Raw genomic sequence first — 57671 nt, 5'->3', positions numbered from 1 at the left:
CTCTATATTTAAAATTCTTTCCGTAAATCCGCTCGTGGAAGTCATCTCCATTGTTTTTATAATCACTATACACTGATGCATAATACCACTCTGCATACGAACCAAATCTCTCGTCACTCAATTTTCTCCATGAAGGGACTGAGTACACACCCCAATGAATAAAAATGCCAAACTTCGCATTTTGAAACCAGCTTGGAATCTTCCTTGAATCAAGAGAATCCCAAGTCGGTTTATATTGAATAGTAGTTTTTGTCATATACACAACCTCCGACCATAATAGTCTTGCAATTTCTTATCCTTTTACCGCTCCGTCCGTCATGCCTTCTACGATGTACTTTTGCGCTACAGCAAAGAGAATCAAAGTAGGTATAACAGAAATGACTGTTGCAGCAGACATTGCACCCCAATCAATATCATACTTTGTAATAAATGAATTCATCGCTACAGGAATTGTTTTCATTTGTTCTTGGTCAATGAACATAACTGCAAGGAACAGCTCATTCCATGCTTGAACGAATGCAAATATAAAAGTAGATAGTATTCCTGGAAGCATGACAGGTACAACGATTCTAAATAATGCTCCTAGTCTCGAACAACCATCAATCATCGCTGTCTCTTCTATACTTACAGGAATGCGTTGGAAGAAGCTTCGCATCATGATGGTACAGAACGGAATCGTCATGACGGTGTACATTATCATAATAGATGGTAATCGATTCAAGAGCTCTAAATTTGACATTAATAGATAGAGTGGTGCCAATGATATAAAAATGGGAATCATTTGCGTCACTAAAAATGCCAAAAATATTTGATTTTTCCCTTTAAAGTCGAATCTTGCTAAAACATATCCTCCAAGTAGGGCAATAAGCATCGTAAAAAGTGCTGAAACCAGGGAAACGATTAAGCTGTTTGTAATATATACTTGGAAGTTCGAGATACCAAATATATTAATGTAGTTTTCAAAGGAGATAGTCTCTGGCCAATAGGATAATGGAACCGTGAAAATATCCTTTGATGGTTTTAAAGATGTAACCACCATCCAATATAATGGGAACGCTGTCAGTATAAAAACGATGGACAAAAATATAATTTTTATTGATAGAAATACAGAACTTCTTATACTCATTTAAAAGTCACCAGCCTTATCAAAGCGAGTTGCCATTAGGTAGAAAATCGCAAAAGTAGTTAGTATGAAAATCATAATGACCCCAATTGCAGATGCTTCCCCATAGTTCTGACTAAATATAATTTTCTCTAACATATAAGTTGGTAAAATATGAGTCGATCCCGCTGGTCCCCCATTTGTCATACCGTAAATAATGTCTGGGAAGTTTAAAATCCATATAAAACGTAATAATACTGTTGTAATAATCGTTGGCATAATATATGGAATGGTTACCTTGAATAATTTGTGAAAACCATTCGCTCCATCCATATCCGCTGCTTCATATAGCTCATTTGGAACTGATTGCAAAGCAGCAAGAAGCATGATGGTGAAAAAGGCAACCCCATACCAAATATTTGCAATAAGAACAGATACCATCGCCCACTGAGGTGACGAAAGGAAGGGGATCATCTGATCAATGATTCCAAGCCGCATTAATAAATCGTTTATGACACCATTTTGACCATTGAACATCCATCTCCAAATGATACCAATCAGGAATCCTGACATTGCCCATGGAAAAAAAATAAGAGCTTGATAGATTCCTCTCCCCTTAAAATGTTTTCGTAGATAAAGGGCAATCGTGAAACCAATAATTAGCTGGAAAAAGAGGGATACAAATACCCAAATAAAACTATTTTTTAGGATCAAGTTAAATTCAGAAGTAAAAATAACGTTTTTAAAATTCTGAAGACCTACAAATGGTCGATTCGTAATATCGAATAACGTATAATTTTGAAATGCCATTACAATTCCTTGAAATAAAGGAAAATACACAAAAATAGAGACTAAAATAATCGCAGGTGATAAACAACCTAGAATAAATAGCCCATGCTTAGAAAATTTAAAAGTATTTTTCACGGGTAGCTGTTGTGATAACTCTACTTGAGACTTAGCCAATAATCCCACCCCTTTTCTTTAGGTTTAATAGCTGAAAGCCCAATTAGTATCAAAAGTTGAAACTTTCGTATCGATACTAATTGAACTTAACTTATTTTTATTTCATTTTTTCTTTTTCTGACTTCCAGAAACTATCCCACTTTTCTAGTACTTCTTCTACTTTGGCTTGATCTAAGAGAAGCTTTTGGATGTCTTTCTCAGCATCGATTCTAAACTGACCATAACCTTCATATGCAACTGGCTTATCAACAACAGTGTAAACTTCAGTTTGCTCATTCATTGTTAAATAAGCTTTGTAATACCCTTCGTTAAAGAATGGGTCTTCGCTAGCAGATGTAAAGATTGGAATTAAAGAATTATTTTTTGTAAAATACAAGTTTTGTTCTGGACTAGACAGGAATTCGATTAATTTCCAAGCCTCTTCCTTATTCTCAGAATAAGAAGTCATTCCCCATCCTGCTGCAGCCCCAACTGCCTGAGGTGCTTTACTGGATGGACCTACAGGAATTGGTGCTGTGTTCCAAGTACCCTCAGGTAGATTCTCATCTGCAGTTAAAATGACCTCAGGGTCTTGAATTAGCATTCCTGTAACACCTGATGTAAATCCTTGAACCATCTCTGGGTAGCTCCAACTTACTGCATCTGGTGGGGATGCTTTCTTATAGATATCAATAAAGAGTTGCAGTGCTTCTTTTGCTTCTGCTGTTCCAAAAATTGTGTTTCCATTTTTTGTGAAGTAACTATCCTTCTGTTCAAGCTTGTCCCCTAAGAAGGACCAGATGAAAAATTCAAAGTAATCAGATGAACCAGCGCCCCCCCTAAAGCTGTAACCATATTTGTTTTCACTTGCATCCGTAAGCGCTTTACCAACTTCGAGCAATTCTTTCCATGTTTTTGGAACTTCAAGACCAAGCTCTTTGAATCTGTCAACTCTGTAATATAGAGACTTTTGATAAAATCCATAAGGTAAATAATATGGTGTATCGTCGACAAACTTAGCACCATATCTCGCATTCTCTGTTAGGTTTTCCCACTCGGTCCATTTTTCTATGTATGGAGTCAAATCCTCAATAAAGCCGTTAACTGAATATTGTTTTACTGTGTAATCTCTTACCTCTACTACATCAAGTTTTTCTTTCGCCATCATCATCTGTGTTATCTTCTGGTCAGAATTCTGTAGCGGCGGTGAAATTAAGTTTACCCTAATTTCAGGATTTAGCTTTTCAAACTCATCTAACATTCCGCGCAATAATGTTGTACGTTCAGGACTTGTTAAACTCTCAATCATTGTTAATGTTGTCTTACCTGATTCACTTTCTTTGTCACTTGAAGAAGTTACAGAATCTCCTCCCCCACAAGCAGCTAAAAATAAAGATAACACCAAGATAAAAGAAATTGCTAAAACAGAACTTTTCTTCAAGACTTTTCCCCCTTTTATTATAGAAAAATAATTAAAAATAAAGTAAAGATTAAGAAAATTGTTACCGATACCAAAAAAATATCATTTATCTATCTTGAAGTCAATACGTTTATCAAATATAGTAAAAATACATAAAAAAAGAAAGGGATTAATAGAATGACTACCATATATGATATAGCGAAAAAAGCAAATGTATCTCCAATGACTGTATCTCGAGTGATTAACAATACCGGAAATATCAGTAAAAAGACAAAGGAAAAAGTTGAGAAGGTGATAAAAGAGCTAAACTATATTCCTAACAATGCTGCGCGTAGCCTCACCTTAAAACACTCAAAGATTTTGTCATTGCTTATTACAGATATCACAAATCCCTTTTTCACCAAAGTTGCCAGAGGGGCAGAAGACAAGGCGAAACAAATGGGATACCGGTTACTATTAAGCAATAGTGATGAAAACTTCGTCAAGGAATCTGAGTATATTGATATGCTATTGTCATCTGGCGTTGATGGAGTCTTAATTGCTCCAACTGGAGATGATTCAAAAAAGAACTTGAAAACACTGATTAAACACAAGATTCCTTTTGTTTTAATTGATAGACAGGTTAAAGACATTGAGTGTGATATTGTGCTTGGTGATAATTACGAGGGAACACGTAGGCTAATGACTCATTTAATTGAGCAAGGACATACAAATATTGCATTAATAAACGGCCCGAAAAAAATTTCAACTTCCCAATTAAGGGAACAATCATTTAGAGATACGTTGAAAATATATGAGATTCCTATAAACGAAATGTTATTATACAATTTGTCATTTAAACAAAATGATGCTATAGACGTGATTGAGAAGTTGTTAGAACTTCCGGACACTGAACGACCGACGGCTATTTTTGCAGGAAACAACTTCATTGCGATTGATATCATGAAAATATTATATGAGAAGAATTTACGGGTTCCAGATGATTTTTCATTAGTCTGTTTTGATGATCCAGACCCTGTACCAGATTACCGGCCATTCTTAACCTTAGCTTCACAACCAGCCTACGAATTCGGCTATTTAGGGATACAATTACTAATTGAAAGAATTGAAAAAATTGGGCCTGCAGATACAAGGAGAATCGTACTTCCTTCCGAAATTTTGATCAGGAAGTCAACCAAAAGCCTTCGATAAACATTACTATAATCACAGTAACTTAATTAATAAATGTGTAGGCGCCGGAAATGCAATATGACAAAACAAAGAGAAAATAACCTGTAAGTTTTTTTGAAACATAATCTTTGTTTCAAAAAAACTTACAGGTTTTTAAATATAAATAATTATTCCTTACAAATCTTCCACCAATATATAGGTCGCCTTCACCGGTCCGTGAACACCTACTACAAGATTCATTTCAATATCTGCCGAGTTACTTGGTCCAGTGATGAAATTGATTGCAGAAGGAACCCGCTCCCCTTTCTTGACTTTTTCACGAATGAGCTTTGCTGCTTGGGTCATCCGTGGAACAATCGTGCTTTTTGGGACGATTACAACTGAATGAGTTGGTAGAAAGCTAATCGTTCTCCCGCGATTTGGGCCACTGTATAGTACAACTGTAGCGGATTCTGCTAATGTGCTTTCACTTATCGAAATTCCTATGTTTGCTTGTTCTGCTTTTGTAATGTTTTCTTTTCCTAAGTCTGGATTCCATTCAAAAGCTTGTTCTTTTTTCAATAAGGATTGAAGCCCAAATTGTTCATAGCGCTCATCTTTCCAGGTAATGATTGGGCCGCTCCCGAAATCTTTGATTTTCTTTTCTAGGGCTTCTGATAGCTTGGATTTTGACGTCATAATGAGTTCCGTATGGATTTTGGTGCATTGAAGCTTTAAAACCTCGATCAACTCATCCACAGTTGAATTTTTTAACACTTCTTCCTGTGGGTTATGTTTCCACACAGGTGGTGTTAACGTTGTTTTTCGTTCCCGACCAAGTTGTTTGGCAATTTGGTCGAGGAAGGCGTCTCGATTTTGAATCGTTCCTTTCATTACTCAACGCCTCCTTTTTCACGATTTTTAAACCAATCTCTAAATCTCTCTTTGTTTGGCGCAGGAAAATCACGTACATCCGTCCATTCCTTTAACATGCCCACTCCCTTTGTAATTTTGTCACCTTGAGTCATTGGCTTTGTTAAGGTTGGCGCAAGTTTTGAACCCATTTGATAAAGGGATGATGATGACGCTCCGAAACCAAATGCCTTCATTAATAGTTTTTCAGAAACAGGTGCGCGACCTTCCCGCTCCACGATAACCTCACGATGCTTGTGAATCAACTGATGAAGTGGTATTTTTACTGGACATGCGTCTGTACATGCGCCACAAAGAGTTGATGCGTAAGGCAGTTCCTTGTGTTCATCATAACCTCCGAGCAATGGTGTTAACACAACCCCAATTGGACCAGGATAAATTGAACCGTACGAATGACCGCCTACATGCCGATAAACCGGACAAACATTGATACAAGCAGCACAGCGAATGCATTGTAAAACGGATTGGAATTCAGTACCGAGGATATTGGATCTACCGTTATCCACAATAACGAGATGGAAGTCTTCTGGACCGTCGACATCTCCTTCTTCACGTGGACCTGTTAATGTCGTGATATAGCTGGTTAATTTTTGACCAACCGCGCTTCTTGTTAGCATTCCAACTAGTACTTCCATTTCTTCGAATGTTGGAACTAGACGCTCCATCCCCATTACTACAACCTGTGTTTTTGGTAGTGCAGCCACAAGATCGGCATTTCCTTCATTTGTTACGAGAGTTATAGAACCAGTTTCTGCAACCGCGAAGTTACATCCTGTAATCCCCATATCTGCTTGTAAAAACTCTTGGCGTAATGATTCTCTCGCAAATAATGCAAGTTCCTCAGGCTTTTCCGAATTCTTATAGTCCATTTTATTTGCAAATACGTCACGAATTTGCTCTTTATTTTTATGCAAAGCTGGAACAATGATATGGGAAGGTGGATCATGATCATCCATTTGCAGGATGTATTCGCCAAGGTCTGTTTCAATTACTCGGCAACCCGCTTCTTCGAGTTTTTGATTTAGACTGATTTCTTCCGTCACCATTGATTTTGCTTTGACGACGTTCTTTGCTTCCTTCTTCTTCGCAAGGTCACTAATATAAGTACTAGCCTCTTCAGCCGTTTGGGCAAAGAAAACATGTCCGCCTTGGGTTGCGACCTGGTCGCTTAATTGATAGAGATAATAATCAAGATTTTCAAGGACGTGCTGACGAATTTCCTCCCCATGGTTACGCCATTCCTCCCAGTTTCCCAATTCGTCTGTTACCGTTTGCTTTCTTCCTTGAATGGTTTCTTGGGCTTTTGAAACCGCACCTCTCATGAAAGTGTTTTGCACTTCCTTTTGAACACGAGCTTTAAATGGTTCGTTACTAGTTTTTAATGCCATGTTTTATCCCCCCTTTAGTTTCGATAGTTTAGCACTTCTGCAATATGTAAAACTTCTATTGGTTTACCAAGTCGGTTAATTCTTCCACCAATATTCATGAGGCAGCCCCCGTCTGCACCAATGAGATAATCAGCCTCAGTTGATTCAACACATTGTACCTTATCATCAACCATCTTCTCAGAAATTTGGCCCATTTTCACAGAAAATGTTCCACCAAAACCACAGCAATTTTCCTTACCTGGAAGATCGACATATTCAACACCATCAATATTTTTTAGTAGTTTAATTGGTGGTTCTTTTACACCTAATAATCGCGTCATATGACAGGAAGTATGGTACGTTACCTTCCCTTTGAATGTTGAACCGACATCTGTGAGTCCTAAAACTCCGACAATGAATTGTGTTAATTCATAGGTTTTCTTAGCAAGTTCGATTACTTTTGGTTCCCATACAGGGTCTCCTTTAAAAATATCCTTATATTCATGAAACATGTTTGCACAAGAGCCAGATGGACAAACGATGTACTTCGCATTCTCGAAGGTTTCAATCATTTTTTTCATGGCTTTTTTCGTTTCTTCTACATACCCGCTATTATATGCAGGCTGTCCGCAGCACACCTGGCTTTCCGGAAATTCTACTTCACAACCAAGATGCTCAAGTAGCTCAACCGTCGCTTTCCCTACATTTGTTTGGAACATATCAACAAGACAGGTGGCAAATAAAGTGACTTTCATTTTGATTTTCCCCCTTCAACAAAACAAGTGAACAGGTCATCTGATGACCTTATTATTAAAAACAATGTTACTACCTTTTTCCATGTTATAAAAGACTATTTTAGAGATTCTATAAAAAATTCCCTTAAGGTTTCCTCAACATTATTAAGGTGTGTTATCATTGTGCTTCTAGCAGCTTCTTCATTTCCTGCTACAATCGCTTCATAGATAGCAAGATGTTCATTGTATAATCGCTCTGTCGTTTTTTCTTTTGAAAATAAGGTGATTCTTCGTGTTTCTTTCATTGTTTCCTGCATGAGATCTGAAACGTTCAATAATAAATTCGTTAACATTGGGTTTTGGGTGGCTTCTGAAATGGCAAGATGAAACTGGAGGTCGGCTGTTTCTCCTAGCTCCTCATTACCTAATGCTGCTTTCATGCCATTAAGCGCTGTTTCCAGTTTTTCTAAGTCTTCAGAAGTGTGCTTCTTCGCTGCTGTTGACGCTGTCCCGGTTTCGATTATTTTTCTTATTTCAAGAAGATGCATGACGTCCTTTTGATTCATTAACATAGCTGATACTAGTGGGAATGTAAGTTCCTCTGCTTGGAATTCCTTTACATACGTTCCTTCTCCTTGGCGCATTTCAATTAATCCCATAGCTTTTAGCGCAGTTAAAGCTTCACGAATTGCGGAACGTCCAACCTGAAAACTTTCAGCCAGCTGTTGAACGGATTCTAGCTTTGTTCCAGGTTTAAGCTTCCCAGAACGAATTGCTTCCTGTAATGTATCCGCAACCTCTTCATAGATTTTTTTCGGTTTGATTTTTTTGTATTCCATTGATTATCCTCCGGTACATAATTTCATTCATGTAAAGTCTAGATTTTATTCAAATGAGGTAATTTTCATCCCATCTTCATTCTCATTTCTATAAATGTCAATTGCTTGTTCTTGCGCCCGCAAGCATAATTCTGCTGCTTTAAAAGCATGAGCCTGAGTCATGGCTATTTCGGTACGGTTCAAGCAATCTAAGATGAACTGCCCAAAGAACGGATATCCAACCTTTCCGGACACATTGAAATACTGCTCTCCATTCTTATTAACTAAAAACACGTGATTTCCATTATTCGCACGTGCCAGATCGATGTATTTCCGGATTTCAATCGTTCCTTCTGTACCAATAATAAAGATTCTCCCATCTCCCCAAGTCCTTAATCCGTCAGGAGTAAACCAATCTACTCGGAAGTAATTTGTCGCCCCATTATCTCCAACCAATGTTGCATCTCCAAAATCATCTAATTCCGGATACTGTGGGTGATGATAGTTTGCAATTTTACTATGTAACACTTTTGCATCCTGACAACCCGTATAGTATAAAAATTGTTCGATTTGATGAGAACCAATATCACATAAGATTCCACCATATTGTTCTCTATTAAAAAACCATTCTGGTCGGCTAGGTGCATTTAATCGGTGTGGACCGAAACCAGTCACCTGAATGACACGACCAATTGCACCATTTTTAATTAAATCACCAGCGAATACAGCTCCCTCAACATGAAGACGCTCACTATAATACACCATGTACTTTTGGCCAGTTTGTTTGACAACTTCCTTTGCTTCTTCCAATTGCTCTAATGAAGTAAAGGGTGTTTTGTCTGTAAAATAGTCTTTTCCTGCATTCATTATCTGGATACCAAGTTCACTTCGTTTTGAAGGAATCGCTGCACCAGCCACAAGCTGAACATTTATATCTGTTAAAATTTGCTCTACAGATTTAGCTTGCATCACTTCAGGAAAAGTTTCCAAAAACTTCGCTACTTTTAAGGGATCCGGGTCATACACCCATTTTAATGTAGCACCTGCCTCAATTAATCCATTGCACATTCCGTAAATATGCCCATGATCAAGACAGGCTGCTGCAAATATAAATTCCCCTTTTTTCACAACAGGATTTGGTTTTCCCTTCGGTGCATAACTCATACCATCATGTGCCATTATTATCCCCTCCTTTTTAATGTGTACCAGACACATCCTCTTATGACTACAAAGGATTATTAGCCTATCCTCACTGAATAATGCACTATTAGCTCTTCGAGAACGTCAATCCCCGTCATGATATCTTCAAGCTCGGTATACTCGTCCGGATGGTGGCTTAGTCCATCAACGGAAGGTACAAAAATTAAACCCGTAGGACATAGCTTGGTCATATTCATCGCATCATGGCCTGCCCCACTTGCCATCTTTTGATAGGAAAGATTTAAGCTCTCACAAATGGATTCTGTAATATTATTTATCTCTTTAGAGAGTAAAACCGGTTCTTCACTAATGATTTCATTGCTCACTATTTCAAGCTGTCTATTTGTTTCCAAGGCTTGTATCGTTTTATGTAAATGGTCTAAAACTCTTTGTCTTGACTCTACGGAGGTAGAGCGGATATCGACCTTTATGTCCACTTCACCTGGTACCACATTCATTGCACCTGCATGAACATCCATGACACCAACAGTGGCAACTGTTCCATATTGTTGTTCTTCCTTGGCAATTTTCTCTAATTCTAGGGCTATCTCGGACGCCCCTAATAGGGCATCTTTCCTCATATGCATTGGGGTTGTTCCGGAATGTGAGGCGGTTCCTTTAATTTTAATAAACAACCTTACCGGTGCAGCAATTCCCGTCACAATCCCAATATTTTTATTATTGTTCATTAAAACTGGACCTTGCTCAACATGCAATTCAAAGAATGCTTTAATTTCTTCATTTTCTCTACTAGCTTCTTCGACACTATCAATATCAAGAGCACATAATGATAGGGCCTCTTCCATTGTAATTCCATCACGATCTTTTAAATGTCTAAATTTCTCTTTATCAAATCGTCCAGACATTGCCTTACTTCCTACAGTAGAAACGCCGAATCTAGCAGATTCCTCACAGGCAAATGAAACAATCTCAATTGGGTGAGCGGTTTCAATTCCTTTTTCATTAAGCCTTTTTACAACTTCCAATGCAGCTGTAACACCCACTACTCCGTCATATTTCCCACCTTGATAGACTGTATCCAGATGGGAGCCCATTAGAACCGGCGGTAGATCCTTGTTTTTTCCTTCTCTCCTAGCAATTACATTTCCACATTGGTCCATACTGATTTCTAATCCTTCAGTTTTACACATCCGCATAAAAGCATGTGTACAAGTTTGTTCTTCATTGGTATAGGCAATTCTAGTTATTCCTTTTTCACCAGAGTTATATTGATTGATTTTATTAAAAAGCACTTGATATCTTTCAATGCGATCCATGCTGATATATCTCCCGTCCTGTCATTCAAGATTCTATCAATATTATACCAGTTAGATGGAATTGTTTAGATATGATTTTTAAGATTTAGAAAAATGGCAAACTAAAAAGCAACGCCTTTTTTATAGACGTTGCTTCTTTGTTATCTTATCGTACTGTCTTTAATGCTTTACCCCAAGAAACGACTTGGTCTAACAGCATGTTCATATTATCGTCATGAATATTTTGTGGTTTAAAATCAGTACCATTTTCAAAATCTAAAAACAGCGATAAGGTTGGATGGGTACGTACATCCGCAATATTTAACTCACCACAGATTCCACGGAGATGTTCTGCAGCACGAGCACCACCAGTTGAACCATAGCTAACGATTCCAGCTGATTTGTTGTACCATGCTTCACGAGCTAAATCCATCGCATTTTTTAATGCTCCAGTGATACTGTGATTATATTCTGCCACAACAAAGATAAATCCATCAAGGCTTGCTAATTTCTCATTCCATTTTGCAATTCCAGGTGCATCACCTGTTCCTAAGAAAGGTAGATCATACTCTTTAATATCTACGATTTCGTAATTTGCATTCCCTTTTTTGTCACCATAACCCTTTACCCATTCTCCAACCTGTGGACTAACCCGACCTTCTCGTGTACTACTTAAAATAATCCCAATGTTTAATTTTTCTTCAGTCATTTTTGGTTCCTCCGTTGCTGTATTTTTGCCAAATAATTTGTCTAAAAAGCCCATACTTAACACCACCTATGTAGTTAAGAAAAGCATTACGGTATTAATTTCCCAATTTTGAATAGATTCTATACAAAGATATTTTTTAAGTAGGATTTAAAATTCGTTGTAAGAATCGCTTCGTCCGTTCTTCCTTAGGATTCTTTAATACCGCATCTGGTTTACCTTGCTCGACGATATACCCTCCATCCATGAAAAGGACTTTATCTGAGATTTCACCAGCAAATTGGATTTCATGAGTGACAATAATCATGGTCCAATTTTCATTAGCCAGATCCTTCATTACCTTCAACACTTCTCCAATTAGTTCTGGGTCTAAGGCCGATGTTGGTTCGTCGAATAAGAGCAGCTCCGGCTTCAGCGCTAATGCTCTTGCAATTCCTACCCGCTGTTGCTGTCCGCCTGATAATTGGTCAGGATATAAATCCATTTTCTCCTTTAATCCAACCTTTTCTAGTAAATCTTCGGCTTCACTTCTAGCTTCCGTCTTATTTCTTTTTTGGACAATCACAGGGCCCTCCATTACATTCTGAAGAGCAGTTTTATGTGGAAAAAGGTTATAGGATTGAAAAACCATCCCTGATTTTCTGCTTAATCGAATGATGTCCAGTTTCCTCAACTTTCCTGCAAAGTTAATGGATAATCCATCTTCAAACTGAAAAAGTCCTTTATCCGGTTGTTCAAGACCATTAAAGCAACGGAGCATCGTTGTTTTTCCTGATCCGGATGGGCCAATAATGGAGACGACTTCCCCTTTATTAATCTCAAGATCAATATCTTTTAACACTTCATTTTCACCAAAAGATTTTGCCAAGCCCTTAACAGATAAAAACATACCCTCACCCCTTTTACTTTAAGACATGACGACTCAACCTTCGTTCGAGTACTTCCTGAATAAGTGATAAAATGAAACAAATCACCCAATAGATTAAGGCAGCCTCCAGATATAAAAGTAGGAAGTCATACGTTCTTGCTGCTATCTCCTGGGCCTTACGGAATAATTCAGCCACCAATACTAATGAAGCTAAGGATGTATCTTTGACAAGGCTGATAAACGAATTAGACAGCGGTGGTACGGAGACCCTTGCTGCTTGTGGAAGAATGATGCGCCTTAATGCTGTCCATCTTGTCATTCCAATTGTAAATGCCGCTTCCCATTGGCCTTTTGGTATGGATAAAATAGATGCCCGTATGATTTCTGATGCATAAGCGCCAACATTTAAAATAAAGGCGATGGCTGCACTTGGGAATGGGTCAATATTGATTCCGACATTGGGAAGTCCGTAGAAAATAATAAATAGTTGAACTAGTAGTGGTGTTCCACGAATCGCTGAAACATAGATAATAGCTGGAATTTGAATAAGTTTAGATTTTGACAATCGCATCATTGCTGTGAGCAAGGCTAATATAATACCACCTATAAAAGATATAAGTGTGAGTGGAATCGTATATTGGATCGCTCCAGAAAGCATAGAGGGAAGGGAGTTCATAAATAACTCCCATCCCTCCATATTCGCAGTAATCGTGAAAAGTAGGCTATTTTGTAGAAACATCTTCACCAAACCATTCCTGCGAAATTTTTGCTAATGTCCCATCTTCCTTCATTGCAGCCAACTGTTCATTAATTGCCTTCACCAAGTCTTCATTACCTTTATTGAAAGTAAAAGCCATTTCCGAAACATCGTCTGACTCAGCTGCAATTTTGATACTTTCATCACCCTGCGATTTTATATAATCAAGAACTGCGAGCTTATCATTAACAGTAGCTTCCGCACGTCCTTGCTTAATCAATTCAATTGACTGAGCGAGCCCTTCTACACCTACGATTTCAGCGCCATTTTCTTGAGCGATTGCACCGTAATTACTCGTCAAAGATTGCGCAGCTTTTCTACCTTTTAAGTCCTCAAATGACGCAATATCACTATTATCCTTTGGTACAACAAGGACAGCTGAAGAATAGGTATATGGTTCTGAGAATTCATAATTAGCTAGACGGTCCTCATTAATCCCTACTTGGTTTGCAATTAAATCAAATCGTTTTGAATTTAGACCAGCAAACATGGAATCCCATTGAGTTTCCATGAATTCCACTTCAAGATCCATACGCTTTGCGACTTCTCTAATCACTTCCACGTCATAGCCCGTTAATTTATCCTCTTCATTGTGGAAGGTATAAGGTGCATATGTCCCTTCTGTTCCTACTGTTAGAACTCCCTTTTCCTTTATTTCATCAAATAAGGATCCTGTTTGTTTGGTATCGTTGTTATCTTCATTCCCCGCATTGTTGTCTTGATTAGTCCCACCACATCCTACCAGGAAAAAAGCAAAAGTAAGGATGAGGGAAATTAGAAAGACCTGTTTTTTCATTTTTAAAACCCCCTGTGTATTTAATGCGTGTTTCTGCCTAGTAGTAGATTTTACAAGTTCAGCCATTCTCATACACAAAGGACGACAGTAAAAAAAGAGCCGTCGTAAATTGACAGCTCTTTTTCGCACTCTATTTTATAGTTCAACATTTCTTACCGAATCTCTCAACTTCAGTTAATGCCGGGAATGGTGAGGGAAAGCTTAAACTTTTCTACATCAATTCAGATGAATCAAAATCAAATAGACTATACAGTTTATAAGCCATTAAAAGCTCAAACCGTACTTCTGCATCATTTAAATCGACATCTAATAGTTCAGCAATACGGTCAATTCGATATTCTAGGGTACTTCGATGAATAAATAATGCATTAGAGGCCTCTCTTACATTGCCATTATGAAGTAGATAAACTCTTAGTGTCCCAAAGAGATCGACGTTATTTTTTTCGGAATACTGTACCAAAGCTCCAAGGTTTTTCTTAATAAAGATTTTGGCTGATGCTAAATCACTCGTATTGCTTAAAATGGTATAGGCACCGAGATCATCGTATAGTGCATAGCCTCCGTCTGAATTACGATTCATGATAACATTCTTCGCTTTGGACGCTTTCAAGTAACTATCATAATAATCTTCTAATTTTGTCGTGCTCCCACCGATTCCAAAATAGGGTGTTATCTTCTCTTTTTTTGTTGAATCTGAAAGAAGTTTATAAAGTCGTTCCCAAACGTTTTTCTCGTCTGGTGTTTGAACAATGATGATAAAATCATCACCTTTACGACTAAAGATCATATTCGAAAAATGAAAAGATAAATCAGATTTCATTTGGTCCCATACCCTTGATTTTTTTGCTTCTATCGCCACAACATTTTCGCCTGTATCATCCGCTACATCGAATGAGCCTACTACAACTGTATGGGGTTCAAGTATATTCCAATTGGTTAATGTTGCATATTGAATAATTTTCTCGGGATTTTCAATCGTTTCTGCGAACAATTGATTAATGAAGCCTTCTTGAATTTGTTCTTTTGTATCAAGAACGAGTTTTTGTTTAATGAATTCAATTGCATATACATTTAAGACATAGTCAATCGTAAGGCGAATCAGGCGGTGCATTTTCTTCTGATATAAACTTACAATCAAATACCCTAAAGCTTTATTTCCCTGCAAAATGGGGAGTACATGTAAGCCAGTGCCATTTACTGAAATCGTCAGATCTTCGGTACGAAGCTTGATGATTTCGCTTTTCATTTTAATAATTTCATGTTCGTATTCGTTTTGAAGGTGCTTTTCCACCTGCTTAACTCTTAAGGTAATTGGATTCATAAATCTGTCGTATAAAAATACGGTACTATCAATCATGGCACTAATTGTATTTGTGATCTCAATTAAATCTGCACCTTTTACTGTCTTTTTTACTAATTCCTGTTGGTGCTCTAGTATGGTCTCAAGACTTTTTTTGCTTTCATATTCAAACCGATAAAGTCTTGCGTTTTCAATTTGCATAGAAACGAAATCTGAAACAAATTTCAAAAATTCCAGATCCTCTTCCGTAAAATAGACTTCCCCACCCGTCGTGACATAAATAACGCCGATTGTCTTTAAATTAACAAGTAATGGAACAGTAAGTTCAGTTCCTCCTGATACCTCAACACATGGAAAATAGGAATCCAGTGATTGATTTGAATTTACTTTAATCTTAATTGGATGTCCAACAGGCCCATACCATGGGGGATGAAGATCAAAACACGTGTTTTCTTCATCATATAAGTAAACGCAGGCACCACTTGCATGGGTTCCTTTACATGCACGTTCGACCACTTTTTCAATGATATGTTCAATTGAAGAGTTTGGGAGAATATTCTCCTTAATCCACTCAATTCCCTTCATTTTTCGTTTTTGACTTTCCTTCTCACGGGCGATGATTAATGAGGATGCGACATCATGACCGAACTCTGTAAAGATTTGTTCTGCTTCAATGATTAATGGAATAAATTCACGAAAACCTATTACACAAAGACCAAAGCTTTCGTTTAAATTATGTAGGGGGACTGTAAACCATGTTGATAGGTTTTCATTCTTGATGGCAGTATGAAAGGCACAGTTGGTTTCTTCATGCTTATCCTTCTGCCACCAAATTGCGTTTTTTAGGAGCTTAGGAGAACAGTCGTTGACATCTAACTGGAGTGTTTGATCAATTGTAAACTGATCTCCTTTCCAAACCTTCGGGACAAGCCTTCCTTTTTCATAAAGGACGACTCCCACTAAATCACATGCATATTCCTTATAAAATCCTTCTAACAAGTAATCTAGCGTTTCTTCAATCGTGTCAAATGTAACAAGGTGGCGCGCCATCGTTCGTAAATGAGTATCAATTTTCTTCATTAACTTTTCTCGTTCACTTGTTAACTTCAAAAAAAATCGCCACCTTCTACTTTGTTTTCTATATACATTCCACTCGATGTTTCGAATTCCTTCTTAAAGCGTTTAATTTATATAGAAAGACCTATTTAAGTATTTCTTTAGCGATGACAACTCGTTGAATTTGATTCGTTCCTTCATATATTTGCATGATTTTTGCATCTCTAAAATACTTCTCTACCGGGTAATCGCGGATAAATCCATAGCCACCAAAAATTTGTACGGCATCTGTTGCTACCTTCATTGCGGAATCAGAGGCAAAGCATTTTGCAAAGGAAGCATGCTTGATGGATGGTGTACCAGATTGTAAAAACTGCACAGATTGATGAACAAGGAGCCTTGCCGCTTCAATATTCATCGCCATATCAGCAAGCATGAATTGGATTGCCTGTAGATTGGAAATCGGTTTTCCGAATTGAGTTCTTTCCTTTGAATAAGCAAGGGCATCTTCATAGGCCGCTTGAGCAATTCCTACTGCTTGGGCCCCCACCATAGGTCTAGCATTCATGAGCCCCTGTAAAAAGATTTTTAAGCCAGCACCTTCCGCACCAATGCGGTTCGATGAGGGGACTCGAACGTCTTCGAAAATAACAGATGCAGTATTAGAGGCACGTAAGCCAAGCTTCTTCTCCTTGACACCCACCTGTAACCCTTCTGAATCTCGCTCTACAACGAATGCAGTAAAACCACTATCTTTTACATTGGTTAACACAACAAAAAAGTCCGCGTAACTTGCATTCGTAATAAAACATTTTTCCCCATTTAAGATATACTCGTCACCACTTCTAATTGCAGTCGTTTTTAAGGAGCCAACATCACTACCTGCACCTGGTTCAGTCAGGGCAAAAGAAGCAAACTTTCCTTCTCTTGTTAGTTGGGTTAGATATTTTCTCTTAAGCTCTTCACTTCCTCCTACAAGGATAGGATATGAAGAAAGAGAGTTCGCTTCGATACTTGTTGCAACGCTTGCACATGCTCTAGCAATTTCTTCAACAATCAAAGCATGAGAGAGCTTATCGATTCCTGGGCCACCGTATTCTTCAGGTATCGCTAGGTTCGATAACCCTACATCATGTAGTCTTCTTATGATTTCTAACGGAAATTCTTCTTCCTCATCATACTGTCGTGCAAAAGGTGTAATTTCATTCTTTGCGATATCACGTGCAAAACTTCTAATTGTTTGCTGTTCTTCTGTTACGATAAAGCTCAATTTTATCACCCTTCTATATGACATTCTCCGTATAGCCCAGGTATGTTGATTGAACCAATGGATTTTGAATTAATTCATTTGCTCTGCCTTCAAGAACAAATTTGCCTCGATCCATAACATATGCTCGATCAGCAACACTTAGGGCTGCTTTTACATTTTGTTCAACTAAGATCACCATTGCTCCAAACTCATCCCTAATTTGCTTCATAATATCAAGGATCTCTTTTACGATTAATGGCGCTAATCCCATTGAAGGCTCATCTAGAAGGATCACTTTTGGATCAGACATCAATGCCCTTGCAATGGCTAACATTTGCTGTTCTCCTCCACTTAATGTTCCTGCAACGCTATTCATATGCTTCTGCAATCCTGGAAACATCTCAATCATTCGGTCTATTTTGGTGGAAACAATCTGTTTTTCTTTTCGATATTTGAAATACATTCCTAGAATCAGATTTTCTTTAACTGTTAGATTGGAAAAGATTTGACGTCCTTCAGGAACAAGAGAAATTCCTTGTTCAACTACTTTATGAGACTTTACTCTCGTTAAAGATGTATCATTGTAAAAGACTTCACCGTCCGTTGGCTTGTAAATACCCGAAATCGTTCCGAGCAATGTGCTTTTCCCTGCTCCATTCGCTCCGATGATCGATATGATTTCTCCAGGATTCACTACTAGATTGATTCCATCGATTCCTTTAACTCTACCATGATAGGTTGTAAGATTGATTGTGCGGAGTGTCATAGTACTTCCTCCCCTAAATAGGCAGCAATCACCTTTGGATTTTTCTTGATCTCCTCTGGTGTTCCTTCAGCAATCTTGTTTCCAAAGTCGATTACAACAATTTTATCTGCTATTTTCATAACTGTATTCATGTCATGTTCCACAAATAGAAATGAATAACCTTCTTTTTTCATGTCGATTAGGATATTTGCAACCTTTGCAGCCTCCCCATCGTTAAGCCCAGCCATCGGCTCATCAAGTAAAACAAGCTTTGGTTTCGAAACGATTGCACGTGCAATTTCTAAAAGCTTTTGCAATCCATATGGTAGGTTTCCTGCAATTTGGTCTGCTTGTTCAAGGATTCCTACCTTTTCTAAAGCTTCTTCAGCTAGCCGTTTTGCCATTTCATCATCTTTTGTTACTGCCTTGGTTCTTAATGCCGCAAAAAAAACATTCGTTTTCATTTGTGGATGAACACCTAGCATTACATTCTCAAGAACGGTCATATTATCAAAAATTTGAAGGTTTTGAAACGTACGAGTAATCCCTTTAGAAGCTAAATTATGAACCGGTGCCCCATTAAGCTTTTCCTCCATAAACCAAACCTCACCACTAGTACTTGGTAGAACGGAGGAGATCATATTAAATAACGTCGTTTTCCCAGCACCATTCGGACCAATAACAGCGAGTATTTCTCCTTGATTCATTGTGAAGGAGACATCGTTTACTGCCACAATTCCCCCGAATCGTTTCGTTAAGTGATTAATCTGCAGGATGGTTGTTTTCATTTATGACAACGTCCTCCTTTCTTGTTACAGGCCGAACTTTATCTTTGACTCGTTCATATAGAATGGCGCCTGTTGGGATAAGTCCTTTTGGCATAAACATAACGACAAGAATTAGGACGAGGCCATACACAATGATTTCAACTTCTCCACTTACATCGAATAGCAATGGAAGGTAATCCTTTACCCATTCACCGAGCATCGTCATTAAAAAGGCACCTGCTATTGCTCCCCAAATGGATTGCGACCCACCTACTACGACCATTACTAAAAATTGAATCGAGACTAATATGTGAAAGGTAGAAGGTGTAATAAAGTTCATAAAATGAGCGTACATACTTCCTGCAACTGCGGCAAAAATGGCACTTAATACAAAAATATGAAGTTTAAACTTTGCAACATTGATACCTAAAGACCTTGTTGCGATCTCACTATCATGAATGCCTCTTAACACCCTTCCAACATGAGAATGTACAATATTAAGAGAAAGGATTACGATTAAAACAACAATCCCCCAAATAAAATAGTAGAAGCTCAACTCTTGTTGTAAAACGAACCCAAAAAGATTCAATTTTGGGATTCCCGATAAGCCAGCAGCACCTTTGGTAATATCGGTAAGTCCTAGTAATAAAATAAATACAATGACATTTACACCAATAGTTGCAAATGCTAAGAAATGTTCTTTCAATTTTAATATAGGAATTCCGATTATAAAGGCTAGCAGACCAGTCACTAATACCCCAATAATGAGTGCAATCCATGAAGACATTTGATAACTTGTCGTTAAAACTCCTGTCATATAAGCACCTAATCCAAAGAATGCTGCATGCCCAAGTGAAATTTGGCCTGCATACCCCATTAGGAGACTTAATCCTATTGTGACCATGCTATAAATTCCAATTAGGATAAATAGACTTAGCATATAAGAATTATTGAATAATAGTGGAAGAACGATTATCGTGATAAGCATGACGATCAGTGGTTTCGTTCGACTAGGATACAACATGTTCATTCACCCCTCTCCTCACACGCGATTCCCAATAACTTTTGACATAATTCCATTTGGTGCAATAAATAGAACAAGTAATAGAATTCCAAAACTTATCGCATCGCTGTATGAAGTGGAAATATATCCTGCTGAAAAAGATTCAATAATTCCAATTAAAAAGCCTGCAACTACTACAGCAGGAACCTTCGTCATTCCTCCGATAATCATGGCCATAAAGCCCTTTAATCCAAGCATTAATCCCATATCATAGGTTGCACCTGTTACAGGGGCGATTACAATCCCAGCAATAGCTCCTACGGCTGCACTTAAAACAAATGCCAATGTTGACATGGATGAGGTATTGATGCCCATTAGCCTAGCAGCTACTGGATTTACAACACAAGCCTTTAACGCCGATCCTGTAATTGTTTTTTCAAAGAAGAAGTAAAGAAGTGCGAGTAAGAAAAACAAAGTACATATGACCCAAATGCTTTGTGGCATTAATACAGCTCCCATAATTTGAATTGGGTTATTAGCTGAAAAAGCAGGAAGAGATTTCGGATACGTCCCCCAAGCAAATAATCCAATTGCTTTAAGAACCATAGATAATCCAACTGTTATGATAATTAAGTTGATAAAGCTTGCATTTTTTGTTGGTGCGATTGCGAGTTTCTCAACACCAAATCCGATCAATGCAGTACAAAGCACGGCAAGTAAAATAGCAACATATATCGGTAATCCAAGACTAGAAAAAGTGATGCAAAACATCGCGCCAAGCATCGCGAATTCACCTTGAGCGAAGTTAATAATGCCTGTCACATTGTAAATCGTCACGAACCCTATCGCGATTAATGCATAGATACTTCCGGTCGTTAAGCCTGTAATCAAATATTGAATAACGGCATCCATTGTAACCCTCCTTTAACGAAAGAACTCAGAAAGCATGCATGACTCACATCATACATGCTTCAATTGACTATCTAAGATATTATTCTAATTCCCATCCGTTCTCCCCAACCTTTAGGATGGCCATACCATCACCTTCAACCCCATTACGATTATCTGGTGATAGATTATACGTTCCTGTAACACCTTTATAAGAGATTGTTTCTAAATACTTCTTAATAGATTCGGAATCCGTGTTACCTTCTGAAATAGCTTGAAGCACCATTTGAATGCCATCATATGCATAGCCGCCGAATGGACCTGGGTTATAATCGTACTCTTCCATAAATGGTTCAGCAAAGTCTTTAAAGAGCTGAGTTTGTTCGTTGTCATCTAAAGAATCAAGAACATTTAATTTACTTCCAAGAACCAACACTCCTACTCCATCAGCTCCAACTTGATCTAAGAATCCTTGATTACTTACAGCATGGCTTTGGATCATTGGAACATCAATGCCTAATTGTGAGTAGTTTTTCGCAATAATTCCTGCTCCAGGAGGACGTGACCAAATAATGATGGAACCTGGATTTTTAGGCTTAATTTTCGTTAATTGGACAGTCATATCAGTAGCTTCAGCATCAAAGTCTTCTTTCGCTACAATTTCAATCCCATTTTCTTTTGCCATTCCTTCAAAAACAGGAAGTCCAGTCTGACCGAAACCATCCCTTGCATTGATCCAAGCAACACTATCAATATTGTTATCTTTTAAATAATCAATCACATTTTGAAGAACGGTTTCGTTGCTTTGTGGAGCTTGAACTGTGTATTCATTAAATTGGTCATCATTCAATACACCTAATGCAACGAGTGGAATTTTATTTTCAGCAGCCACACCCATTAGTGCCACGCTCGTACTTGTTTGAGTTCCACCAACTACAGCCGTAACATTATGTTCTGAAATCATTTTTTTCATAAGCACGACTGCATTTGTGTCGTCTGTTTCATAATCCTCGATGATAAGTTCTACCTTTTTCCCATTAAAATCTTTGTCTTTAAGTTGTTTGTTCAGTAATCGCGCAACGTCTGCTTCAGGTTTACCTAAAGCAGATGCTGGACCTGTATCTGCAACGATAACACCGATTTTAATTATATCTGAGGATTCCCCGCTAGGCTTAACATCGCCTCCACTGTTTTCTCCTTCTGTTTGTTGTGAACCTCCACTACAGCCTGCAATAACAAATACACTTAAACAAATGACCAGAAATGACCAGACCCAAGAATTTTTTCTCATCGTAATTCGGCCCCCAATTTTTCTTTTAATTGTTCCTGAAGTGATATTTTTCTAATTTTCCCGCTGGCTGTCATCGGAAATTCATCCATGATCAACAATTTATCCGGGACTTTATAGTCAGCAACTTTTGGTCTTACGAACTCCAAAAGCTCTTTAACACTTGGTGAAGTATTTGGCTTAATTTTTACGCAGGCACAAGAGATTTCACCTAAAACAGTGTCAGGCAGTCCAACTATTGCCACTTCCATTACATCCGGATGTGTATATAAAACTTCTTCTATTTCTCTTGGGTAGATATTGTAGCCACCTCGAATGATCATTTCTTTTTTACGGCCAACGATTCTTAAGTTTCCTTGCTCGTCTAATGTGCCAAGGTCACCGGAATAAAACCAGCCTTCCTCATCTAATGCTTCTCTCGTTCTTTCAGGCATATTGTAGTAACCCTTCATGATACCGAAACCACGACAAGCTATTTCTCCAACCTCATTAAGACCAACATCTTCCTTAAATTCGTTCACAATTTTCACTTCGGCACCTGGCAGTACCTTTCCAACTGTTTCGGCACGAATTTGGTCGTCATCATCAAAAGCAGTCATGGTAAGGGTTGGTGATGTCTCGCTTAGACCGTAGCAAACGACAATATCACAGCCCATATCTATTCGGATTCGCTTCACAATTTCAACTGGACATGGGGCCGCTGCGATAATACCAGTTCTTAGTGAAGACAGATCATAATTTCTGAACTCAGCATGATTAAGCTCTAAAATGAACATTGTTGGAACGCCATGTTTGACCGTGATTCTTTCATTTTGTGTGGTTTCCAATGCTTCTTTGGCATTATATTTTTCTGCCAAGACCATCCGAGCCCCAACCGCAATCGTACTTAATATGCTTGGTACCATACCAAATACATGGAAGAGTGGTACAGCTACATAGAAGACGTCTTCTTCCGTACACTTCATCTCTTCAGCAGTAATGATTGCGGTGTTCACGAAATTACTATGGGTAAGCATCGCTCCTTTTGGTGCACCTGTAGAACCTGAAGTATACAAGATACAGAAAATGTCATTTTCTGAATCGATTTTGATAGGCGAGAAAGACTGGTCGTTGACTCTTTCGAGTAATTGCTCGTAACTCATATGGCCATCTTTCACGCACCGAACTGTAATGAGTCTTTCAAGACTTGTAACACGCCCAATTGCTAATGTGAATTGTTCATAATGTTTGACTCCACCAAATTCTTCGGCAAAAAAGGCAATCCTAGCCTCAGAGTTACGTAAAATGTACTCAACTTCATCTTGTCGGTAACGAGTATTGAAAGGAACGATGACGCCTCCAAGATGAGAGACGGCCATATAAATCACGACAAATTCATTCCAGTTTGGTAAACAAACCGCAATTTTATCTCCTTTTGTTATGCCGATTTCTTGTAGTGAAGCTGCAAGATTAAGAGATTTCTCCCATAATTCCTGATAGGACAGCCGTGTGTAACCATCGTATGAAACTTCATGATGAGGATCCTTTTTGCAAACGTTTTCTAAAAGCTCCGAAACACTAAGTTTGCTTAATTCTTTTTTCATGTAATTCACCCCAATAACTAAAATTTCCTTAATCAGTCAGGGCTGAAGCCCCGACTGATTAAAACTACAAGACTTCCCAAATCGCCGCGATTCCTTGGCCTCCACCGATACATAATGCAGATGCGCCGTACTTTTTATTTCGTCTCTTAAGCTCGTAAATGAGCGATAAACTGATTCTTGCACCACTTGCTCCAAGTGGATGGCCTAATGCTACCGCCCCACCATTGACATTCCCAATGCTCGGGTCAAAGCCTAGTTCCTTTTGGCAAGCAAGATATTGAGCAGCAAAAGCTTCATTGATTTCAATTAAATCCAAATCCTCAACTCTCATATTGGCACGCTCTAATGCCTGTCGAATCGCTGGGGCAGGTCCGATTCCCATGTACTTTGGCTCAACGCCAACTATTCCCCATGAAACCAATCTTGCTAGTGGTTTTAAATCTCGTTTTTGAGCATATTCACTAGAAGTGACGACCATCGTCGCTGCGCCGTCATTAATGCCACTTGCATTCCCAGCCGTAACTACACCGTTTTCTTTAAATCTAGCTGGTAATCGATTTAAAACACCAGTTGGTGTATCACGTGGATGTTCATCTTGATCGATTACCTTTTCACTTTTTCTTACTTTCACCGTTACTGGTACAATTTCCTTCTCAAAAATACCATTTTCTTGTGCTACTAAAGCACGCTTATGACTTTGTGAGGCAAACTCATCAATCTGTTCTCTTGAAATCTCATACTTTTCAGCAAGGTTTTCCGCTGTAATGGCCATTGAGCATTTCCCATAGGGATCATAGAGAGCTTCCCATAGGTAATCCTCCATTGGTGCTTTTCCGAGAGGTAAGCCCCATCTAGCACCACGAACAACATGTGGAACCTGGCTCATATTTTCTGTACCACCCGCAATGCTAACATTGGATTCTCCTAGTTTAATAGATTGCGCGGCGTTAACGATAGCTTGTAAGCCTGAGCCACAGAGTCGATTGACGGTTAATCCAGGCACATGCTCAGGAATACCTGATTTTAACCCGACATGTCTTGCCATATAAATTGCGTCAGTACTGGATTGAATAACATTTCCGATTACTACTTGATCCACTTCTTCCGGCTGTATTGCTGACCTGCGCATTGCTTCCTTCGTTGTCTGTACGGCAAGGTCGATCGCTGATACATCACGAAATGATCCCCCGAATTCTGTAAAAGCAGTACGTGCACCATCAATGACAACAATTTCTTTACTCAATGTACTTCACCTTACCTTCCAACAAATTGTGGCTTTCTTTTTTCTACAAAAGACTTCATTCCTTCAACACGATCCTTACTTGCAAATGCATTACCAAAGCAAGCAGTTTCAAGGTCTAAGGCCGCCTGTAAGTCCACCTCTGTCCCTCGATTAATCGAAGTCTTTAGCATTTTCATAGCAATCCGTGGTTTTTGTGCTAATTTTTCCGCCCATTCAATCGCTTCTTCAAGTACACGCTCTGACTCTACCACCTTATTGACTAAGCCCACTTCAAGTGCTTTTTCAGCATCTATCATTTCACCAAAATAGAGCAATTCTTTCGCTTTCGCTTGACCAATTAAACGTGGAAGTCGTTGCGTGCCACCGCCACCAGGGATAATGCCTAAATTAATTTCAGGTAATCCAAACTTTGTTGTTGGTGATCCGATTCGGAAATCACAGGCAAGTGCTAATTCACAGCCACCACCTAAAGCAAGCCCGTTAACTGCGGCAATCACCGGCTTTGAAATGGATTCAATTTTGTCATAAGCTAGACGAGAGATTCTTGACATCTCCATCATGTCGGCACCATCTAAGTTGACCATTTCATTGATATCTGCACCTGCTGCAAACGCGCGGTCTCCTTTTCCAGTAAGAATGATGGCGCGAACTTCTGAATCCTTCTCTAGTTCCTCGAATAAAGTAAATAATTCTTTATAGACTTGGCTACTTAACGGGTTATATGGAGGTCGATTTAAATAGACAATCCCGATATGTTGGTCATTTGTAAGGTATTGAACTGTATCCATTATTTCGTAACACAACCTTTCTATATTATTTATCGTTATAGTCGTACCAGCCTGCTCCTGCTTTCTTCCCAACCCGGCCAGCGCGAACTAAATTACGCAATGTAAGGGGGGCGGCAAATCGTTGATCCTTGAATTCTTCGTAAAAATAATCCATAACATGAAGCCCAATATCGACTCCTGCATAGTCTTGTAGAGTAAACGGCCCCATCGGATAATTCAGTCCTAAAGTAACTGCCTTATCTATGTCTTCTGGAGTAGCAACTCCTTCTTCCACTAAGCGGATTGCTTCGATAAATTGAGGAATCATGATTCGATTGACAATAAATCCTGGAACATCTTTCTTTACTTCAATCGGCTCTTTTTTCATCGCGATTGCCAATTCTTTGAATACGCTTACAGTTTCGTCACTCGTATTGTAGCCTCTAATAACTTCTACTAATTTCATTACCTGTGGTGGATTGAAGAAATGCATCCCCGCTACTTGCTCGGGTCTGTTAGTGCTACTGGCAAGTTCAGTAATTGACATGGAGGAAGTATTTGATGCAATCAACGCGTCAGGCTTTAATATTTCATCTAGCTGCTGAAAAATATCTTTTTTTGCATCTAAATCTTCAATAATAGCTTCGATGACGGCATCACAGTCTCTCACATCAGACATGCTAGTTGTTAGTTTTATTCTTGAAAGAATTGCTGATTTATCATCTTCGGTTAATTTTCCTTTACTTATGGAACGATCCATCAATTTTTCCAAGCGTGCTTGTGCATTATCTAGAAACCTTTGGTCGACATCTACTAGCACTACCTCAAATCCGCAAATTGCTGCTTGATGAGCTATTGCACCACCCATAGTTCCTGAACCAATTACACCAATTTGGTTAAATTCCATGGTAAACCCTCCGTTATGTATATTTTTCATATAGAAATCATAATTTTTACAATTTTCATATTAATTATAGTGTTTTTAGGAAAAAGCTATCTACCGTAAATTAGAGGAATCGGAAGGGGTTGATTTCGGAAATTAGCGGAAAGGGGGAAGTAATGCTCGCGAAATTGGGCATTTAAATAAAAAAGCTGACTCTACATCGAGTCAGCTTTTGGGTTAAACTATTTATTTGTCAGTGGAATAGTTAATACATTCTCTTTCGAACCATCTTTAGCGGAATAAACAAACAGTTCGAATCTGGCGTCATTTTTTGCATTTGCTATTAATTCTTTCTCAATCGGGATTTCAAAGTCACCCCAAGATGGTGCACCTACTGTTTGATAGTGGTTTTCAAATAAATTTTCCTCACCATCATAAACTGCATAGTCAAAAACACCTTCAAAAACTTGAGCTTTACCAGTAAATACGAATTCATTATCCGTCTCAGACACTTTTACATCTTTGAAGATTTTGTTCTGGTATACTTTTTCTTCATTTGTTGGTGTTTCACTTTTTGCAGTGCCTTGCTCATTTTCATCATTATTTTCTTCTTGGGTTGCGTCATCGTTATTTTCTTCTTCCTGAGTCGCTTCATCATTATTGTTTTCAACTTGTTCTTCAGTTTCATTCACCTGTTCATTCTCATCAGGTGTATTGGTTTGATCGTTTTGATTACATGCGGCTAAGAGTACACCAATACTCAATATGGTAATAAACATTATTATTTTTTTCATTAGAATCCTCTCCTTAACATTTTTGTTTGTCATTATTTTGCGTAATTTAAGGAAAAAAATACCTTGGGACAAGTAAAGTAATTTCTATCAATATTGCCTGGTTATTAAAAAAGTTGTCCAATATGTTGCGTTTTTCGCATATACATAAGAACACGTCCATTTAGACAGGAGAATTCTTAAAATATGTCATTGATTACGAAAGCAGTTGCTATCCTTGTAGGCAGCACAACAATCGCATTTGGGATAAATATTTTCTTAATCCCCAATAAGGTTTTAGATGGTGGGATTATTGGTTTAGGGTTAATTGTAAGTTATTTATTTCACACAAATGCGGGGTTCACGATAATGGTATTGAGTATACCTATATTTGCTCTCGCTTGGTTTAAATATCGCTCCTATTTTTTTAATAGTCTACACGGTATGCTTCTATCGTCACTTTTTATTGACCTCTTTCACAACTTCAATCAAGTCCGTTTAAGTATCTCACCCATTCTTAGTTCGCTTACAGGTGGCTTATTGATTGGTTTTGGGATTGGAATTATGCTTCGATTCGAGACAAGCACTGGTGGTACAGATTTATTAGCCCAGTTCCTATCGGATCTAGTTAAAATGAATGTAGGAATTATCATTCTTATAATGGATGTCTTTGTAATATGTCTCGGAGGTTTATTTGTTTCTTCAGAGACTTTCTTTCTTTCAGCTATAACCATATTAGCTGGTGGAATAGCTACAAGTATTTGCACTTGGAATTTGGAAAATAATGATAATAGAACGAAATACTAATTTCACATTATTCATGTTTGGGTAAAGCGTCTAGTCATAGGACAATCGTGGAACATATGATGAAATTGTGTTTATCAAATAGGTGAAAATCACTAAATGAGATATTTTAATAAAACGAATAAATAGTCGATGTTTTACCTATTGTTCACGCCATTTTTTTGGATATTAAAATAAGGAAATGGAGATGGAGTTATATGGACATTGTGGAAGAAAAACAATACCATGAAGAGTTAATGGAATGGTGTAATAACATTTATTTTCACTGGCAAAGAATGAAACCGAGGTTTTTAAAATTATTTGATTTGAAGAGCTTAGAAGAATGGGAAGAGTCATGCCTTGGATTGAAAGAAAAATTACAGACGGATAGGATAGCGGACATTGATGAATATCAAACAGCTCAAAAATTATTTGAGCAGTGGGAAATCTTGTATAGAGAATCAATTAATGATCAAAAAGAAATTAAATCTGATGTGAGGGAGATGTCTGAGTTGTCCCCTGATTCTAATATGGAAATAGAACTGTCAAATCAGGAAAGTGATAAAGCAGAAGATGAACCCATCAATATGACGATTAAAATGGAGATACCGTTACAGGAATTCAGAAAAATTTTATTAGACTATAAAAAAGAAGTAGTAAACTGGGAGTCTACCATAATTCCCAAAATATAAAACGTTTAAATTCCCCATTCATATCCTGTCTTATTTTAGAAATATATTTTTATCATAAATTAGGGATTATTTAGAAAGATTAGGAAAGTCTTTTACAATTACACCTACATCTATAATGATTCAAAAATGAGCAGTTTGATAACTTAATATTCCCGCTTTTAACTGAATTTATTTTAACAATTAATTCAATCAATATAAAAAGTCGATTTAGGTAAAATATAATCGTTGTCATTACAACGAGAAAAAATGTAGGAGGCGGTAAAATGGCAAATCAACTTGATACAAATAAATTAAAACAAGCAGAAGCTCAAGCTTCAATTGCAAAAGACATGATTACTTCAGCAATCGAACAGTCAGCCGCAAACCAAATTTTAGCAAACGAAGCTTTAAAATCAGCTTCACAGGAGATTGCTCAGATTCAAACACTAATAAGTCAGGCTCAATCTACACTTCAAGCACAAACAACTGACGAATCTTAAATTATTATGGACCCCTTATACAAGAAGGGGTCCATAGCCCTGTAGGGAATCAGATTTCAACTTTCTTGGGACGTTGCTGGCATCTTTTCTTTCTCTGATACGTAGATAAAATGACTCCACCTACTATAAAAAGTGATCCCACCATTTCTGCACCAGTTATTGGTTTGTATAATACTATTAATCCCATTATCATCGCTACAAAGGGTTCTAGATTTGATAAAATGGAAGCCTTCGAGGCATCGACAAATCTTATATTATTATTCCAAATCAGATTAGCAATACCATGTACCACCACGGCCGTACCGATCAATAAAACCCAATCAGAGAAGTTTGGACTTATTCGTAAAGGTGAATCCAGTAAAAAGGCAAATGGAATTGCTACAATAAGTCCAACTATATTTGAATATAACGTAATAGTCAGTGGGTCTGTCCTGTTGGATAAAAGCCTTGTCATAATAATCATAATCGCAAATGTTATCATCGTTACAACAATCCAAATAAGGCCTTTATCCATTTGAATTGTTGCAAAAGTTCCTTTTGTTACAACAAAGTAAATACCTATTATAGCGACAAAAGACCCTATTAACATGCGCATTGTTAATTTTTCTTTTAAAAATATGGCAGCTAATATACTTGTTAAAATGGGCGTAGTCGCCAAAATTAACGCTGATGTTGTTGGATCCGCTGTTTGCAATCCTTTAAAAAATGACCATTGGTTTATAAATACACCAATTACCCCTAGAAAAAAAATAGAAAGAAAATCTGATTTATTTATCGGTTTAAAGTGTTTTTTGAATAAGGTTAATCCAATCAAAAAAATAACAATAAACACAAGCCTTAACATCGTTAATAGGGCTGGTGAAAAATCCAAAACTAAAATTTTCCCAAATATAAAATTACTGCCCCATACCACTACGCAAAAAGTTAGCCAAGAATAAGCTTTTAACATTAATAACACCATCCAGAGTACAAAAATGACGACTATTATAGTTTAAACATCCTAGATGGGTCCGTAAACATTTCTGTTTAGCCAAAAAAAAAAGGTGCCTTACCCCCAAAGCATAAAAAACCGGGGAAAGGCACCGCTGCTATCAATAGAATTTTATTAAAATTTAGGGTGACTGCTAAAATAGCTTCAACCCACGTTTAATGATGCTCCGAATAGGCTCTTCGGTAGTGGTTATCATGTTCACTTTTGGAAAACTAAGCTGAATTCTGTTACGAACTTGATTTTTTATGTAGTGGTTGTGTTGAAAAACGCCACCTTGTAAAATCAAATCGAATTCGTTCTGTTGGATTCCTGCATTTTCAATTGCAGTATGTACCAGAAGTAGCAGTTCCTCTACAGCACGTTCTAATATTCGTTTACTTACTGGATCGTCCAATCGAAATGCCTCATCCACTGTGGTTGCAAGAGCACCCACGTCATCAACAGAATATGCATCACTGTAAGCCCAATTATAAAGTTCTTCAATTTTTGTAAAATCAAATTTCTCTAATACTAACTTGGTTAATAGTGTATCTTCTCCACGACCATCCTGCATTTTAAGAACGGATTCAATGGCTTGTTTGCCGATCCAATAACCGCTTCCTTCATCACCAAATCGGTGGCCCCATCCACCGGAACGGACAATTCGATTGTTGCCATCATGAGCAAAAACAATAGAGCCTGTTCCTGCAATTAAGAGGACGCCAGCTTTGTTTTGGGTCGAGCCTAAAAGGGCAGATAGACAATCATTTTCTACTTGTAGTCTCTCAATCTTAATTGCCAATCCATTAACGGTTTCCTGTACAACTCTTGAAACTTCTTTTTCATCATTATCCGTATCAATACCGGCAAGCGCAAATACAGCTTTTTTCACGTTATCCACATTACTCGGATCAATCCCTGCATCCTTAAAGGCAGCAAGAATAGCTTTTTCTAAGGCTTCTCTGACTTTGATAGCCCCTGCTACATGATAATTTGTAGCACCAGCTCTTCCTTCGCCAAGAATCGTTCCATTTGCATCCACTAGGACCGCAAGTGTTTTTGTTCCACCCCCATCGACTGCAAGCAGTTCGATGGTATTCTTATTCATTGGCTCCAGTCCAATCTGTTATGAAGCTTGAAACTTTAGCCGCGGATTTGTTAAGATGTTCTCGTTTTTCATCTAACCAAGCTGAAAGTTCTTCTTGTTCAGTTAAGCGTGTTTTGATCGTTTTTTCCATTCTACTTGGACTTGGTCCGCCCTCTAAATCACGGATTTTAACAAAATACTCTGGACTTAATACTTGCTTTAATTCTTCTGCTGTTAAGGTAGATTCCTTGCCAACTACCTTTTTAGACTGCTCATTTAATAGATCAAGTGTTAATGATTCTAACGATGTTTTGCCTTGATTTGTAAGCTCTGTAACAGTAGAACTTACAACATGATGTGCTTGGCGGAAGGATAGACCATCACTGCGTACAATTGTATCCGCTAATTCTGTTACATTTGCGAAGCTTTCGCTAGCACGTTTTAAAAGAGTTTCTTTATTCACTTCCATTGTAAGTAAGACAGAAGTCAACAACTCATAAATTCCACCTAGTCTTTCGATGGCTTTCCAGATGTATGGCTGCATGTCATCTTCAGTATCGACAATGTCTCCGAATGGAGTGTTATGAACCATTAATAATACTGTTTGACAATCACCCGCTACACTTGATAAAAGTGCTCTCATGTGTTCAATTGAAACAGGGTTTCGTTTTTGCGGCATGATTGAACTGATTTGTACATATGGGGCAGAAAGAAGAAAAGCACCATATTCCTGTGTTCCCCATAATAAGAAATCTTGCATGGACCGTCCGAGATTCAATGCTGATAATTGAACAGCAGTTGCTGTTTCTGCGATATAGTCGGCACCTGCGACAGCGTCCCAGGCATTATCAATCATATCCTCAAAACCTAGTAAATCCTTCATTCGTTCTCGGTTAATCGCAAAACCAGAAGTTGTGAGCGCTGCTGCCCCCATACTGCTGCGGTTTACGGTTTTGTATGCAGCTTGAAGTCGAACAATATCACGAGTTAACATATCGGTCATGGCATTTAGATAATGAGCTAGTGTTGTTGGTTGAGCCTGCTGCGTGTGTGTGTACCCAATCATAATTGTTTCTTTATGTTCTTCGGTCATTTCGATGAGAGCATCGCGGAGCTTTAATGCCTTTTCTATTAAAGGAAGAAGCTTTTTCCTTAATGTCATTCGATAGATGGCAATCCCCATATCATTGCGGCTCCGGGCAATATGAAGGTTACCTGCAATGTCGCCTGCATCTTCAATCAATGCATGCTCGACTTCAAAAAATAAATCCTCAAATTCGCCAGTATAGCTTCTCTTTTGGATTTCATCTTGATCAAGGTGAGATACTGCCTTGGCAATTTTTTTTGCCTCATCTTTTCCAACGAGCCCTTGTTCGACTAGCATAATTAAATGGGCATTGTGGATTTCAATCATTGAATCAAGCAATTGATGCTTTGCCTCATTATAGGCAGGTTCAAGTACCATTGACGTATATGTTTTAGAAGGAAAAACTGTACCTTCAGTTTCAATGATCTTATCTCTAAGTGAGTTTTTCATTCTAGTCAATCCCTTCTGTTCCTTTATCTGCGATCCAATTTTTGATTAACTCATTCATATTGGATGCCGCCTTTTCCACAATTAACTTTCCTTTTTCATAGGAGGTTTGTTGAATTAGACCTGTATAGCCATCCCAAGCTCTAGGTGTTCCTTCTACAAGAACATATGGCATAGAAGAAAGTGGGGCCACCTCTTTAAATTCGGTGTCTCCTTCTTGTACATTCACCAAATCGGGACGAAATGCTTTTACCGCAGACATTTCATATGGGCCACCATGACCTCTACCTTTTGTCCCAACAAAACCGATTTCTTCAGCAGCATTGATCGCAACCATCTGCCACCAGTTGATTAACAAGAAGCTAGCGTCCGTATGTTTCCCTGTCACATATTCTGCGACTGTTCGAGAAACACCCATATTGGCATCATGAGCATTTAAAAGAACGATCCTTTTAATCCCTTGGTTGATAATTCCCATCGTAATATCAATTAAATATTCGGTGATAATACTTGGTCGAATCGGGATCGTTCCTTGATATTTAGAAGTTTTTCCAGGACATGCTGTATAGGGAACCGTCGGTAAAACGGCTCCACCTAAATCATCATCAATTAAATCTGCAAATCCATCAGCAAGGATAATATCCGTTCCTAAAGGAGAATGCGGTCCGTGGTACTCAAAGCTTCCTAGTGGAACAACCGCAAACGCAGCCTGCTCCAATGTCTTCAAGTCTCTACCGTGAACATCACTAGCCTTCATAAAAAATCCCCCTTCTTAGATTGCGGAGCCTGCTTTTCCATCCGTTATCTTTTGTGAAATAAATAGAACTGTAATAATTAAAATGATTTGAAGCACGCCGTATGCACACGCAGTTCCAAATTGAAAAGCGTACATTTTTTGGAATATCGCAACTGATAGTGGCATCGTTGACGTACTATAGATCAGGATTGAAGCAACGAATTCACCTAACCCTTGAACTAGTGCAAGCAACGTACCGGCAAGAATACCTGAGAAAGCCATTGGAACAACGACTCTTCTAAATGTGTACCACCAATTGGCACCTAAACTTCGCGCTGCTTCTTCAACTGATTCATCCATTTGCATTAAAGCTGCAGACGTAGAACGGAAGATCAGTGGTAAATGTCGTACAAAATAAGCCAAAGGTAAAATCCAGAAGGTTCCGATTAACACTTGGTTAAAACTGAATAAATTTGGTTCACTAAATGCTGCAATTAAGTTAACCGCTACAACCGTACCAGGTAATGCCCAAGGAACCATGATTAGAATATCAAGTAAGGCTTTGCCTTTAAATTTCGTTCGAACCATTGCATAGGCTGCTGCCACACCAAACAGAATATTACCTGCTGTTGCGACAAAACTCATCTGTAAACTGTTCCAAATTGGGCGCCAGGTTCGTTCATCTGTAAACAGGTCAATATAGTGCTGCAAGGTGTACGCTGTCGGGATAATTTGTACCGTCCATTCCCCGTCCACTGAAAACGAAATAAGGACTAGAACAAGAATTGGAAGCATCAAAATAATAACCCCAACAAATGAAAGGAACATCGATAAGTATTTTACAAATGGGGAACGTAATTCAGTTCTGTGAACACTGATCCCTTTGCTTTGATTTTGGAAGTTACGTCTTCCTTGATACCATCTCATTAAAATTAAGAAAGAAATCGAAACAATGGATAGAATTGTAGATTGCGTTGCCGCCATATCTAAATCCCCATTTGTACGAGATAGATAGATTTGCATGGTCATGGTTCGTTCTACACCGAACATTAAGGGCGCTGTATAAGAAGCCATTGAAATCATAAATACAAGTAACGAAGATGCCACGAGTGCTGGAGTAAGCATTGGTAGGATTACCTTTCTCCAAATACGAATTCTTCCAGAGCCAAGGCTTGTTGCTGCCTCTTCCAATGAAGGATCTAACCCCTTGATGGCTGCAGCCGCCGTTAAATAAAAATACGTATACATTGTAAAGGTGTGTACCACTATTACCCCAACGACACCTCTTAAGGCAAATGGAACTTCTTCCAGATTAAATAGCGCTTGGAAAGCTCTTGGAATAATGCCACTTTCCCCATAAAGGAAGGTAAATGACAGTACCCCAACTAATGGTGGTAACGCCATCGGTACTAGAATTAAGACAGAGAGAATTTTTCTTCCTGGGAATTCGTAACGTTCCATTAAAAATGCCATCGTGACACCAACAATGGCACACGTAATTACACTTATTACCGATATATATATACTTGTCCAAAGCGCCTCTAGGTTTGCTGTACTTGTTAAACCAAAGAAGCGTTGGTAATTTTCGAGATTTGCACCTTCTTCACCGACCACGGATTGAATAAACGTTTGATAAAACGGATAAATAACATAAGCTAATAACACTAAAAACAATGGAGAAATTAAAACATACACAAAATATTTCGAACGGGTAAGTCGAGCCCACCAATTCTCTTGCACGACAGTACTTTGATTCGCACTCATTCTTTCACCTCCTATTCACCAATCAAGTAGATTCCATTTTCGGGTACGTGAAGGGTAATTGAATCACCGCGACTTAGGATTTTGTTACCTTTATTAATAATCATGACTTTTATCAGATTGGATCCTATTTTCACAAGATAATTGATACTGACTCCTGTAAATTCAACAAGCTGAACCGTGCCTGTTAATTGGTTTACACCTGGACCTTCATGCAATGCTTCCGGTCGAATCGAGCATTTGATTTTTTCACCTACAACAAGCTTCTTCCCATTTGCAAATTGAGTCATTGAACCTGTTACGAAAACATCCTCTTCCAACTTCACTTTGACTGCGTCACCATTAATCTCAACAACTTCGCCATTAACAATATTGGATTCACCAATAAAGGAGGCTACAAAGTGGTTGGCTGGACGATTATAGATTTCTTGAGGAGTGCCAATTTGCTGAACAACTCCATCTTTCATAACCATTATGCGGTCAGACATTGTCATTGCTTCCGTTTGGTCATGAGTAACATAGATCGTTGTGACACCTAATTCAACTTGCAATCTCTTAATCTCAATTCTCGTTTCCTCACGAAGCTTCGCATCTAAGTTTGATAGTGGTTCATCAAGTAAAAGAATATCGGGCTCAATTACGAGTGCACGAGCTAAAGCAACACGCTGCTGTTGGCCACCAGATAACTCATTGATTTTACGCGTACCATATTGATCAAGGTGAACAAGCTTTTGTGCTTTTTCTACCTTTTCTTTAATAACAGATTTCGGTAATTTACGAACTTCAAGACCGAATGCAATATTTTCAAATACGGTCATGTGTGGGAATAGTGCGTAGTTTTGGAACACCATACCAATGTTACGCTTGTTTGGCTGGAGGGTTGTTACATCTTTATTGTCAAACAGGATTTTCCCCTCTGTAGGAAAATAAAATCCCGCTATCATCCGCAATGTCGTTGTTTTCCCACATCCTGATGGACCTAAAAATGTAAAAAACTCACCAGGTTTCACGTCGATATTTACGTTTTCTACCCCTTTTGCTTTACCAAACATTTTACTAACATGATCAAGTCTTACATTTTTCAAACCAAACACCTCGCTGTATAAAGTAAAACTTCCTAACCTTTAAAAGGGGGTGAAAACAATTCTTCACCCCTCTTACAAAAAACTATTAATTTTTACCTTTGATATTTTCATCCCAATGTTGCATCCACTCAGCTTCTTTTTCAGCCATTACTGACCAATCAAGATCTAATGACTTCAGTTCAAGCTCTTGGTACCAATCTGGCATTGTAGACTTATCGATGTCTGTACGAGTTGGAATTTGGTATAAATCTTCTGCTAATGTTGTACGTGTCTCTGGTTCAAACAAGAACTCATAGAATAATTTTGCATTTTCAAGGTTCTTTGCATTTTTCACAAGACCAACAGCATCAACTAAGATTGGTGCACCACTTTCTGGATACACGAAATCAAATGGTTGGTTATGCTGATTTTTTTGAATTAAAATATCTTGAAGGTTCCAAAGAGAAATAGATCCTTCTTGACGAGCAAGCTTTAAGTATAGATTAGTAGGATCTTGTGCATATTCTTTTGTATTCGCATCTAATTTAGCAAGCCATTCGTAACCCGCTTCTGGATTATCAGCACCTTGCTCATGAATCATTGCAGAGTAGATCGTTCTCATTGTTCCAGATGCTAATACACCACGGATAATGATTTCATCCTTCCATTTTGGATCTAGAAGTTCATCCCAATCTTGTGGAGCTTCTTCTTTAGAAAACACGTCAGAGTTAATCATAATTACCTCTGGTAAAAGCATTTCACCATACCAACGGCCTTCAGCATCCTTATGTTCTGGAAGAATACTAGCATCAAAGCTTGGTTTAAATGATTCAAGTAAATCTTCATCTGCTGCTGTCATGAACGCAGATTGCGTTCCTCCCCACCAGAAGTCAGCTTGTGGATTTGCTTTTTCTCCACGAACACGCTCAAGAACTTGTTGAGCACCCATTGTTAATACATCAACTTTGACATCTGGGTACTTTTCATTGAACATCTCAACCACTTGATCCACAATAGTTTGGTCACGAGCTGTATAGATTACGAGGTTACCACTTGCTTCAGCTGTTTCTTCCGTTTTGCCTTCGTCATTTCCCTTTGCTGGCTCCTCTTCCTCAGTAGAAGAACTACCAGAGCATGCTGATACAAAAAGCATCAATGCTGCAATCAAAAGAACTAAAAAATGCTTCTTTTTAAACATAAGAATCCCCCTTAAATCATTTTTATTTATTCAAAAGCAGGACAATTTGACCTACTAAAGAATCGAATAGAATAAGAGCTTGCTATAAAATATGCAGCTAATTACTAGGTATTCTGCTTTTCAAGCTAGTTTAAAATACTTTCATGCTCTCTGAGGAATAACGAGATAGCTCCAAGTACGCCTGCATGTTCACCTAATTGCGACAATTGTAATTCAACAGAACTCGGAAGATACCTTTGGACAATAAGTCGTAATTTAGTAAGTATGTAATCGGATGACTTCATGACCCCGCCATCTAATAGGATAATTTCTGGATTTAATAGAGTGGCTGCATTAATAATTCCATATGCAAGATGTTCAATCGCTTCATCGACCACTGTTTGGGCAATCTCATCACCTGCTTTTGCCAGTGAAAAAGCCTGCTCTCCTGTGATTTCGGAATTCAGTGCCTCTTTATACATAGGGTGACCCTCGTGTTGCAGGATCAGCTTTGTTACCTTTTCTCCAATTGCTTTTCCTCCAGCAACACTTTCAAGATATCCATACCGGTGAAAAGTGGGTTTAAATTCATTTTTTATATCGTTCTTATCAGTGACGATATATCCGAATTCCCCAGCTGCATTTGAAGAGCCACGATATAGCTGATTTTGAATAATAATGCCACTTCCAATGCCTGTTCCGACGGCTATAAATAAAACATTTTCCTTATTCTTCGCGTTTCCTAACCATTGTTCTCCAAGAACTGCTACATTCACATCATTATCTACGAAGACTGGAAAAGAAAAATATTGTTCTGTCTCCATCAAAAGCGGATAACGAACCCAATTTAAACTTGGTGCTTCGACAACAACGCCTGATGCTGTTTCTGTAATGCCTGGTACGCCTATTCCCATTCCCAAGATCTTAGCCGGATCGAGCTGACTACTTTGAATCAACTCTTGAACCTCTTTATGTATTTGTTTGACTAAGCCACTTTCTAAATACTTACTTGTGCTAAAGCTTGTCGAACAGAGCATCTTTCCATTCAGATCGGAAATAATAATTCTTACCTTTGTTCCTCCAATGTCTGTTCCAATTACATAAGCAGCGTTTTCATTAAAATAGAGATGAATAGGCCTTCTTCCTCCCTGTGAGGACGATTCACCATTTCCCTTTTCATGAATCCAATTCTCTCGTACTAGTTCATCAACCAATAAGGAAACAGTCGGTTTACTAATATTTAGTTTTTCAGATATTTCTGCCCTTGAAATCGGTTGATAAATTCGGACACATTGCAGGACCATTTTTTTATTATTCGTTCTTACATGAAGATGGGATGGTAGTCTATTCATAGCATCACGGCCTTATTTCATTTAGTTAGTTAGTAAGTTTAACTAATTCAACTACACTATATAACAATTTGGTATCGTTTACAATACTAAATTTTCTAAATTTAACAAGTATACTGTCAAAGCTCATTTTTACTATTATATCAACGGTTTGTCCTAAAACTATTTGACTCCTACGTTATACCCACAAAGAAATAACAAATAGTTATTTGGTAATATTTACAATATTCAGAAAGGATATATAATTCGAATTGAAGGTATGATCATGAGTTAGTTAGTTATAATTACTAACTAAAAATCCTAGGAAAGGAGAGTTTTATAGATTTTTTATCCAAAATTGAAAGGGGTTACAAAATGAAGAAATGTCTCTATGTATTGATATCCATTCTTTTACTTGCTTCATTATTCCCACCACTCAGTCTAGCACAAGAACAAAGTGAAGCCGATGTTGAACTTTGGAATGCAGTTAAGCCTCTAGACACCACTGTCACTTTCTTAAACACAGGTGCACACCCAGATGATGAACGTAGTGATTTTCTAGCCTATTTATCCCGAGGGCTAGGTGTTAAAACAGCAAGCTTGATAGCTAACCGCGGAGAAGGCGGTCAAAACGCGATCGGAAATGAATTAGGAAATGCGCTTGGAATTATTCGTTCAAATGAAATGATAGAAGCAGCAAAGGTTAATGGTGTAAAAGCTTATCACTTAAGTGAAACAACCTCTGATGCGATCTATGATTTCGGTTTTTCCAAATCACCTGATGAAACTCTTGAAAAATGGGGAGAGGAAGTCACATACGAGCGTCTTGTCAAATTTATTAGAACCTATCAACCTGATATTGTCATGCCTTCCTTCCTAAATGTTGATAGCCAACATGGACATCACAGATTGATCAATATCCTATCAGTTAAAGCATTTGAAGACGCTGCTGATCCTACTGTTTTCCCAGAGCAACTAGAAAATGGGTTGGAGCCATGGCAGATTAAAAAGCTTTATTTACCAGTTTCAGCAACCGATGCTACAACATCCATTGAAATTGGCGATTATGATCCTATCTACGGAATGAGTTACCCACAACTTGGTGAAGCTTCAAGATACCTACATAAGAGCCAAGGAATGGGACGTGATATTCCCGTTGAACCAAAGCAACAACATCTGAAATTAGAGAAAACAGCAGTAGATACAGAAGCATCTGATCTATTTGCAGGAGTTCCTTATGATTTCCATGCTTGGGCAGACATCATTCCTGCTAAAAATATCAGTGAGCAACTTGATTCTTTACAAAATAATCTAGAAGAAATTATTGAGCTTTACCCAAATCGCGAGGCAATTTTACCTGAGTCTCAAAAAGCTTTAGGTGTTGTTCAAAAATTAATCTCAACTACAAAATCAGGTAAACTAGATGATGCACTTAAAAATGACCTGCTTCATAAGCTTGAGCTAAAAGAAGAACAGCTTCAACAAGTAAGCTTAGTCTCTTCAAACTTAGCTGTTGATACTGAAATTGGTTCTTACGTATTGACACAAGGTGAACAAACTCAAGTAGAGGTTACGGTAACAAATAACGGAAAGCAAAAAATTCATCATATTGAAGCGGCTTTACTTACTCCTAAAAACTGGAAGCATGAAGGTGCAAGTCAGTTAAAGCATTTAAAGCCAGGTGAATCAAAGACTGTAAGTTTCAATGTAACTGTTCCAGCAGATGCAGAGTATTTTCAACCTTATGCCCATGCTTCGATTCAAGCACAGTTAACATTTAAGGAATACGGTGTGGAAACGACTTCCGTTATCGACTTAGATAATACGGTAAGTGTTCTTCCTGAATTAAGCGTTACACCGGATCCAGTAAACATTACGGTAAATACAGCTAATGTTCAAGATGAAATTCCAGTTTCAGTTAAGGTGAAAAACTATGCCAATGGTGCTAAAACTGCAAAGGTTGCTCTAGACTTACCAGAAGGCTGGACGAGTGAACCAGCTGTAGGAGAAGTAAACTTCACAGAAAGATTTGAGGAAAAAGTAGTATCATTCACGTTAGTACCACCTTCAACTGTCGCAGAGGGTAATTTTACAATTGCAGCAATCGCAGAAGTAGATGGAAAGTCTTTCAAAACGACTGTACAAGAAATTAAATATGAGCATATTAATGATTCTTACTTCATGTATCCTGCTGCCATTAACGGTGTTGCTTTTGAATTATTAAAACCAGATAATCTTAAAGTTGGTTACATCGATAGCGGCTTTGACACAATTGCTGATTCTTTCATTAATGCAGGGTTTGATATTACAAAGCTAACTCCAGAAGATTTAGCCACTGGAGATCTATCACAATACGATACAATCGTTACGGGGATTCGCGCAACTCTTGGTAGAGAGGATCTACTAGCAAATAATGAAAGATTGCTTGAATATGTGGAAAATGGTGGACATTTGGTGATGCAATACGTGACGGCAGCAGACCCATGGGATGCTAATCTAACACCACCATATCGTTTGAAAATTGGTACACCTTCCATTCGCTGGCGCGTAACGGATGAAAATGCAGAGGTTGATGTACTTCAACCAGAGCATGAACTCTTTAATTTCCCTAACAAGATTACCGAAAACGACTGGGATAACTGGGTACAAGAAAGAGGCCTTTACTTCCCAATGGAATGGGATGAAAGCTATGAAACATTCGTTTCAATGGCAGACCCAGGCGAGGATCCATTCACAAGTGGAATCCTAATGGCTGAATACGGGGAAGGTACTTACCTTTACACCAACCTCGTCTTCTACCGTCAAATTGGAGCACAAGTTCCTGGAGGATATCGTATGTTTGCGAACTTGATTAGTTATGGGGCAAAAAATTAAAGATATAGGAACATTGGGAAAAGCTATAGACGTGGAGTCTATAGCTTTTTCGTATGTTTAACATTTATTTGACGTATTATTATTATTTCCGAAAAAACAAGAAATAATATACAGACTCATGTAGCGCTCTTTGAGCTTCCAACACCGCGCAGATGACGTTTGAGGATTTTGCCGCTAGCGTTTCTCGGCAATTCTGCCACAAACTCGACCCTCTTTGGCACCTTATAGTTGGCTAGATTGTTCCTTACATGCTGAAGGATCTCCTCCTCAGATACTGGAGCTTTGATGACAACGAAGGCAGTGACTGCCTCAATCCACTTTTCATCAGGGACACCGACAACTGCGACTTCAGCGACCTGGGGCAACTCGTAGATGCAGTCCTCTATTTGGCGGGAAGCCACTAGCACACCACCAGTGTTGATGACATCCTTCACCCGATCAATTACCTCGATGTATCCGTTCTCGTCCTGCTTCACGAGATCTCCAGAGTGGAACCAACCACCAGCGAACGCCTTGGCAGTAGCCTCACTTTTGTTCCAGTAGCCTAGACAAAGCTGTGGTGAACGGTAAACAATTTCGCCAAGTTCGCCAGGGGGCACACAATTACCTTCGGCGTCCACAACCCGCGCCTCGACGAAGAGCATTGGTCTTCCTGCTGAACCTGGGTGATCCGTATGCTCCTCGGGACGGAGAACTGTACAAGCTGGCCCCATCTCGGACTGGCCAAACACATTGTAGAAGCCGAGCTTTGGCAGACACTTCTGCAGTCGTTCGAGTATTGGTCCTGGCATGATCGAAGCTCCATAATAGGCCTTCCGAAGATTCCCGAGGTCTCGAGATGTCAGGTCAGAGTGATTCGCGATTGAAACCCAAACGGTTGGGGCAGCGAAGAACGATGTAATGGCGTCACGTTCGATGGTTTCCAGCACAGCACCTGCCACGGGAGCAGGAAGTACCTTGTTCCAACCACCTACCAACAGTGCAGGCAGCATGAACACATGCATCTGCGCGGAGTGGTAAAGGGGCAGGCAGTGAAGCGCACGATCTGACTCCTTGATGTCCAAACCGTGGATGCAACTCATGTAATGGTGCATCAGAGCACGATGTGTCATGATTGCACCCTTTGGATCTGACGTAGTGCCCGAGGTGTAGAGTAACTGAGCGACATCCGTGTCCTCGACATCGAACTCATCCTCTCCCACAGGACGATTGTCGTTACTGAAAGCCCACTCCAGGAGTTCGTCCTCGAATCTGAGTACCTGCCGATGGCTGTTCGACCTAGTCTGGGAGATTGCAATGGCAAGGTCTCGGTCAGCAATTACGAACTTTGGATCGGAATCTCCGAGAATGTAGTCGAGTTCCCCTGCTCGGAGCTGGAAGTTCACCGGAACATGAATAGCTCCTATACGTGCTGTGGCCAGAAACAGCAGAACATACAGGTCAGAGTTTTTACCGTAGGAAGCGACTCGGTCTCCCTTTTCCACCCCTTGTTCACGCAGTTTGCGAGCGATACGCGTGACCCCCATGTCGAGTTCACGGTAACTCCACTCCCTGTCATTAAACACAATGGCCGTTCTATGTGGGATCCTTGCGGCCGTTCGACGGACGGCCTCGGCTATGGTACTTGTTCTCAAATCAATATCAGTCCTCTCTTGTCTATTTTTATACGCCTATAAATTATGTAATATTCCAAAAATAAAGACTATTTATCTGAATATTAGCCCACTCCAACTAGGCTGTCAATAAATTTATAGAGCGTTTTGAATAACAATCTGTGAAAGAATCCCAGATAACATATTCATGGTTAAGTAAATAATGTCATTCCTGCAAGTTAGTTTTTTAAAATACCAGATCCCACCAACTATTTAATAAAAATTTAGAGTGGCCTGTGGAAATGATCTTAAGCCGGCTTTTCTACTATCAGATTAACCGGATAAAATGCCCTAATAACCATAAAATAAGGGGGAATTGAATACTGGATTAAAATATATAGTATACGGGGTGTGAAGGTATGGAAGTAAATAAACGAATATATCAGTCAGTTTTTAAATTGTGAATGATGACCGAAAAGACACGATTGAGAAATGAAAAAAAATTGGACGAAGAAACAGAATAATACGCACGAATCATTATGGAAGACTAACAGAATCTAAGTGAAAAATCAGATTTAATTGCAGTCAAAAACATTAAAGAGCCTTTCCTTATGGAGAGGCTCTTTACACTGATACATCTGTTTTAATCTTTTCTTACAAGTGGTGAATGGCACTCACCTGCTTTGATTAAAGGATTTAACGTAAAAACCATTATGGGTGAAGAGTTAAATCTCTTTACCGAATTCAACTTTTCTGTCATTCTACAATTACGGCTTCTTTTTGTGCTAATAAACAAAGTTCTGCAGCTTTAAATGCATGTTCTTGTGTCATTGCTCGTTCTGTTCTATTTAAACAATCCAAAATTAATTCGCCAAAAAAGGGGTAACCAACCTTACCATTTAGCTCTAAGTGCTGTTCTCCTTCATCGTTCACCAAAAATAGGTGATCACCATCTGGATTTCGGGCAATATCAATATATTTTCTAAGCTCAATATAACCCTTTGTTCCTAAGATTGTTAATCTCCCATCACCCCAAGCACCTAACCCAGTAGGTGTTAGCCAATCAACGCGGAAATAATTGGTTGCTCCGTTGTCTCCGAGCAAAGTTGCATCTCCGAAATCCTGAAATTCAGGATACTCTTTACAATGATAGTTTGCCACCTTGCTATGAAGCACCCTAGCATCTTTGCACCCTGCAAAAAATAAAAATTGCTCAATTTGATGGCTGCCGATGTCGCATAAGATCCCCCCATATTTCTCCATTTGGAAAAACCATTCTGGACGCATATGCGCATTTAATCGATGCGGTCCTAATCCAAGCACTTGAACGACTCGGCCAATTGCTCCATCTTGAATAAGTTGTCCTGCAAAAACAGAACTTTCAACGTGTAAGCGTTCGCTATAGTAAACCATGTATTTTTGTCCAGTAGTACGTACTTTCGACTTTGCTTGTTCCAATTGTTCAATAGAAGTAAAAGGAGTTTTATCAGTAAAGTAATCTTTACCATGCTCCATCACTTTAACTCCCAGTGGTCCCCGCTCTGAAGGAATAGCAGCTGCCGCTACAAGATGAACTTCTGGATCTTGTAAAATTTCTTTTTCAGAACTAGCTACTTTCACACCAGGATAAACCTCTAGAAATTGCTTTACTTTTTCAGGATCTGGATCATAAACCCACTTTAATGTTGCTCCCGCTTCTATCAAACCATTACACTGACCGTAAATATGCCCATGATCAAGTGCCATCGCGGCAAAAACAAACTCACCTCTGCCAACTACTGGTCGGGGTTTTCCCTGTGGAGCATAATTCATTCCATCATTTTTTTGCATTGTGATATTCTCCTCTATGACATTACGAAATTCCAATTTAGTAGTATATTATTTTCTAAAAGCATATCCTTTTACCTTCAGCAGCTGACCAATAAGCTGCATAAATTGCTTTCGTAGAATCATAGGCAAGGGAAAAATCCGATTTTGGTTTTCTTTCAAATGCGACACACTCCATAAAATCCTGGAATTCATCCACATAGCCTCTTACGTACTCTTCCATAGGACTTACAAACTGCCAGCCTTGTTTCGTTTCTACTTTTTCGCTAATGTATATATCCTCCAAATTTGTTTCATTAGCAAAGTAGGATAAAGCGTGGTTGTTGGGTGTCATATTACAAATATGTGCACTTTCAGGAGTGAAAACTTCAACTATATTTCTTATGCCGCCAACAATCATATCTCCAGCCATCACAGCAGCCTTTGTGCCGTCTGAAAAAGATATACTAACATTAGCCCAGTCTTCAACGTCTACTGGTCGAGCTGCAACAACTCCGCGATCTGCCTCATTTAAATGATTTGTAATATTACCTACTTCCGCGACTATGCTCTCAATATGGATATCTTCGTTCCGAGCTTCGGCTTCAACCTGCTTCAAATATAGTAGGGCTGATAAAGGGTGACATCCCTGACGGATTAATGCACCTCCACCTGTAAATGCCCACTGGGCAGCATGAGCAGCATGAGATCCACTGTGACTCTCTTCACCTTTCAGTAAAAGAATCTTGCTTCTTCTTGCTTTGATAATCTCTGCACATTTCCTTATTGAAGGTGCATACACCCAATTCTCAGCATACATGAATAACTTGCCACTTTGCTCGACCACTTCTTTTAATTTATTCATGCGCCCGATAACATCGTGATACATTTTTTCCTTTGAAACACTTGACCCAATATTGACATCTCCTGCTCCATAAAAGCCTGTCATCGGTTTTTCACATATGACATGCTTTCCCTCCTCCATAGCACGAATTATCATTCCCTCGTGCAGATGAGCTGGTGTGCAAATATCTACAACATCAATTTCTGGATCTTCCAGTAACTGTTCGAATCGGGAATATACCTTTTCGATGCTGTATTTTTCAGCAAATGACTGTACCTTTTTATTTGTTGATGCCACAGCTTTTAAACATACATCTATTCCGAAAACCTTTTTATAACTATCGATGTGGATCGCTGCGATGAATCCGCTACCTACGATTCCGACATTTACTTTTTTCATAAATTGTCACCCCGAGATGCTTTTTTTCTTTGAAATGATAGGCTTTATCTTATCAAAGACTTTAAACTGCGCTAAAATCATTAAGATAATGGCAATTACAAATACAATACAAATAGGTCTTGTAAAGAATGGTATAAGACTACCATCGGATAATACTAATGCACGTCTTAAATTTGAATCTGCCATTGGTCCAAGAACGACCCCAAGTAAAAACGGTGCAGCTGGATAATCCATTTTCGACAATATTAGTCCGATTATTCCGAAAATAAACATCATATAAACACTGGTGATTGAATTATCAATGACGAAAGAACCAACTGCACAAAATACAAAGACAATCGGCATTAAAATCTTTTTATCAAAACGAAGAACTTTTACGGTATATCTCGATACAAATAGTCCTAAAAGGAGCATAACCAAAGCACTCGCTACCAAATACATACTCATTGTATAGATAAAACCTGGTGATTCCCCCATCAACAAAGGTCCTGGTCGATAACCATGTAACCATAAAGCCGCTAGTAAAACTGCAGAGGATGTACTACCAGGAACAGCTAGGGTCAGTACAGGAATTAAGTTTCCGCCTATTGTCGCATTAATTCCAGTCTCAGCAGCAATAACTCCTTCGTAAGAACCCTTACCAAATTCTTCTTTCTTTTTACTTCGCATTTTCGCTGCCCAATACGATAGCCAACCTGCCACATCTTCACCGACTCCAGGAAAAATCCCTACAAAGACCCCAAGGAAGCCAGATCTAGTTACTGTAGATATCTTTCCTTTTAAAATCGAAAGTCCTTTTTTTACTCTGAGCTCAATTACTTCTTTAACAGCTTTCATTTCTTCATTTTTGAATGAATTTACAATTTCCGGGAATCCGAATAAACCAATCATGATTGGGATTAATGGAATTCCACCTATTAAGGCCATGCTATCAAAAGTGAATCGAGGATAAGAGTTCAATGAGTCTAATCCTATTTGCGCAACAAACAACCCAATTATTCCAGCAATCCACCCTTTTAAAGAGTCTCCCCCAGATGTCAAACTACCACAGATCATAACACCGAATACCGCAAGTAAAAAGAACTCCCAGGAACCAAATTTTAAAGATAGCATCCCGAGAAGCGGGGTAAACACCAAGACACAAACTGCCCCAAACAAGGTGCCCAGGAAGGCGGAGGCATTTCCCAGAAAAATGCCTAATCCCGCCTCTCCCCTTTGTCCAATTTTATAGCCATCAACTGCTGTTGCTGCTGAAGCTGGTGTTCCAGGTATGTTTAATAGAATTGCAGTTTGTACTCCGCCTGATATTGCACCAACATACACGCCGATTAATGAAAGAATCGCTGTCTCTGGTCCAATCCCATACGTTAATCCAGTCAAAAGAGCAATTGCCATTGTAGAAGTTAACCCTGGCAATACTCCTACTAGTAAACCGAAAAACACCGCAAGCACTAGTGTTAAAAGATTAACAGGAGTAAAAAGTTGATATAGCGTGTCAAGAATATATTGTAAGGCCATGTTACTCAACTTCTTTCCTTAAGGTAATGGTACTTTAAATATAATTTGGAAAAGTGTGAAAATTGACCCACTCACACAAATTGAAATGATTGTTATTTTAAGAATAGAGCCAGCATTCATCACTTTCATCAAAATAAACAGAAATATGAACGAAGATAGTAAAAATGGAAATCTAGGAAGTAAGATAAAGACGAATAAACCAAGTATTAAAATCCCTAACAGCATATTATGGACTTCTTTTGACTTAATAAATTCGCCTAACCACTGCCTAACTGCACGAACATTTGCTTTAATTCCTACTTTTTTTAAGCTCTTAACAAATAATAATACTGAGCATAACATCAACATACTTCCGAGAAATAATGTAAGAAGTCCAGGTGATGAGTACAGCGGACCTCCTACTTCTCCATGAATTCTTAAGCTCTCTGCAATGATATAGCTTGAAATCAGAAACATACCGATGGAAGATATGAAATCGAGATGTTTTATCTGTGTTTCCATTTGTTATTCACCTTTTTCTGGTCTTGGAATATCAAACTTCTCAGGTGAAATTTTTGCTATTCCACCATCATATAAGGCCCAGTTAACTGTAGAGGCAAGCTTTTCTACATATTCTTGTGCATCATCCCCACTGTAGCCAAGGACTTCTACACCCTTTTCATTTGCAAACTTTTTCATTGTTTCACTATCTATTGCCTTTTTGAATGCTGCATCAATTTTATCAACAACTTCTTTTGGTGTATCCTTCGGCACTGCAATTCCAAATGATTCCCCTAAAGGAACGATTGACTTCAATTCAGGAGTTACATCAAGAATAGATGGAATTGGGTCTGCTCCTTCAATTTCAAATGGCTTATCCGTAAGAGCTGCAAGACCATTCAATTTGTTACCTCTAAGCATATCTACCATTTCCATTGATAATTGTGGAACAAGGTCTACTTCACCCGAAAGCGCTGCCAAAATTGCAGGGTTCCCACCTTCGTATGGTACATGCTTGTAGTCAAATTCAAGGGCTGACTTTAATACTTCACTCCCGATATGTCCTCCTGTGCCAATGCCTGCTGTACCAATTGATACTGAGCCAGGATTATCTTTTAAATCTTTCACAAGTTGGTTAATATCTTTGTATTTAGAGTTCTCATTTACCGCAATAACGTTTGGAGAAAAAGTTGCTATCCAAATATTCCAATCCCGGTGCGTTTGTTCTGTGTATCCCATAACAGGATAACTTACAAATGCCATGAACCCATTACCTAACATTGTATAACCATCATGTTTTTCATTCTGAACACTTAGCGTACCTACTGAACCGCTAGCACCTGGAGTATTTACAACGGAAATATTTACCCCAAGCTCCTTCGACATTTCATCTGCCAATGTTCTTGTTGTTAAATCAGTACCACCACCTGGATTAAAAGGTACAACCATGGTAATATCTTTCTCTGGCCAATTTGATTCTTCCGCTTGAAAATTAGAAGAAATTTTCGGCCATGCTAAAGCGAGAACAACTATTACTGCAATAATAATTCCCCACATAATACCGTTTTTCTTTTTCATACTTTTTCCCCCTAATTGTTTAGTTTTTTTACCGAATCACCAGGCAATAATTCACACGAAACTTTTTCTTGATGCCAATTCTGACTTACAGAATCTCCCGATATGTTTCTTAGTAAAACCTCTGCAGCCATTTCACCAATTTGTTGTTCACCTTGATTTATACAAGTAATTTTCGGAACGCTTAACTGCGCCCATGTAGGTGTTCCGATTAGAACAACAGAAATCTGTTCTGGAATACTAACATTTCTTTCTCTTAAATATTGAATTGCACCTTCCGCTAGGATGTGGTGACCAAATACCACTCCTGTGATACCTGATTCATAGTAGTTCTGCATTAAGCGATAACCCGTATCTCTTTCAAGAGATCCAAGTTGAATCCATTGCCGTTCAACAGATAAGCCTGAATCTTCCATCGCTTTTGTATATCCATCTTTCCTGTCTTGAACGTTAATAGAGGTATCCCAACCCATAAACCCAACTCTGTTATGCCCATTATCAATTAAGTGTTTTGTTGCTAAATAACCACTGCTGAGATTGTCTGGTCCGACGAAATCATATTTGTTAAGACCAATCAATGGTCTGTCAAGAATAACGTAAGGAATGCCCAAGTTCCGAAGATGGTCTGTATTTTCGGTTCCCTGAATGGTCGGACTGATTATTATGCCGTCTACGCGCTGTTCAATCATTTTTTTGATAATTTCTCTTTCTCTCTCTATATCATCCACTGTGGTGCTAATCGAAATAAAATAGCCATGGCGATGCGCTACTTCTTCAATAGCAACAATAATCCTTGTGAAAAACGGATTATCAAACTGAGGAACCAATACTGAAAGAATTCCTCGCTCTTTCCCCTTTAAACTACTTGCAACAGCACTTTTCACATAATTTAACTCCTTAGCAGCCTGAAGAACCCTTTCTCTTAATTCTGCACTGACGTAGCGCCCTTCTGAATCATTGAGAATATATGATACAGTTGCTATAGATGTCTCAGCTAACTTGGCAACGTCTCGGAGTGTTGTATATTTCTTTTTCGCTTGTTTCTTCAGGATTGAACACCTCCTAACAAGTAAACGTTTACTTGTTGATATTAAAATTTAGTAAACGTTTACTTATAGAATTTAGAAGTAGGTAAACGTTTACTTGATTCATATTTTAATAGCAGCCTCAATTAGTGTCAAGTATATTTCTGAAAATAAATTTTATTTTGTTAATTTAAAGTTTAGTTAGTACTAAACCTTAATATAATACTTGATTATTAGTCCCACTGTTCTTTAAACAAGTGGAAAATATGATTTTGCTCACACCCTACCAGTGAAAATTTTAACTTCTTAATCTTCTTTTCCAAACAATTATAAGTATAGTAACAGCTAAAAGCATTGATATACCTGTTACTAAAAGAGTATACATAGATGATGCTGTATTAGGTAGCTTTGTACCTTCATTATTTGTTTGGACATTATAACCTTGATTTTGGGATTCACTACCTTGTTCTTTCTTGTCGTCCTGGATATGGTGCTTATCATCAGCCTGATTCGTATCTCCACTTTGCTCAGGGATGTTTCTACCCTGGCTAGGTGCAGCCTTAACTAATCCATCTAACGCTGCTTTCAATGTTTCCAGTGCTTGAGTTAATTCTAACTCTGTATTAATCTTTTCTAGTTCTGATTCAGCTTCCTTAATTGCAGCTTGTAATGCAGCAAAAGTATTTTCAGTATAAACTGATTGATCATTTAAAATTGCTTTTGCCTTAGCAATGAGATTCTTTAATTGACTTAAATCAATTGATGGAAAAGTATTTTCATTGACTGTCACAATACTAGTGTCTAAAAATCCACCCTCAACAGTTTTTATTGTGATTGTTGCGCTTCCCTCTGCAATTGCGGTAACAAGGCCAGTATCATCGACAGTAGCAACTTCTGCATTGGAGGAGCTCCATGTAACAGCTTTATTATGAGCATTCACAGGTAAGACTGATGCCGTAAGTTGTTTCTTTTCACCTTTTTTGAGACTTAACTCCTTATCCGCTATTTCAACTCCTGACACTTTGAGGTGCTCTTCATTTACGGTAGCATTAACATCAATTGCCCAATATTTATTAACGTTGGATGTGCCTGTTCCTGTTCCAGATCTTGCACCAAACATCGATACACGAAACAGCCGGGCAGAAATTCCCTCAGGGAAAATAAATGTCTCATAATCAGTTATAGAATCTCCACCTGCACCGGGTAAAACTTCCATACCCATTATATGCCCGTTATCTAAATTATCTTTTCTCCAGCTATCATCCATCACTTTGGTCCAATTATAGCCATCGTTTGATATTTCAAAATCAAAATAATACGACCGTCTGATTTGCGTGTCCCTAGAATAACCTAGTGATACACTATTAATTGAAGCAGGCTTATCACCTAGGTAAAATTGAACCCATGGGGTACCTGATGCGGACCATGATGTCTTTGGATCGTCGTCAATTAAATGAAAAATTGATGATTGCCCTGCACTTGAGCTAATTGGAACATTCTTGTCAATAATCCCGAAATTCACTATATATACAGTATCCAGCTTTCCTGGCATACTTACAGTAAGCTTAATCGCTTTATTTCCATCATTTGAAACTACCACATTTGTATTAGCATCCGCCGTATATGTAATTTCCGGAAGGACTGTATAGTCTAAAGCGACAGGTACAGTATAGGAAAGAACATCCTTGTTGAAATTCTCTAATGGTACACCGTCTACTAAAATTCCTTCCAGCGATGCAAATATTGTTGTTAAGTCAAGGGATTCATCAATATAAGCAGGAATATCACTTTTATTAATATTATTTACTGCCTCTTGTCCCAACCTATCCTTCAGCTGCTGAATGTATAAACTTTCTGGTTTCATTTTACTCCCATTGCTGAACTCATAAGGATGGAAATTAGGAACATTTCCTGGGTCCACAGCATCCATTACGAAAGGGAGTCTTTCACCTTTTTGCCCGAATAGATAATTGGCTGCAAGCGGATTCTGACTGATGATATAAGGACCAGTATTATTATAAAGTGTATAATTTGCACCTGACCAACCATGAGCCGTTCCATTGTTCCACCTATTCTGTACATAAACTCGACCGTCAAAATTATCATATAACCCACCAGTAGACCATCTCAAATGGGGCTCATTTGCATCAAATTCGTACTCGGCTTTATTATTGTAAAATACGTTAGGACCAATAATATTTCCCATTACAATAAACCCGTGGCGAGTATATCTGGTATAGTTCCGTTGACTTAACACTAATGTCCCTCCAGCATTTGAAAAACTATACCGTCGCTCTCCTCCCGTGCCACCTACAGGTTCGAGACAGTTCACATCTTGAATAGTAAGCTTGCTAACACCAGTTGAAATGGACACGGCAACATCAATGTGATAGGTGGTTATCCTCCTTGCCCACGCATTTTGTGCATTACCAAAACGAACCGCAAGTTGTGCATGAAGTTCATCATCAAATGATTTATAATCTACACCAAATGCAGAATTAATTGCTGTAGTTGATTCATTAAACCTCGATATCACCTGAATGTTCTCAATACCTACATTATTTATTCTGCCAGTTGGTTCATACTTTGTCACTGTCGAAACACCATATTTCATATCAAGTGCATCTGCTAATGGCTCTAGAAGAATTATTTCATTGGTATCATGATTGATAGACTTGATTGTACGCTCTTCATCATTATTAACATATGCACTATCGACAACTCCATTTTCCGCCCACTGATTAGCTGAGGGTACCCCTGGCGCATCAGTAATAACATCCATTTTAAGGTCTTGGGCCCAGGCTGCATTAATTGCTCTACGAATATTGACCGTATCCCCTGCGCTAAGACCAGACACTGATGCTAGTTTTATTGTATATCCGCCAGCTGGAACGTATTGATCAACAATATCGATAGGACTACCGCTTTTTGAATCTGTTGAACCAGAAAAATTAAAGATAGCTGTATTTTTATCATAAGAACTAGCCATCCAAGTTGCAACAACCTTCGTAACGTTTGGTTTAGCTTCCTCGGATTGTCTATAATTCTTCCAATTCGTTGGACTTAATGGTATCGGATGCTCTTCTATATTTTCGTGGTCATCGCCTTCTCCCTTTATTACGATTCCACTTTCAGAAATTCTAATTGAACTACTTACCCTGTAAGTACCCGCTTTTAATAGTAATGCACCTCTAAAACCATTGGAATCCGGCGCAATACGTCCTATCATGTTAACTGCGTTTTGAATACGCTCGGTATCGTCCGATGTATAGTCTTCGGAAGGCTCAAGGATAACTTTTACAGGAACATTCGGAATTTCGATACCACCACCTTGATATCCTACATTGGAATAATCCATAACAGTGTTGCCTCGATAATCAGGAACGTAGACAAGTCTATCTACATGTAAATATAGTGCTGGGTAGGGATTGGTATAGTTGTATTTAGATACGTCTTCGTCTACAGCAGTGAAATAGACTTTATCATAAACCTTTTTTCTTCCTTCAATTTCCCATTCAAAAACATATGTTCCAAGGATAGATGCTCCTAAATCAGGTGCAACAACAAATGTCGAACCTCTTTCAACGGTTTGTTTTGCAATTGTATAAATAGTTCGCCCATTTGGGTCCTTTAATTCTCCTGATACGTTTATATCTTCTCTAGCACTTATATGAATTTTAGGAACCGCAGTATCTTTTCTTACAATGGCTGGTCTACCTACTGTCAAACTCATTCCTTCATAATCTGGAACAATTTTGGCTAACTCTTCTGTAGGGTAGACAGGTTGATTTGATTCTCCCTCACCAGACTCTTTTTGAAACACAAAGAAGTTATATATTTCAATCCAACTGCTTGCAAGCTCTCCTGTTAACATCACGTATCTAGCTGAAATTGGTGTCTCAAGATTGCTCATAAATACCTTATTACCATTTGCATTCGGTAATTCTCTCACATATTGCTCATATGCAAGGTCCCAACCAGCCGGTTTACTGTAGTTTAAAATACCATCTGCTCCGGAAACGGTAGCGTTTGAGACAGCAGCCCATTTTTCAGGATCATTTGTGTATTCAACACGGTATTTCGAATCTTTTAGTCTCGTTGTTAAATTACTAACTGTTGTCCCCCATGCAACGCTAAACTGGTCAATGGTTTGAATTTCACCTAAGTCAACGGCAAGCCAAAATGTTTCTTTGCCAGCACTAATACTAGCTGGCTTGCTTTGAGACTGGTCCACTTGGTATCCACTGCCAGCGTTACCAGTGGATTCACCGTTAAAAGCGTTTAAAGGCTTAGTATTTCCTCTTATTGAGCTTACTTTGATGTTTTGTTCATCAGGATTCAATGCTAAGTTCTTCAATGTAAAATAATTTACTTGAATTGTATACTCTTTCTTTGAACTCCCCTTTATGAGCACAAACTTGTCACCCGTTAAAAGCTCATCTGTTTCTTTTTTAGGAGTACCATTTATGTCTAATACCCTTAAGGTGCTATCAATACCATTGGAAATTTGTTGATTTAGCTTTTCAAAATTTGTATTTTTAATTACAATGATAGAGTTTGAAACTTCATCAACTTTTACAATATTCGGATGGTCCGACTTTAGTAAAATTGTTACATCTTCTTCAGCTGCATTAATCTTTGTACCTAAGGTAAGTTCCAATGATGTCACTATTAAGAGAATAACTATTATAAGGCTAAATCCTTTACGCGCTCGAATATTCATGCTTCCACTCCTTGATAATTTATAAAAAGTGGGTTATCCTCCGAGTTTCTTTTTTCTCCTCGTGGATAACCCTGATTTTAAAATTTATCTAGCCCTTAATTCTTCTTCTTTTTACAACAAACATTGATCCAGCACCAGCAAGAAGCAACGCTATACCCATCAATAACATTGTAAACATTGATGTTGCCGTAACCGGAAGTTTTGAACCACTTTTATCTATTTGTTCATTGCTGCTTTTACCTTGATTTTGCTTATCATTACTACCAGGTCCTTTTCCATCTTGATTATCATCTCCGTCGTTACCAGGACCTTTCCCACCGTCATTATCACCTAATCCAGGTGAAACCTTTTCTAGTCCATCAATCGCGTCTTGCAATGCTTTTACTGCCTCCATTAAATCCTGTTCTGTTTTTATAATAGTTAATGCAGATACAGCTTCTTCAATCGCAATTTGTAACTCGGCAAATGAACTTTCTGAATAAACTGAATCACTATTTGTAATTGCTTTGGCCATTGCAATGAGTGTCTCTAATGGTGTTAAATCTAGTGAAGGCGTTTTAGCTTGTGCTTCTCGAGTAATTTCAATTGTATACGTTTTTTCCACAGCATCCGCCCCTGAAACAACGATTGTTATCGTATTGATTCCAACGTTAAGAGCAATTGGTCCACTAGGTTTTCCGCTTTCTACAATTTCACCATTAACTCGTATTACTGCCTGTGATTCTGCCTTTTTCGCTGTAACCGTTACATTTGAAACATTATTATCAACAGTTTGTGTATAGTTCGTCTTTCCCGAATAAAACTCTTCATTTAACCCACCTGTTGATAAATGAATCCCGCTTAAATCCGAATAAATATCTGTTCGTTTTGTTCTTTCCATTGCATTTTTCATCTTAGTAAGAAATGCTAATGTTTCTTCATATGGCGGCTCAGCTAGATCCCCAGGATAACCTTCATCTCCGGGATTCCATAATAATTCAACAGGGACATATTCACCATTTCGCCCATAGGAGCTGCTTCTCATATCTTTAAAAATTCTTTCTAAATCCATTAACTCTGTTGTTTCTGCCCCTCCTGGTTTTTTCTTCACTTGAAAATTGTTTGAATAAGGAAGAAGTAGGGCAATATCCGTATACCAATCATAGCCTCGCGCATCAAGACTCATAAAATCTCGGTAATATCCTGTATCGTTCACAATACCAACGTTGTCTCGGTCAACCCAATCTAGTAGCTGAAGCACTTGGTTGGCCGTTGCTAGCATATCACCATGATTCTGAACTCCAATTTCAACACTCGGATAATTCTCTTGTGCAAAGTCTGCTATTTCTTGTATGGCAGGTGTTATTCGATCTTTTGTTATAGCTTCCCAGCCTGAACGTAAAATATCAGCAGGAGGTGGTCCGGCAAACACACGGATAACTGGTGCACCCATTTCAGCCGCAACTTGAATGTAAAACTTGGTCCTCTCAATATCTAGCTCACGTCTTTTTTGATTCGGGTCTGCAAAGTTATTTTGAATTCCAGTACCGCTTATTGCAATGCCTATGTCATCGCTATATTCTTTAATTCTCTTAGCAAATGCAAGAATTTCCTTCTGTTGTTCTTCTGTTGGCATGGCTGTATTACTATAACCTGGAATGTAATAAGCTGTGATATCCACTGCATCAAACCCATTTTCATGTGCCCACTTAATTGCCTCAAAAGTATCCATTGGTTCCGGTGAGGTACGTCCCTGAATCCATGAGTTTAAATTCATATTAAATGTATACAAATTCAGACTTGTTTTATAATCACCGTTATAATAAGGCAGTGTATGATCCTTACGAAGATGGTCATAGTTCGCGTCATTATATGCGTCTGCTCGCTCTACTGCTGGTAACTCATCGCCATTTTCAGCGATGAAGTCAAATGCACTCCAATCAATCATTTCACTATTTTCAATTTTGACATATTCATCGAATGCAGCTCGGTCAGGTACATGAATTGTCATGCGGGTTACAAAGTTAAACCATAAGCCTTGTTTACCTTCAGGGACCGTAAGTGTCGGTGGTTGTGAACCTAGGTACAAATGTTCTAAATTCACACAGTAATAAAAGGCTCTCTGTTCTATAACCTCTACTTTAGGAAACCTCGCA

The 57671-nt window shown here is 38.5% G+C and carries 48 protein-coding genes and 1 pseudogene (2 of these 49 only partly in view); 5 read left to right on the top strand and 44 right to left on the bottom strand.

Annotated features, from left to right (window positions below):
• The 4 genes from CKK03_RS05680 to CKK03_RS05665 form a co-directional block, all read right to left on the bottom strand.
• On the bottom strand, nt 1–256 hold the start of the coding sequence (locus CKK03_RS05680) for an alpha-L-fucosidase (RefSeq protein WP_099361630.1). It extends 1112 nt beyond the left edge of the window; 256 of the gene's 1368 nt are visible here — the first part of the coding sequence; its start codon is at nt 254–256; its stop codon lies beyond the left edge, outside the window.
• 36 nt (nt 257–292) lie between these two features.
• Nucleotides 293–1126: a carbohydrate ABC transporter permease gene (locus CKK03_RS05675; protein ID WP_099361629.1), complete on the bottom strand. Its 834-nt coding sequence runs from the start codon at nt 1124–1126 to the stop codon at nt 293–295.
• Nucleotides 1127–2065 (bottom strand): carbohydrate ABC transporter permease, encoded by a 939-nt coding sequence (locus CKK03_RS05670; RefSeq protein WP_245864007.1) that lies wholly within the window; start codon nt 2063–2065, stop codon nt 1127–1129.
• 97 nt (nt 2066–2162) lie between these two features.
• Nucleotides 2163–3485, bottom strand: coding sequence for an ABC transporter substrate-binding protein (locus tag CKK03_RS05665; protein WP_099361627.1), 1323 nt, complete (start codon nt 3483–3485; stop codon nt 2163–2165).
• A 156-nt stretch (nt 3486–3641) separates the two neighbouring features.
• Here CKK03_RS05665 and CKK03_RS05660 point away from each other — a divergent pair, with 156 nt between their 5' ends.
• Nucleotides 3642–4655 carry a LacI family DNA-binding transcriptional regulator gene (locus tag CKK03_RS05660; protein ID WP_099361626.1) on the top strand — a complete coding sequence of 338 codons (1014 nt, stop codon included), beginning with the start codon at nt 3642–3644 and terminating at the stop codon, nt 4653–4655.
• A 153-nt stretch (nt 4656–4808) separates the two neighbouring features.
• On the opposite strand, the gene CKK03_RS05655 is transcribed toward CKK03_RS05660, so the two are convergent.
• The 22 genes from CKK03_RS05655 to CKK03_RS05550 all read right to left on the bottom strand — a co-directional run bounded on the left by CKK03_RS05655 (nt 4809) and on the right by CKK03_RS05550 (nt 27614).
• Nucleotides 4809–5507, bottom strand: coding sequence for a LutC/YkgG family protein (locus CKK03_RS05655; RefSeq protein ID WP_099361625.1), 699 nt, complete (start codon nt 5505–5507; stop codon nt 4809–4811).
• Complete coding sequence (locus tag CKK03_RS05650; protein ID WP_099361624.1) at nt 5507–6934, bottom strand: LutB/LldF family L-lactate oxidation iron-sulfur protein; 1428 nt, start codon at nt 6932–6934, stop codon at nt 5507–5509. The genes CKK03_RS05655 and CKK03_RS05650 overlap by 1 nt, the downstream gene beginning before the upstream one ends.
• A gap of 14 nt (nt 6935–6948) precedes the next feature.
• Nucleotides 6949–7668, bottom strand: a complete 720-nt coding sequence (locus tag CKK03_RS05645) for a (Fe-S)-binding protein (protein WP_099361623.1) — start codon at nt 7666–7668, stop codon at nt 6949–6951.
• A 95-nt stretch (nt 7669–7763) separates the two neighbouring features.
• Nucleotides 7764–8486: a FadR/GntR family transcriptional regulator gene (locus CKK03_RS05640; protein WP_099361622.1), complete on the bottom strand. Its 723-nt coding sequence runs from the start codon at nt 8484–8486 to the stop codon at nt 7764–7766.
• Nucleotides 8487–8531: 45 nt separating this feature from the next.
• Nucleotides 8532–9644, bottom strand: coding sequence for a Gfo/Idh/MocA family protein (locus tag CKK03_RS05635; protein ID WP_425432842.1), 1113 nt, complete (start codon nt 9642–9644; stop codon nt 8532–8534).
• A 59-nt stretch (nt 9645–9703) separates the two neighbouring features.
• Complete coding sequence (locus CKK03_RS05630; RefSeq protein ID WP_099361621.1) at nt 9704–10942, bottom strand: M20 family metallo-hydrolase; 1239 nt, start codon at nt 10940–10942, stop codon at nt 9704–9706.
• Between the two features lie 145 nt (nt 10943–11087).
• On the bottom strand, nt 11088–11684 hold the full coding sequence (locus CKK03_RS05625) for an NADPH-dependent FMN reductase (RefSeq protein ID WP_099361620.1): 597 nt from the start codon (nt 11682–11684) through the stop codon (nt 11088–11090).
• 82 nt (nt 11685–11766) lie between these two features.
• A complete protein-coding gene (locus tag CKK03_RS05620; RefSeq protein ID WP_099361619.1) occupies nt 11767–12516 on the bottom strand; it encodes an amino acid ABC transporter ATP-binding protein in 750 nt (249 codons plus the stop codon).
• A 13-nt stretch (nt 12517–12529) separates the two neighbouring features.
• Nucleotides 12530–13234 (bottom strand): amino acid ABC transporter permease, encoded by a 705-nt coding sequence (locus CKK03_RS05615; RefSeq protein ID WP_099361618.1) that lies wholly within the window; start codon nt 13232–13234, stop codon nt 12530–12532.
• On the bottom strand, nt 13218–14048 hold the full coding sequence (locus CKK03_RS05610) for an amino acid ABC transporter substrate-binding protein (RefSeq protein ID WP_099361617.1): 831 nt from the start codon (nt 14046–14048) through the stop codon (nt 13218–13220). The genes CKK03_RS05615 and CKK03_RS05610 overlap by 17 nt, the downstream gene beginning before the upstream one ends.
• 211 nt (nt 14049–14259) lie before the next feature.
• The gene (locus CKK03_RS05605; RefSeq protein ID WP_099361616.1) at nt 14260–16458 is read right to left on the bottom strand and encodes a helix-turn-helix domain-containing protein; all 2199 of its coding nucleotides are present in this window, start codon (nt 16456–16458) and stop codon (nt 14260–14262) included.
• Between the two features lie 91 nt (nt 16459–16549).
• The gene (locus tag CKK03_RS05600) at nt 16550–17674 is read right to left on the bottom strand and encodes an acyl-CoA dehydrogenase family protein (protein ID WP_099361615.1); all 1125 of its coding nucleotides are present in this window, start codon (nt 17672–17674) and stop codon (nt 16550–16552) included.
• A gap of 13 nt (nt 17675–17687) precedes the next feature.
• Nucleotides 17688–18419 (bottom strand): ABC transporter ATP-binding protein, encoded by a 732-nt coding sequence (locus CKK03_RS05595; RefSeq protein ID WP_099361614.1) that lies wholly within the window; start codon nt 18417–18419, stop codon nt 17688–17690.
• Complete coding sequence (locus tag CKK03_RS05590; protein ID WP_099361613.1) at nt 18416–19186, bottom strand: ABC transporter ATP-binding protein; 771 nt, start codon at nt 19184–19186, stop codon at nt 18416–18418. Before CKK03_RS05590 ends, CKK03_RS05595 begins: the two co-directional genes overlap by 4 nt.
• Complete coding sequence (locus CKK03_RS05585) at nt 19161–20195, bottom strand: branched-chain amino acid ABC transporter permease (protein ID WP_099361612.1); 1035 nt, start codon at nt 20193–20195, stop codon at nt 19161–19163. The genes CKK03_RS05590 and CKK03_RS05585 overlap by 26 nt, the downstream gene beginning before the upstream one ends.
• 12 nt (nt 20196–20207) lie before the next feature.
• Entirely contained in the window at nt 20208–21080 is an 873-nt protein-coding gene (locus tag CKK03_RS05580; RefSeq protein ID WP_099361611.1) for a branched-chain amino acid ABC transporter permease, read from the bottom strand.
• A 79-nt stretch (nt 21081–21159) separates the two neighbouring features.
• Nucleotides 21160–22347, bottom strand: a complete 1188-nt coding sequence (locus CKK03_RS05575) for an ABC transporter substrate-binding protein (RefSeq protein ID WP_099361610.1) — start codon at nt 22345–22347, stop codon at nt 21160–21162.
• Entirely contained in the window at nt 22344–23927 is a 1584-nt protein-coding gene (locus CKK03_RS05570; protein ID WP_099361609.1) for an AMP-binding protein, read from the bottom strand. Before CKK03_RS05570 ends, CKK03_RS05575 begins: the two co-directional genes overlap by 4 nt.
• A gap of 64 nt (nt 23928–23991) precedes the next feature.
• Nucleotides 23992–25170: an acetyl-CoA C-acetyltransferase gene (locus tag CKK03_RS05565; protein WP_099361608.1), complete on the bottom strand. Its 1179-nt coding sequence runs from the start codon at nt 25168–25170 to the stop codon at nt 23992–23994.
• 11 nt (nt 25171–25181) lie between these two features.
• Nucleotides 25182–25958: an enoyl-CoA hydratase/isomerase family protein gene (locus tag CKK03_RS05560; protein WP_099361607.1), complete on the bottom strand. Its 777-nt coding sequence runs from the start codon at nt 25956–25958 to the stop codon at nt 25182–25184.
• Between the two features lie 25 nt (nt 25959–25983).
• Nucleotides 25984–26844: a 3-hydroxyacyl-CoA dehydrogenase family protein gene (locus CKK03_RS05555; protein ID WP_099361606.1), complete on the bottom strand. Its 861-nt coding sequence runs from the start codon at nt 26842–26844 to the stop codon at nt 25984–25986.
• Between the two features lie 218 nt (nt 26845–27062).
• Nucleotides 27063–27614, bottom strand: a complete 552-nt coding sequence (locus CKK03_RS05550) for a Gmad2 immunoglobulin-like domain-containing protein (protein WP_180271161.1) — start codon at nt 27612–27614, stop codon at nt 27063–27065.
• A 183-nt stretch (nt 27615–27797) separates the two neighbouring features.
• Here CKK03_RS05550 and CKK03_RS05545 point away from each other — a divergent pair, with 183 nt between their 5' ends.
• The 3 genes from CKK03_RS05545 (at nt 27798) to CKK03_RS05535 (ending at nt 29544) form a co-directional block, all read left to right on the top strand.
• Nucleotides 27798–28397, top strand: a complete 600-nt coding sequence (locus tag CKK03_RS05545) for a YitT family protein (protein WP_099361604.1) — start codon at nt 27798–27800, stop codon at nt 28395–28397.
• 194 nt (nt 28398–28591) lie between these two features.
• Nucleotides 28592–29065: a hypothetical protein gene (locus CKK03_RS05540; RefSeq protein ID WP_099361603.1), complete on the top strand. Its 474-nt coding sequence runs from the start codon at nt 28592–28594 to the stop codon at nt 29063–29065.
• 263 nt (nt 29066–29328) lie between these two features.
• Nucleotides 29329–29544 (top strand): hypothetical protein, encoded by a 216-nt coding sequence (locus CKK03_RS05535; RefSeq protein ID WP_099361602.1) that lies wholly within the window; start codon nt 29329–29331, stop codon nt 29542–29544.
• A gap of 49 nt (nt 29545–29593) precedes the next feature.
• Here the strand turns inward: CKK03_RS05535 and CKK03_RS05530 are convergent, their stop codons facing one another.
• The 8 genes from CKK03_RS05530 to CKK03_RS05495 all read right to left on the bottom strand — a co-directional run bounded on the left by CKK03_RS05530 (nt 29594) and on the right by CKK03_RS05495 (nt 39225).
• Nucleotides 29594–30493 carry a DMT family transporter gene (locus CKK03_RS05530; protein ID WP_099361601.1) on the bottom strand — a complete coding sequence of 300 codons (900 nt, stop codon included), beginning with the start codon at nt 30491–30493 and terminating at the stop codon, nt 29594–29596.
• A gap of 175 nt (nt 30494–30668) precedes the next feature.
• Complete coding sequence (locus CKK03_RS05525; RefSeq protein ID WP_099361600.1) at nt 30669–31622, bottom strand: N-acetylglucosamine kinase; 954 nt, start codon at nt 31620–31622, stop codon at nt 30669–30671.
• A complete protein-coding gene (gene argH, locus CKK03_RS05520; RefSeq protein ID WP_099361599.1) occupies nt 31615–33138 on the bottom strand; it encodes an argininosuccinate lyase in 1524 nt (507 codons plus the stop codon). The genes CKK03_RS05525 and argH overlap by 8 nt, the downstream gene beginning before the upstream one ends.
• A 1-nt stretch (nt 33139) precedes the next feature.
• Nucleotides 33140–33892, bottom strand: a complete 753-nt coding sequence (locus CKK03_RS05515; RefSeq protein WP_099361598.1) for a creatininase family protein — start codon at nt 33890–33892, stop codon at nt 33140–33142.
• Nucleotides 33893–33907: 15 nt separating this feature from the next.
• Nucleotides 33908–35635 (bottom strand): ABC transporter permease, encoded by a 1728-nt coding sequence (locus CKK03_RS05510; RefSeq protein ID WP_099361597.1) that lies wholly within the window; start codon nt 35633–35635, stop codon nt 33908–33910.
• An 11-nt stretch (nt 35636–35646) separates the two neighbouring features.
• On the bottom strand, nt 35647–36717 hold the full coding sequence (locus CKK03_RS05505; RefSeq protein WP_099361596.1) for an ABC transporter ATP-binding protein: 1071 nt from the start codon (nt 36715–36717) through the stop codon (nt 35647–35649).
• 85 nt (nt 36718–36802) lie between these two features.
• Complete coding sequence (locus tag CKK03_RS05500; RefSeq protein ID WP_099361595.1) at nt 36803–37894, bottom strand: extracellular solute-binding protein; 1092 nt, start codon at nt 37892–37894, stop codon at nt 36803–36805.
• 125 nt (nt 37895–38019) lie between these two features.
• Entirely contained in the window at nt 38020–39225 is a 1206-nt protein-coding gene (locus CKK03_RS05495; protein WP_099361594.1) for an ROK family transcriptional regulator, read from the bottom strand.
• A 351-nt stretch (nt 39226–39576) separates the two neighbouring features.
• Here CKK03_RS05495 and CKK03_RS05490 point away from each other — a divergent pair, with 351 nt between their 5' ends.
• Nucleotides 39577–42075, top strand: coding sequence for an NEW3 domain-containing protein (locus CKK03_RS05490; protein WP_099361593.1), 2499 nt, complete (start codon nt 39577–39579; stop codon nt 42073–42075).
• A 116-nt stretch (nt 42076–42191) separates the two neighbouring features.
• Here the strand turns inward: CKK03_RS05490 and CKK03_RS05485 are convergent, their stop codons facing one another.
• From CKK03_RS05485 to CKK03_RS05445, 10 genes and pseudogenes are all read right to left on the bottom strand, one after another.
• A complete protein-coding gene (locus CKK03_RS05485; RefSeq protein ID WP_245864005.1) occupies nt 42192–43709 on the bottom strand; it encodes a fatty acyl-CoA synthetase in 1518 nt (505 codons plus the stop codon).
• Between the two features lie 714 nt (nt 43710–44423).
• Nucleotides 44424–45497 carry a Gfo/Idh/MocA family protein gene (locus CKK03_RS05480; RefSeq protein WP_099361591.1) on the bottom strand — a complete coding sequence of 358 codons (1074 nt, stop codon included), beginning with the start codon at nt 45495–45497 and terminating at the stop codon, nt 44424–44426.
• Between the two features lie 55 nt (nt 45498–45552).
• Nucleotides 45553–46716: a Gfo/Idh/MocA family protein gene (locus CKK03_RS05475; RefSeq protein WP_099361590.1), complete on the bottom strand. Its 1164-nt coding sequence runs from the start codon at nt 46714–46716 to the stop codon at nt 45553–45555.
• A gap of 6 nt (nt 46717–46722) precedes the next feature.
• Entirely contained in the window at nt 46723–48234 is a 1512-nt protein-coding gene (locus CKK03_RS05470) for a tripartite tricarboxylate transporter permease (RefSeq protein WP_099361589.1), read from the bottom strand.
• Nucleotides 48235–48252: 18 nt separating this feature from the next.
• Nucleotides 48253–48735, bottom strand: a complete 483-nt coding sequence (locus CKK03_RS05465) for a tripartite tricarboxylate transporter TctB family protein (RefSeq protein ID WP_099361588.1) — start codon at nt 48733–48735, stop codon at nt 48253–48255.
• A 3-nt stretch (nt 48736–48738) separates the two neighbouring features.
• Complete coding sequence (locus CKK03_RS05460) at nt 48739–49791, bottom strand: Bug family tripartite tricarboxylate transporter substrate binding protein (RefSeq protein ID WP_099361587.1); 1053 nt, start codon at nt 49789–49791, stop codon at nt 48739–48741.
• An 11-nt stretch (nt 49792–49802) separates the two neighbouring features.
• Entirely contained in the window at nt 49803–50672 is an 870-nt protein-coding gene (locus CKK03_RS05455; RefSeq protein ID WP_099361586.1) for a LacI family DNA-binding transcriptional regulator, read from the bottom strand.
• 9 nt (nt 50673–50681) lie between these two features.
• Nucleotides 50682–50837 (bottom strand): annotated as a pseudogene (locus CKK03_RS24235) (LacI family DNA-binding transcriptional regulator); the annotation flags it as partial.
• A gap of 274 nt (nt 50838–51111) precedes the next feature.
• Nucleotides 51112–55536 (bottom strand): Ig-like domain-containing protein, encoded by a 4425-nt coding sequence (locus CKK03_RS05450; protein WP_099361585.1) that lies wholly within the window; start codon nt 55534–55536, stop codon nt 51112–51114.
• Nucleotides 55537–55624: 88 nt separating this feature from the next.
• A protein-coding gene (locus tag CKK03_RS05445; protein ID WP_099361584.1) for a leucine-rich repeat protein crosses the window boundary here: on the bottom strand, nt 55625–57671 show its 3' portion. Its footprint extends 1856 nt past the window's final position; only the last 2047 of its 3903 coding nucleotides appear in the window; the start codon falls outside the window, past its right edge — the gene reads right to left on this strand; the stop codon is at nt 55625–55627.

Origin of the sequence: Fredinandcohnia onubensis (genome assembly GCF_002734215.1) — a bacterium.
Taxonomy (GTDB): domain Bacteria; phylum Bacillota; class Bacilli; order Bacillales; family Bacillaceae_L; genus Ferdinandcohnia; species Ferdinandcohnia onubensis.
Note: the sequence above shows the minus strand (reverse complement) of the source record. Positions and strands in the feature narration are given on the sequence as shown.

Bases quoted from the DNA above. Each gene is read 5' to 3' on its own strand.
- CKK03_RS05675 (WP_099361629.1), bottom strand. From the start codon at position 1,126: ATGAGTATAAGAAGTTCTGTATTTCTATCAATAAAAATTATATTTTTG.
- CKK03_RS05660 (WP_099361626.1), top strand. From the start codon at position 3,642: ATGACTACCATATATGATATAGCGAAAAAAGCAAATGTATCTCCAATG.
- CKK03_RS05655 (WP_099361625.1), bottom strand. From the start codon at position 5,507: ATGAAAGGAACGATTCAAAATCGAGACGCCTTCCTCGACCAAATTGCC.
- CKK03_RS05650 (WP_099361624.1), bottom strand. From the start codon at position 6,934: ATGGCATTAAAAACTAGTAACGAACCATTTAAAGCTCGTGTTCAAAAG.
- CKK03_RS05645 (WP_099361623.1), bottom strand. From the start codon at position 7,668: ATGAAAGTCACTTTATTTGCCACCTGTCTTGTTGATATGTTCCAAACA.
- CKK03_RS05640 (WP_099361622.1), bottom strand. From the start codon at position 8,486: ATGGAATACAAAAAAATCAAACCGAAAAAAATCTATGAAGAGGTTGCG.
- CKK03_RS05635 (WP_425432842.1), bottom strand. From the start codon at position 9,644: ATGGCACATGATGGTATGAGTTATGCACCGAAGGGAAAACCAAATCCT.
- CKK03_RS05630 (WP_099361621.1), bottom strand. From the start codon at position 10,942: ATGGATCGCATTGAAAGATATCAAGTGCTTTTTAATAAAATCAATCAA.
- CKK03_RS05625 (WP_099361620.1), bottom strand. From the start codon at position 11,684: ATGGGCTTTTTAGACAAATTATTTGGCAAAAATACAGCAACGGAGGAA.
- CKK03_RS05620 (WP_099361619.1), bottom strand. From the start codon at position 12,516: ATGTTTTTATCTGTTAAGGGCTTGGCAAAATCTTTTGGTGAAAATGAA.
- CKK03_RS05615 (WP_099361618.1), bottom strand. From the start codon at position 13,234: ATGTTTCTACAAAATAGCCTACTTTTCACGATTACTGCGAATATGGAG.
- CKK03_RS05610 (WP_099361617.1), bottom strand. From the start codon at position 14,048: ATGAAAAAACAGGTCTTTCTAATTTCCCTCATCCTTACTTTTGCTTTT.
- CKK03_RS05595 (WP_099361614.1), bottom strand. From the start codon at position 18,419: ATGACACTCCGCACAATCAATCTTACAACCTATCATGGTAGAGTTAAA.
- CKK03_RS05590 (WP_099361613.1), bottom strand. From the start codon at position 19,186: ATGAAAACAACCATCCTGCAGATTAATCACTTAACGAAACGATTCGGG.
- CKK03_RS05585 (WP_099361612.1), bottom strand. From the start codon at position 20,195: ATGAACATGTTGTATCCTAGTCGAACGAAACCACTGATCGTCATGCTT.
- CKK03_RS05580 (WP_099361611.1), bottom strand. From the start codon at position 21,080: ATGGATGCCGTTATTCAATATTTGATTACAGGCTTAACGACCGGAAGT.
- CKK03_RS05575 (WP_099361610.1), bottom strand. From the start codon at position 22,347: ATGAGAAAAAATTCTTGGGTCTGGTCATTTCTGGTCATTTGTTTAAGT.
- CKK03_RS05570 (WP_099361609.1), bottom strand. From the start codon at position 23,927: ATGAAAAAAGAATTAAGCAAACTTAGTGTTTCGGAGCTTTTAGAAAAC.
- CKK03_RS05560 (WP_099361607.1), bottom strand. From the start codon at position 25,958: ATGGATACAGTTCAATACCTTACAAATGACCAACATATCGGGATTGTC.
- CKK03_RS05555 (WP_099361606.1), bottom strand. From the start codon at position 26,844: ATGGAATTTAACCAAATTGGTGTAATTGGTTCAGGAACTATGGGTGGT.
- CKK03_RS05550 (WP_180271161.1), bottom strand. From the start codon at position 27,614: ATGAAAAAAATAATAATGTTTATTACCATATTGAGTATTGGTGTACTC.
- CKK03_RS05545 (WP_099361604.1), top strand. From the start codon at position 27,798: ATGTCATTGATTACGAAAGCAGTTGCTATCCTTGTAGGCAGCACAACA.
- CKK03_RS05540 (WP_099361603.1), top strand. From the start codon at position 28,592: ATGGACATTGTGGAAGAAAAACAATACCATGAAGAGTTAATGGAATGG.
- CKK03_RS05535 (WP_099361602.1), top strand. From the start codon at position 29,329: ATGGCAAATCAACTTGATACAAATAAATTAAAACAAGCAGAAGCTCAA.
- CKK03_RS05530 (WP_099361601.1), bottom strand. From the start codon at position 30,493: ATGTTAAAAGCTTATTCTTGGCTAACTTTTTGCGTAGTGGTATGGGGC.
- CKK03_RS05525 (WP_099361600.1), bottom strand. From the start codon at position 31,622: ATGAATAAGAATACCATCGAACTGCTTGCAGTCGATGGGGGTGGAACA.
- argH (WP_099361599.1), bottom strand. From the start codon at position 33,138: ATGAAAAACTCACTTAGAGATAAGATCATTGAAACTGAAGGTACAGTT.
- CKK03_RS05515 (WP_099361598.1), bottom strand. From the start codon at position 33,892: ATGAAGGCTAGTGATGTTCACGGTAGAGACTTGAAGACATTGGAGCAG.
- CKK03_RS05510 (WP_099361597.1), bottom strand. From the start codon at position 35,635: ATGAGTGCGAATCAAAGTACTGTCGTGCAAGAGAATTGGTGGGCTCGA.
- CKK03_RS05500 (WP_099361595.1), bottom strand. From the start codon at position 37,894: ATGTTTAAAAAGAAGCATTTTTTAGTTCTTTTGATTGCAGCATTGATG.
- CKK03_RS05495 (WP_099361594.1), bottom strand. From the start codon at position 39,225: ATGAATAGACTACCATCCCATCTTCATGTAAGAACGAATAATAAAAAA.
- CKK03_RS05490 (WP_099361593.1), top strand. From the start codon at position 39,577: ATGAAGAAATGTCTCTATGTATTGATATCCATTCTTTTACTTGCTTCA.
- CKK03_RS05480 (WP_099361591.1), bottom strand. From the start codon at position 45,497: ATGCAAAAAAATGATGGAATGAATTATGCTCCACAGGGAAAACCCCGA.
- CKK03_RS05475 (WP_099361590.1), bottom strand. From the start codon at position 46,716: ATGAAAAAAGTAAATGTCGGAATCGTAGGTAGCGGATTCATCGCAGCG.
- CKK03_RS05470 (WP_099361589.1), bottom strand. From the start codon at position 48,234: ATGGCCTTACAATATATTCTTGACACGCTATATCAACTTTTTACTCCT.
- CKK03_RS05465 (WP_099361588.1), bottom strand. From the start codon at position 48,735: ATGGAAACACAGATAAAACATCTCGATTTCATATCTTCCATCGGTATG.
- CKK03_RS05460 (WP_099361587.1), bottom strand. From the start codon at position 49,791: ATGAAAAAGAAAAACGGTATTATGTGGGGAATTATTATTGCAGTAATA.
- CKK03_RS05450 (WP_099361585.1), bottom strand. From the start codon at position 55,536: ATGAATATTCGAGCGCGTAAAGGATTTAGCCTTATAATAGTTATTCTC.